The sequence below is a fragment of the Micromonospora thermarum genome (genome assembly GCF_012034245.1).
Taxonomy (GTDB): Bacteria; Actinomycetota; Actinomycetes; order Mycobacteriales; family Micromonosporaceae; genus Micromonospora; species Micromonospora thermarum.
On the sequence record NZ_JAATEO010000005.1, the window covers coordinates 56,014 to 111,918 of the forward strand.

The window sequence follows — 55,905 nt, forward strand, 5'->3', positions numbered from 1 at the left end:
GGTCGGCGACCCGGCGCAGCAGTTCGCGACCGTCGGCGACGCCGGTCCACAGTCCGGCGGCGTCGCCGTCGTACCGGTCGACCAGGACGCGGCACACCTCCTGCACCCGCGCCGCCATCGCCTTGGGGAAGCGGTGCAGCGCCGGCGGGGTCGCGAAGAGCGCGACCAGTGCCTCCGGGTCGTACCCGGCCAGCTCGGCGGCGTCCGGCTCGTGCCCGAGGCGCTGGGCGAGCACGTACGGCGAGGAGAACGCCTTCTCCATCGAGACCTGTTGATCAAGGACCATGCCGACGAGCAGCGCCAGCGGGCTGCGCCGCAGCAGCGCGTTGGCCTCCGGGTCGATCGGCAGCGCGAGCGTCATGCCCCCATCCTGCCCGCCGCGACGGCCGCCGGACACCCCGACCCACCGGCCCCTACGCGGTCCGCGATCCGACCGGCACTCCGATTCACGGTGAGGTTAGCCTGTGCTAACTTCATCCCGGCGGCCCCTGTCGTCGTCGGTTGATTCGCCCTTGGAGGAGTCCGCATCGTGTCCGTAACGTTCCGCCGGTCCACCGCGACGCTCGTCGCGGCCGGGCTGCTCGCCGTCGGCCTGGTCGCCTGCGGGTCCGGCGAGGACGACGCCGCCGACCCGGGCAAGCCGAACGACAAGGTCATCACCGTCTACAGCGGCCGGAACGAGCAGCTCGTCAAGCCGCTGCTGGAGAAGTTCAGCCAGCAGACCGGCATCCAGGTGCAGACCCGGTACGCCACGACCGCCCAGCTCGCGGCGCAACTGGTCGAGGAGGGCGACAAGTCCCCGGCCGACGTGTTCTTCGCGCAGGACGCCGGCGCGCTCGGCACGGTGGCGAAGAAGGGCATGTTCGCCACGCTTCCGGAGGCGGCCACCGGCAAGGTCGCCGAGACCTACCGGGCGCGCAGCGGCCAGTGGGTCGGCGTGAGCGCCCGCTCCCGCGTGCTGGTCTACAACGCCGACCAGGTCACCGCCGACCAGCTCCCGACGTCGGTGTTCGAGCTGACCGACCCGAAGTGGAAGGGCAAGGTCGCGATCGCCCCGACCAACGCCTCCTTCCAGGCGTTCGTCACCGCGATCCGGGTCCAGCACGGCGACCAGAAGGCGAAGGACTTCCTCGCCGGCCTCAAGGCCAACGAGCCGCAGATCCGCGACGGCAACATCAAGATCGTCGAGGAGGTCAACGACGGCAAGATCGCGGTCGGCCTGGTCAACCACTACTACCTGGGCGAGGTGGCCAAGGAGAAGGGCACCACGCCGGAGGCGCTCAAGGCCAAGCTGCACTTCTTCCCGGGCGGCGACACCGGCGCGCTGGTGAACGTGGCCGGCGTCGGGGTGCTGAAGCGCTCCGCCGAGGACGCCGACGCGAAGGCGTTCGTCGACTACCTGCTCGGCGCGGAGGCCCAGAAGTACTTCGCCGAGGAGACCTTCGAGTACCCGGTGGTGACCGGCATCCCCGGCCCGGCGTACGTGCCGGCGCTGGCGGAGCTGAAGGTCCCGGCCATCGACCTGAACGACCTCGACACGCTCGAGGCGACCGTCGCCATGATCACCGAATCGGGGCTGGTGCCCTGACCAGTCCGACGACCACCGCAGGGCCGGCCCTCGACGGGCCGGCCCTGTCCCGCGTACGCGGGACGGTGCGGCGGCTGGCCCCGCGCCCGGCGCTGCTCGCGGCCTCGACCGCGGCGGTGGCGGTGGCCCTGCTCCCTTTGGTCTACCTCGCGGTCCGCACCGCCGAGGCGGGGCTCGACCGGCTCGCCGACGAGCTGTGGACCGAGCGGGTCGCGCTGCTCGCCCTGCGCAGCCTCGGCCTGGCGGCCGTGGTCACCGTCGCCTGCGTGGTACTCGGCGTCGGCGCCGCCTTCCTGGTCACCCGCACCGACCTGCCCGGCCGGCGGACCTTCGCCGTGCTGGCCGCGCTGCCGCTGGCCGTCCCGACCTACATCGCGGCGTTCGCCTGGGTCTCCACGGTCGACGGGCTGGAGGGCTTCTGGCCGGCGGCGCTGGTGCTGACGCTCTGCTCGTACCCGTACGTCTTCCTCCCGGTCGCGGCCGCGCTGCGCGGCGCGGACCCGGCGCAGGAGGAGGTGTCCCGGTCGCTGGGCCGGTCGGGCTGGCGGACGTTCACCGCCGTGACCCTGCGGCAGATCCGCCCGGCCACCGCCGCCGGCGCGCTGCTGGTCGCCCTCTACGTGCTCTCCGACTTCGGGGCCGTGTCGATCCTGCGCGCGGACACCTTCACCCGGGCCATCTTCATCGCGTTCGACCTGGGCTTCGACCGCACCGGCGCCCTGGTGCTCTCCAGCGTGCTGGTGGCCCTGACCGTGCTCCTGCTCGCCGCCGAGACCGCGACCCGCCGCCGCGGCGCCCGGTACGCGCGCCTCTGCGGCGCCCGCCGCCCGCCGGCCCGACTGCGGCTCGGCGCGGCCCGCTGGCCCGCCCTGGGGGCGCTGCTCGGCGTGGCCGCACTCGCGCTCGGCGTACCCGCGGTCAGCCTGGCGCAGCGCCTGGTCACCGGGGTGTCCCGCCCGGGTGCCCTCACCGAGGTCGCGGCCGCCGCCGGCAACTCGCTGACCGCCTCCCTCGCGGGCGCGGCGCTGACCATGCTGCTGGCCCTGCCGCTGGGGCTGCTCGTCGCCCGGGCACCCGGCGTGCTGACCACGGTCCTCGACCGGCTCGCGTACCTCGCCCACGCCCTGCCCGGCGTGGTGATCGGGCTGTCGCTGATCTTCTTCGGCATCACCGTCGCGTACCCGCTCTACCAGACCCGCTGGCTGCTGGCGCTGGCGTACGCGACGCTCTTCCTGCCCCTCGCGGTCGGCGCGGTCGCCGGGGCCGCCGCCCAGTCCCCGCCCGGGCTGGAGGAGGTCGCCCGCTCGCTGGGCCGGGGCCCGCTGACCGTGCTGCGGACGGTCACCCTGCCGCTGACCCTGCCCGGCATCGGGGCGGGCGCGGCGCTGGTCTTCCTGACCGGCATGAAGGAGCTTCCCGCCACCCTGCTGCTGCGACCGACCGGGACGGACACGCTCGCCACCGAGCTGTGGACCGCCACGTCGGTCGGGGCGTACGCCGCCGCGGCCCCGTACGCGGCCCTGCTGGTGGCGATCTCGGCACTACCCACCTGGCTGCTGGTCGCCCGCAGCGGCCTGCTGGACAAGGAGGACCGGGGATGAGCGAGGTCGTGTTGACCGGCGTGGTCAAGCGGTACGGCGCGGTCACCGCGCTGGCCGGAGTGGACCTCACCGTGCCGTCCGGGCTGCTCACCGCCGTGCTGGGGCCGTCCGGCTGCGGCAAGACGACGCTGCTGCGCTGTCTCGCCGGCTTCGAGCGCCTCGACGGCGGCGAGATCCGCATCGACGGGGCCCCGGTGGCCGGGGCCGGCCGGCACGTCCCCACGCACCGCCGTCGCATCGCCGTCGTGCCGCAGGAGGGTGCGCTCTTCCCGCACCTCAGCGTCGCCGACAACGTGGCGTACGGGCTGGACCGCGCGGCCCGCCGGGGCGACCGGGTCGAGGAGGTGCTGACCCTGGTGGGCCTCGCCGGCTACGGCGACCGGATGCCGCACCAGCTCTCCGGCGGGCAGCAGCAGCGGGTCGCGGTGGCCCGGGCGCTCGCGCCCCGCCCGTCGGTGGTGCTGCTGGACGAGCCGTTCAGCGCCCTCGACGCCGGGCTGCGGGCCGGGCTGCGCCACGACGTGCGGGAGGCACTGCGCGCCGACGGCGCGACCGGGGTGCTGGTCACCCACGACCAGGGCGAGGCCCTGTCGGTGGCCGACCGCGTGGTGGTGCTGCGCGCCGGCCGGGTGGTGCAGGCCGGGACGCCGACGACGGTGTACCGGGAGCCCGCCGACGAGTGGGTGGCCGGCTTCGTCGGTGACGCCGTCCTGTTGCCGGCGGTCGTCGAGGACGGCAGCGCCCGTACCTCCCTGGGTTTGGTGCCCGTCGCCGGTGCCGCGCCGGCCGGCCCGGCGACCGTCCTGGTACGCCCCGAGCAGGTCCGCTTCACCACCGGCTCCGGCCCGGTGACCGCCACGGTGCTGCGGCACGACTTCCACGGGCACGACGCGCTGGTCGGCCTGCGGCTCGCCGACGGCACCCGGGTCACCGCCCGGATCCTCGACGGCGGCCCGTCAGTCCCCGTCGGCACCGAGGTGGGGGTGACCGTGGACGGCACCGCCCGAGCCTTCCCGACCCCAAACCCCTCCCCCCGCCCCCGCCCCCACCCCCACCCCCACCCCCACCCCCGCGATCTTGCACTTAGTGCCCGGACAAAAGGGGCTGATGCCGGCGAATCGGGGGCCGAAAGTGCAAGATCGGCGGGTGGCTGGGACGCGGCGGCCGGGCGGGCCGGGGTTCGCTCGGCCGGCGCGTCCTCGGCCGGGTTCAGTTGACGACGAAGAGCAGGCGGTTCGGTGAGCCTGAGCCGGGGCTGGTCACCTTGCCGGTGGTGGCGTTGGCGGTCAGGTAGCTGCCGACCTGCGACGGGCTCCACGACGGGTTGGCCGAGAGCACGAGGGCCGCGGCGCCGGCCACGTGCGGCGCGGCCATCGAGGTGCCGCTCAGCGTCGCGGTCGCGGTGTCGCTGGTCCGGTACGCGGACAGGATGCTCGACCCGGGCGCGAAGATGTCCAGGCAGGATCCGTAGTTGGAGAACGACGAACGAGCGTCGGTGCTGGTGGTGGACCCGACGGTGAGCGCCGACGCGGTCCGGGCCGGCGAGTAGTTGCAGGCGTTCGCGCTGGAGTTGCCGGCGGCCACCGCGTACGTGATGCCGGAGGCGACCGAGTTGGCCACCGCGTTGTCGAGGGCGCTGCTGGCCCCGCCACCGAGGCTCATGTTGGCCACGGCCGGCTTCACGGCGTTGGCGGTCACCCAGTTGACCCCGTTGACCACGCCGGTGGTGGTGCCGCTGCCGGAGCAGTTCAGCACCTTCACCGCGACGAGCCGGACCTGCTTGGCGACGCCGTACGTGGAGCCGCCGACCGTACCGGCGACGTGGGTGCCGTGCCCGTTGCAGTCGGTGTTGTTGCTGTCGACCGTGTTGGTGCCCCAGGTGGCCCGACCGCCGAACTGCGTGTGCGTGGTCCGGATGCCGGTGTCGATGATGTACGCCCGGACGTTGGAGGCGGTGTTCGGGTAGGTGAAGCTGCGGCTCAGCGGCAGGTTGCGCTGGTCGATGCGGTCCAGGCCCCACGGCGGGTTGGTCTGCGTCGCGGTGGCGGTCAGCACCTTGTCCTGCTCGACGTACGCGACGGCCGGGTCGGCGGCCAGCCGGCGGGCCTGGCCGGGGTTCATCGTCGCGCTGAAGCCGGTCAGCGCCGCGCTGTACACGTCGCCGACGGTTCCGCCGTAGCGCTTCACCAGCTTCGCGGCCCGGTCCGGCACGGCCGTGCGGGCGGTGGAGGAACCGGCGGCGCCGACCGTGTCCCCCTTCAGGACGACAAGGTAGCTCCCGCTGATCGCGGTCGGGGCGCCCGCGCCCCGGATCTCGCCGGTCGGCGCCGCCTGCGCCGGGGTGGTGACGGCCGCCGCGACGGCCACGGCGGTGGCGGCGACGGCGAACGCCCGGGTGAGGCGGCGTGGAACGGACCCTGCTGGCATCGTCTGCCTCCCTACTCGGCACGCCGGGCTCGTGGCCCGGGCGGCGCGCCATCGACGGTCAGTGCTGGTCATGCTAGCCGTCACATAGATGCGCGTCACTTAGGTGTTCATCAACTGAAGGCGGGTCCGGCGGGTGGCGTGCCACGGGCCCGACACGGGAGGCAGGATGACGACGTGGACGAACACGACATGCTGCTCTCCCCCAGCGGGGTGGCGGCGCTGCGGACGGCGCTCACCCGGGCCGACTTCACCTCGAACGGCATCGCCGCCCGGCTCGGCGCGCAGGCCACCGGCGGGGTGGCCCGCAACGACTTCCGCGCCGCGCTGCGCGCCACCGAGGACGGCGACCCGCTCGCCACGCTGATCCGGGTCTTCATCTGCGAGCAGACCGAGCCGGAGAACGCTGTCGCCGCCGCACTCGCGCCACTGCCGATCGAGGAGGCGCTCGCCGGGGGTCTGGTCGAACGGCACGGTGACGGGCTGCGGATGGGCCTGGACCTGGAGCCGTACGGGGACGACTGGTGGGTACTCGCCGACGTGCCGGCGAGCGCCCGCCCCGGCCGTCCCCTGCACGCCGAGCACGTGCTCGGCATCGGCGGGGCGACCCAGACGCTGATCGGCGCGACCGTCCGGCGGCCGGTGGAGACCGCACTGGACCTGGGGACCGGCTCCGGCGTCCAGGCCCTGCACCTGTCGACCCACGCGAGGAGGGTCACCGCCACCGACGTCTCCGAACGGGCACTGCGCTTCGCCGCCACCACCGCCGCCCTCAACGGCCAGGACTGGGAGCTGCTGCGCGGCGACATGGTCGCCCCGGTCGCCGGCCGCCGCTTCGACCTGGTGGTGAGCAACCCGCCGTTCGTCGTCGGGCCCGGCACCACCACGCACGTCTACCGCGACTCCGGCCGGGTCGGCGACGCGATCGGCGCGGAACTGGCCGCCGCCGCGCCGGGCCTGCTCACCGAGGGCGGCACCATGCAGTACCTGGCCAACTGGGTGCACGTGGCCGGCGAGGACTGGGCCGAGCGGGTCACCGGCTGGTTCGCCGACACCGGGCTGGACGCCTGGGTGATCCAGCGCGAGGTCGCCGACCCGATGGCGTACGTCAACCTCTGGCTCACCGACGTCGGCGAGGCGGCCGACCCGCGGCGGATGGCCGAATGGCTGGACTGGTTCGACGCGCACAAGATCGAGGCCATCGGCTTCGGCATCGTGTCGCTGCGCCGCGCCGGCCACGACGACCCGGTCGTCCGTGTCGAGGAGCTGCGCCAGCGGGTGGAGGCGCCGCTCGGCGACCGCGTCGCGACGTGGTTCGACCGCCAGGACTGGCTCCGCGTACGCGGGACCGACGGCCTGCTCGCTTCGCGCTACCGGGCCGCCGACGGCCTCCAGCTGCGGCAGGAGGCGACCATGGGCGACGAGGGCTGGGCCGTCGACCGGCAGGTGCTCGCCATGCCGCACGGCCTGCGCTGGACCGAGGAGATCGACCCCCTCGTCCTCGCCCTGGTCGGCGGGGCGGACGGGCGGCTGCCGCTGCGCGACCAGCTGGCCCTGCTCGCCGCCGCGCACGACGTGGCACCCGAGGAGCTGGCCGAGGCGGCCGGCCCGATCGTGGCCCACCTGGTCGAGCGCGGCTTCATCGAGCCGGTGGACGCCTGATGCCGGCGGCAGGGCCGACCGGGAGCGGCCGGGTCGCGGGCGGGCCGGCCGGGAGGGAAGGCTGATGCGGGCGGTGGTGCAGACGGTCGGCCGGGCCAGCGTGACGGTCGACGGCGCGGTGGTCGGCGCGATCGACGACGGCCTGCTGGTGCTGCTCGGCGTCACCCACAGCGACACCCCGCAGGTCGCCCAGACCATGGCCCGCAAGGTGCACGAGCTGCGCATCCTGGACGACGAGCGGTCCGCCGCCGACACCGGCGCGCCGATCCTGGTGGTCAGCCAGTTCACCCTCTACGGCGACGCCCGCAAGGGCCGGCGACCGAGTTGGACGGCGGCCGCCCCGGCGGAGGCCGCGGAACCCCTGGTCACGGAGGTCGTGGAGGCGCTGCGGGCGCGCGGCGCCAAGGTGGAGACCGGACGGTTCCGCGCGCACATGCTGGTCGAGAGCGTCAACGTCGGCCCCCGCACGATCCTCCTGGATCTCTGAGAACCCCGCCCGCATCCTTCGATCATGAAGTTAGCGGGGGATGTCGCCCGTTCGGAACCCGCTAACTTCATGATCGACGAGGAGTGGCCTCAGAAGAACAGGCCGCGGCGCTGGAGGGACTGGCGGAGCCAGGCGTCGAGCTGGGCGGTCCAGTCGGTGCGGTCGGCCGTCGCGTGGTCGACGGTGAAGCGGCCGAACGTGTCCCGGCCCTCGGTGAACAGGCCACCCCGCTTGTCGAGCTCCAGGACGACCTGGATCTGCTGCGGGTCGGTCACGAAGGTGACCTCCAACTGCTTGATCGCGTTCGCGTACTGGGGCGCCGGGTAGAACTCGATCTCCTGATAGAAGGGCAGCGTCTGCCGTACGCCGTAGATGTGACCGCGCTCGACGTCGGCGCGGGCGAACCGGAAGCCCAGCCGGAGGAAGGCGTCCAGGATCCGCTCCTGGGACGGGAGCGGGTGCACGGCCACCGCGTCCAGGTCGCCCTTGTCGACCGCGCGCGCCACCTCCAGCTCCGTACGCAGACCCATCGTCATGCCGTGCAGGTGCTGGCCGTACATCTCGGTGAGCGGCGTCTCCCAGGGCACGTCGAAGCGGAACGGGATGTCGTGCCGCTGCCCGGCCTCCAGCCGGAACGCGCCGGTGACGTGCTGGCGGTGGAACTCCTGCGTGGTCTCGTAGTTGTTGTCCCCGCTCTCCACCTCGACACGGGTGACCAGGCCGAGCGCCACGTACGTGACGTCGACCGGGTGGTCGCCGCCCGCGACGTGGACGGTCCCCTCCAGTTGGCCGCCGGGGCGGCAGTTCGGGTTCGCCAGGACGGTTTCCACCGACGGGCCGCCGACACCCATCGCCTGCATGAGCCGCTTGAAGACCACGACGCCCTCCATCACCTGTGCCGAGGTTCGCCGGCGGTCGCCCCACTGGCCCGGTGCCGGCAGCCGGCCGCGCCGGCCGGTCGCTGGCACGGTAACCGGGACCGGCAAGGGCCACCCGTCGACGACACGCCCGATGGGATTCCTGTCGGGTCCCCGATCGCCTCACTCCCGTTTTACGCCCCGGCCGCCAAGCTGTTGTCAACCGGCACCACCGGGCCGGATCAGCGGCACAGACGTGGACACGGGGAGAGACGAAAGATGGCCCTGCAGATGATGGAGCACCGGATGCGCCCGGCCGGCACGATCGAGACCGACCACGGCACCGAGACCCTGACCGACCTGGACGCCACCGACGAGCGCGGCGTCTCCACGGACCTGGTCCGGGCGTACCTCAACGGCATCGGCAAGACCAAGCTGCTGACCGCCGCCCAGGAGGTCGAGCTGGCCCGCCGCATCGAGGCCGGGCTCTTCGCCGAGGAGAAGCTCGCGACGTGCACGCCCGTCTCGGCCGAGCTGAAGGCCGACCTGGAACTCGTCGCCGCCGAGGGGCGGGCCGCCAAGGACCACCTGCTGGAGGCGAACCTCCGCCTCGTCGTGAGCATCGCCAAGCGGTACACGGGCCGCGGCATGGCCTTCCTCGACCTGATCCAGGAGGGCAACCTCGGCCTGATCCGCGCGGTCGAGAAGTTCGACTACACCAAGGGCTACAAGTTCTCCACCTACGCCACCTGGTGGATCCGCCAGGCCATCACCCGCGCCATGGCCGACCAGGCCCGCACCATCCGCATCCCGGTGCACATGGTCGAGCAGGTCAACCGGATGGTGCGGGCCCGCCGCGAGCTGTCGGTCTCGCTGGGTCGGGAGCCCACCGTGGCCGAGGTGGCCCGGGCGCTGGACGTCCCGGAGTTCCAGGTGATCGAGCTGATCTCGTACGACCGCGAGCCGGTGAGCCTCGACCAGGCGGTCGGCGAGGACGGCGAGAGCGCCCTCGGTGACTTCGTCGCGGCGGTGGACCCGGCGGCCGGCCCGGACGACGCGGCCGCCCACGGCGAGCTGCGCCAGGAGGTGAGCATCGTGCTCGCCACCCTGTCCCAGCGCGAGCAGGCGGTGATCCGGCTCCGGTTCGGGCTGGACGACGGCCGGCAGCGCACCCTGGACGAGGTCGGGAAGGAGTTCGGCCTGTCCCGCGAGCGGATCCGCCAGATCGAGAAGGGGACGCTGCTCAAGCTGCGGGCCCCGGAACGGGCGCAGCGGCTGGAGGCGTACGCCTGCTGACGCGGGCGTCCCGACGACGGCCCCGGCGGTTCGCCGGGGCCGTCGTCGTGCCCGGTGCTTGACCCGTCCCTCCGGACCAGATATAAACCAACTGGTTATAGAACCAGGAGGTTATAAATGCCGGGGACGGACCTGGACGCGACGTTCGCCGCGCTGGCGGACCCGACGAGACGTGCCATCCTCGCCCGGCTGGCCGCCGGCGAGGCCACCGTCACCGAACTCGCCGCGCCCTTCGCGATGAGCCAGCCGGCGGTCTCCAAACACCTCCGCGTCCTCGAACGGGCCGGGCTCGTCAGCCGCGGGCGGGACGGGCAGCGGCGGCCGTGCCGGCTGGAGGCCCGGCCGCTGCGGGACGCCACCGCCTGGCTCGCCGACTACCGGGACTACTGGGCCGAGAGCTACCAGCGCCTCGACGCCCTGCTCGACGAGCTGCGTGCCGCCGGGGACGCGGGCGGTTCCCGATGAGTACGGCCGACGACCCGCTGGTGGTGTCCGCTCCCGGCGACCGGGAGATCGTGCTCAGCCGGCTGTTCGAGGCGCCGGCGCACCTGGTCTTCGCCGCGTTCACCCGCCCCGAGCTGCTCCGCCGCTGGTACGGCGCTCAGGGCTGGCGGCTGGTCGAGTGCGAGGTGGACCTGCGGGTCGGTGGCCGCTGGCGGTTCGTGTCGCAGGGGCCGGACGGCGAGCGGATGGGCCAGGGTGGGGTGTACCGCGACATCGACCCGCCGCGCCTGCTGGTCGGCACCGAACTCTTCGACGACCAGTCCTACCCCGGCGAGACGCTGGTGCGGCACGAGTTCACCGAGCTGGCCGGACGTACGACCGTCACCACCACCCTCCGCTACGCGACCCCGGAGGGTCGCGACCGGGTGCTGCGGTACCCGATGGCCCGCGGCGTCTCCGAGAGCTTCACGCGGCTCGCCGAGCTGCTCGCAACGACGACATCAGGAGAGAGCATGAACTGGACCCTGGAAGTGGTGATCGTCCCGGTCTCCGACATCGACCGGGCCAAGGCGTTCTACGCCGACCAGCTCGGCTTCAACGTCGACCACGACACGGTGATCGACGACGACACCCGCATCGTGCAGTTGACCCCGCCCGGCTCGGGATGCTCCATCGTGATCGGCAAGGGCGCCGTACCGGAGATGCCGCCCGGTTCGCTCAAGGGGCTCCAGCTCGTGGTGCCGGACCTGCACAAGGCGCGCGCGCAGCTCGTGGAGCGCGGCGTCGAGGTCAGCGAGATCCAGGTGCTGGGGAAGAACCCGAGTCCGGTGCCGGACCCGCTGGACAACGTCGGCTTCGTCTTCTTCAGCGACCCGGACGGCAACTCCTGGGGCGTCCAGCAGATCAGCAGCCGCGCCTGAGGTGTGATGCCCAGGCGTTGACAAGGCCCCGTCCGCTCACAGGCGGCGGGGGCCGGTGTCGGGGCGGGCGGCCGCCGAGCCGATCCGGACGGTCGCGTGCAGCACCGACAGGCCGTCCGGGCGGGCCAGCACCGGGTTCAGCGTCAACGCCCGGACCCGGGGCTGCTCGTCGGCGAGCTGCCCGACCCGCAGCAGCAGATCCGCCAGCGCGGCCCGGTCCACCGGCGCCGCGCCCCGGTGGCCGCGCAGCAGCGGGGCCGCGCGCGGCTCGTCGACCAGCTCGGCCGCGTCGAGGTCGGTCAGCGGCACCGCCCGCCACGCCCGGTCGCCGAGCAGCTCGGTGGCGACGCCGCCCAGGCCGAAGCCGACCACCGGCCCGAACGCCGGATCCTCCACCAGCTCGACCACGCAGGCCACGCCGGGCGGGACCATCGGCTGGACCAGGACGTCCGCGCCGAACTCCGCCGACATCTCGGCGTACGCGCGCCGCACGGCCGCCTCGTCGGCCAGGTCGAGGCGGACCGCGCCGAGGTCCAGCCGGTGCCGCAGCCCGGGAGCGGAGGCCTTCAACGCCACCGGGAACCCCAGGTCGGCCGCGGCCTCGGCGGCCTCGTCCTCCGATGCGGCCGGCACCGACTCGACCACCTCGATGCCGTACGCGGCGAGGAGCCCGCCCGGATCGAGGGACTCGGGCCGCAGCGCCGCCTGCGCCCGGTCCCGGTCGACGTCGGGCAGCTCCGGCAGCGTCCCCGGTGGACGGCGCAGCCAGTCGGCGTACGCGGTGACCCGGCCCAGCGCGCGGACCGCCTCCTCCACGCTCGGGTACGCGGGCACCCCGGCCGGCGCGCGCCCGACCAGGAACGTCGCCACGGTGGGCTTGCCGGCGGCGGGCGCCGCGGGCAGGGCGGCGATGAAGTTCGCCTCGGTGTCCGGCAGTTGGCCGGGCAGCGGCGGCGCGAACACCGCCACCAGCGCGTCCACCGCCTCGTCGGCCGCCGCGGCGGCGAGGGCGTCGGCGAACTCGGCCGCCCCGGCGCGCGGGCCGACGTCGCGCGGGTACCCGTCGGCGAGGGTGAGCCCCTGTGCCGCGCAGGCGGTGGCGGCGAGCCCGGTCAGCGCCGAGGAGTTGCCCACCACACCCACCCGGTCGCCGGCGGGCAGCGGCTGGTTGGCCAGCAGCACACCGACGTCGAGCAGCTCGCTGACGGTGTCCACCCGGATCACGCCGGACTGGGTGAACAGCGCGCTGACCGCCACCTCGTCCGGCCCGGCGCGCTCGCCGACGCCGGGCGGGCGGGCCGGCGACGCCAACGCGACGATCGGCTTCTCCCGGCCGATCCGCCGGGCCAGCCGGGCGAACTTGCGCGGGTTGCCGAAGGTCTCCAGATACAACATGACCACGTCGGTGCCGGGGTCGTCCTGCCAGTACTGGAGCAGGTCGTTGCCGGAGACGTCGGCCCGGTTGCCCGCCGACACGAAGCTGGACAGGCCCAGCCCCCGCCGGTCCGCCTCGGCCAGCAGGGCCACCCCGAACGCGCCGGACTGGCTGAAGATCCCGACCCGGCCGGGCACCGGCAGCCGCGGGGCGAGCGTGGCGTTGAGGCGTACGCCGGGGGCGGTGTTCGCCACCCCCAGGCAGTTCGGGCCGACGACCCGCATGCCCGCGGCGTGGGCCGCGCGGACCAGCCGGCGTTGCGCCGCCGCGCCCTCGCGGCCGGCCTCGGCGAAGCCCGCGCTGATGACGACCAGGCCGTGCGCTCCGGCGGCGGCCGCGTCGGCGACGACCGCCTCCGCCGCCTCCGGCGGCACCGCCACCACGGCCAGGTCGACCGGCAGCCCGGAAGCCGCCGCCGAGGGGTACGCGGGCAGCCCGGCCACCGTCGTCGCGGTCGGATGCACCGGCACGACCGTGCCGGTGAAGCCGTAGTCGCGCAGGTGCCCGAGGACCGCCGCCCCGACGCCCTGCCCGGTGGCACTGGCGCCGTAGACGGCGACGCCGCCCGGAGCGAGCAGCCGGGCCACGGACCGCGCCTCGGTGCGGTGCTCCCGGCCCCGCTGCACCTCCAGCGTGGCCTCGGTCGGGGCGATCGGGAAGGTCAGGTGGACCACGCCGTCGGCGAACTGGCGCTGCACCTGGTACCCGAAGTCGGAGAAGACCCGCAGCATCGCGCCGTTGGCGGGCAACACCTCGGCGACGAAGCTCATGATGCCGGACCGGCGGGCCGCGTCGGCCAGGTGCTCCAGCAGCACCGATCCGATGCCCCGGCCCTGGTAGGCGTCCTCCACCACGAACGCCACCTCGGCCTCCGGCGACTCCGGCCCGAGCCGCTCGTACCGGCCGACCGCGACGATCTGGTCGCCGGCGAGGACGACGAACGCCTCCCGGTCCCGGTGGTCGACGTTGACGAAGCGCTGGAGGTCGCGCTCCGGGATCCGGGGGTACGGCGAGAAGTAGCGCAGGTAGCGGGTGCGCTCGGAGAAGCGCGAGTGCATCGCGACGATGCCCGGCGCGTCCGACGGCTGGATCGGCCGCAGTTGGACGGTCGTGCCGTCGCTGAGCAGCACGTCCACCGGTTGGTCCACTGTGGTCATGGCAGGCGGCCCTTTCACCGGCCCTAGTCGCGGGGGTCGTGCGGGTCGAGCCCCAGCAGCGGAAACACCGTCCGGCGGGTGGCGGCGATGGCGCGGTCCACCGAGTTCGGCTCGCCCGAGGGCTGCCACGGCTCGTACGACGGGTCTGCGTCGTCGGTCATGCGCAGCGGGATCTCCCGACCGGGACAGCGGGCGGCGGCAAGCTCCCGCCACGCGGGCGGCGTCAGCGTGGCCGGGTCGAGCGGGTCGCCGGTGGCCACCGCGAGCAGGTGTGTCCACGCCCGGGGCACGGCCTCGACCAGTGCGTACCCGCCGCCGCCGGTGGCGACCCACCGGCCCTCGCACAGCTCGTCGGCCAGCGCCCGCAGGGCGATGTACGTGGCGCGCTGCCCGTCGACGGACAGGTGCAGGTCGGCGAGCGGGTCAAGCCGGTGCGCGTCCGCGCCGCACTGGGTGACCAGGATCTCCGGCTGGAACGCGCGCAGCACCGACGGCACGATCGCGTGGAACGCCCGCTGCCAGCCGGCGTCGTCGACACCCGGCGGCAGCGGCACGTTGACCGCGGTGCCCTGCGCCTCCGGGCCGCCGGTCTCGTCGGGGAACCCGGTGCCCGGGAACAGCGCGAGCGGGGTCTCGTGCAGGCTCACCGTGAGCACCCGCGGGTCGTCCCAGAAGGTCTTCTGCACCCCGTCGCCGTGGTGGACGTCCACGTCGACGTACGCGACCCGGCGCGCGCCCAGGTCGAGCAGGCGGGCGATCGCCACCGCCGGGTCGTTGTAGACGCAGAAGCCGGCGGCCCGCGCCGGCATGGCGTGGTGCAGCCCGCCGGCCACGTTGACCGCCCGGCGCGCGTCGCCCCGCCAGACCGCCTCGGCCGCGGTCGCCGACGCGCCCGCGATCAGCGCGCTGGCCTCGTGCATGCCCTCGAAGACCGGGTTGTCGGAGGTGCCCAGCCCGAACCCGGCGAAGAGCGGATCGCGCGGGGCGGCGCGGACGGCCTCCAGGTAGCGGGGATCGTGCACCCGGGTCAACAGGTCGTCGTCGGCCGGCTCCGGCTTGACCAGCCGGACCCCCGGCCGCTCCAGGACGCCCAGCTCCCGGGCCAGCGCGACGGTCAGCTCCACGCGGACCGGGTCGAGGGGGTGGTCACCCATGTCGTAGGCGAGCAGCGCCTCGTCCCACACCACCACTGTGTCGTCCGACATGCGCTCATCGTCGCACGAGGACCGGCGACGGCCGGGGCACGCGCTGCGCGCGTGGCTGATGTCGATGCGGCCGAGGTCACGCCGACGGGGCGGACCCCGCCGGCTGCTCCCCTGTCGCCACCGGGCGGGACGGGTCGGCGACCCAGTTGCTCCAGGACCCGACGTACAGCGCGGCGTCCGGCCGACCGGCCATATGCAGGGCGAGCACCGCCTGCGCGGCGGTGACGCCCGACCCGCAGTACGCGCCGACCGGCCGGCCGTCGAGGACACCGGCGGCGGCGAACCGCTGCCGGAGCACGTCGGCCGCCGGGAACCGTCCCTCGGCGACATAGTCCGGCGCGGGCAGGTTCACTGCGCCCGGCACGTGCCCGGCGACCGGGTCGATCGGCTCGGTCTCGCCCCGGTAGCGCGCCGCCGCCCGCACGTCGACCAGGACGCCGTCGTCGGCCGCGGCGAGCCGGGCGGCGTCGGCCGCGTCGAGCACCGGCAGGGCGCCGGGGCGCACCTCGACGTCGCCGGCCGGTGGGGTGGGCGCCTCCGTGGAGGTGGGCAGACCCGCCGCCACCCAGGCGGGCCAGCCGCCGTGCAGCAGGCGTACGGCGGTGTGCCCTGCCCAGCGCAGCGTCCACCAGGCACGGGCGGCGGACATGCCGTCGCCGCCGTCGTACACGACGACGGGGTGCCCGGAGCGGACGCCGGCGGCCCGCAGCGCGGCCTGGAGCGCGGCGGGGTCGGGCAGCGGATGGCGCCCGGCGGCCCCCGGCGGGCCGCACAGGTCGGTGTCCAGGTCGACGAAGACCGCGCCGGGCAGGTGGCCGGCCGTGTAGTCGTCGCGGCCGGGCGGGCCGGTCAGCCGCCAGCGGACGTCGAGCAGGGTGGGCGGGTCGGCGCTGTCGAGCTCGGCGGCGAGCCGGTCGGCATCGACCAGCAGATCCTCGGTACCGGACATGGCGTCCAGTCAACACCATCCATCCCGGTACCCAGCAGGCGGTTCGGCGTCGGCCGTTCGGGGTTACGCAAGGTAGCATCGATCACCGGAGGGCCTGACGTGAAGCATGATTTGGTCGACACGACCGAGATGTACCTGCGCACCATCCTCGAGCTCGAGGAGGAGGGGGTGCCGCCGCTGCGCGCCCGCATCGCCGAGCGGCTGCGGCAGAGCGGCCCCACCGTCAGCCAGACCGTCGCCCGGATGGAGCGCGACGGCCTGCTCACCGTCGAGGGCGACCGGCACCTGGCGCTCACCTCGGCGGGCCGCAGCGCGGCGGTCTCCGTGATGCGCAAGCACCGGCTGGCCGAGCTGCTGCTGGTCAACGTGATCGGGATGCCCTACGAGGAGGCCCACGAGGAGGCCTGCCGGTGGGAGCACGTGATGAGCGACGCGGTGGAGAAGCGGGTGTACGACCTGCTCAACCGCCCGACCCGCTCCCCGTACGGCAACCCGATCCCGGGCCTGGAGGAGCTGGGCTCGCCGGAGCCGGCCGAGTCCGAGCCGCTGGAGGGTGAGCGCAACCTGGCGTTCCCCGGCCTGTCCGGCACGGTCGTGGTCCGGCGGATCTGCGAGAGCGTGCAGACCAACGCGGACGTGCTGCGGCAGCTCCACGCCGCCGGCGTCGACCCGGGCGCGACGGTGACCGTGGCCCAGGAGCGGGACGGGGTGTCGATCGACCGCTCCGGCGACCGGGTCCGCCTCCCGCGCGAGGTCGCGTCCCGCGTCTTCGTAGCGGCAAGCTGACCCCGCCCCGCCCTCGCGCCCCTCACCTCCGCGATCTTGCAGTTCCTGACCCGACATACCCGGAGTAAGCGGGCATAACGGGGGCGGAAAGTGCAAGATCGGCGCGCGTGGGTGGGCGGTCAGTCGTCGATGTACGGGCAGTGGCGGCAGCCACGGCCGCAGCAGGTGCCGCGGCGCGCCAGGAAGCCGGCCGTCAGGACGAACAGGCCGGTGGTCGGGTCGACGTAGCCCGACTCGCCGTTTCTCAGCGCCGCTGAGTGCGCGGCGAGGATGCGTGCCCGGTCGGGGTGGTCGGGTGCGAGCCGGGACGGGTGCGGGTTGGTTAGTGGCCGGTTCGCCAGTGGTCGTCGCTCTCCGGTCACCGGGGCAGTGTAGAGACGCCGCTCAGCCGTGGCGGGCGAGGGCGGCGGCGATCGCAGCCCGGTCGGCGCCACCCGCGAGCAGCAGCCGGAGCAGCACCTTCGCCTTGTACGGGTCGAGCAGCCCGCCGTTCCACAGCCCGCGCCGTTGCAGGTCGGTCTCCGAGCCGACCGCGCCGTACGTGTGCCGCAGCACCGACCCGGCGCCGGAGCGCGAGGTGAGCACCACCGGGATCCGCTCGGCCAGGGCGCCGAGCACCGGAGCCAGCACACCCGGCACGTGTCCGACGCCGAAGCCGGCGACCACCAGCCCGTGGTGGGTGTCGGCGAGACCGTCGAGCAGCCCGCCGTCGTCGTCGAGGGTGACGGTGTGCAGCGCGACCCGGGTGACGTCCAGTCGGGCGGGGTCGACCGGGGGCAGCGGTTCCCGCCGCTCGGGCCGGGCCAGCACCCGCACCTCCCCCTCGATCACGTGCCCGACGGGACCGGCGTTCGGGGAGGCGAAGGTGGCCGTGCTGGTGCTGTGCGTCTTGCGTACCCAGCGGGCGGCGTGGACCTCGTCGTTGAGGGTGACCAGCACGCCGAGGTCGCGGGCGGCGGGCGCGGCCGCCACCCGCGCGGCGGCGAGCAGGTTCGCCGGCCCGTCCGCCCCCGCCAGGGTGGGGTTGCGCATCGCACCCGTGAAGACCAGTGGAGCGGCGTGCGGCCAGACCAGGTCCGCCAGGAACGCCGACTCCTCCAGCGTGTCCGTGCCCTGGGTGACGACCACGCCGGTCGCGCCCGCGGCCACCGCCCGCGACGCCGCGTCGACCACGTCCAGGAGGTGCCGGTACGTGAGGTGCGCGCTGGGCACCGCGAGGGCGTCCCGGACGTCCATGGGCAGGCCGAGGTCGGCCAGCCCGGGTACGGCCGCGGTGAGGTCCGCACCGGTCAGCCGGGTGACCACCCCCGGTCCGTCCCGGCCCACACCGCCCATCGCGATGGTGCCGCCGAGGGTGAACAGGGCGATGGACACGCCGGACCTCCCGTCAGCCGTCGCCGATGACGGCCCGCAGACCGTACCGTCCGGGATTTCGTCCGCCCGCCCCGGCGGTGCTGACCGGTCCTGTCGTACCGGTGCTGGATGCTGGGGGTCATGCCGAAAATCGTCTACTCGCGGACGCTGGAGAAGGCCGACTGGGGCACGGAGATCGTGCGGGAGGTCGACCCCGACGAGGTCCGCCGGCTCACGGCGGAGCCCGGTGGCGACATGGCTCTCGGCGGGGCGGAGATCGCCGCCACCTTCGCCCGGCACGACCTGATCGACGAGTACCGGCTCTACGTCCACCCGGTGGTCCTCGGCTCCGGCCGGCTGCTGTTCCCCGCCGCCGGCGTACGGCGTCAGCTGCGCCTGGCCGGCACGCGCACCTTCCGCAACGGTGTCGTCCTCCTCTGCCACGAGCGGTCGCCGAGCTGACCGGCGAAGGCCATTGGTTTCCCCGTCGGCCCGGCCTATGGTGTCCGGATGCGTCCGTCCAGCTGGCAGGCAGGCGACGCCGTCGTGGTGACGGCGCCGTCCACCGCTGCCTGCCTGCCGACGCCGGCCTCGGCCGTGACCGGCCGACAGACGGCGCAGACCGCGATCCGGGTGGTGTGTACCGCCGCGCCGTCCCCTGCCGGCTCGGCGGCCACCACGCTGCCGACGCCCACCGGGCGTGGCCCTCCGTGGACCGGTAGCACCTCAGCAGACCGGCCACCCAGGGCGAAGCGATACCGCTTCGGCCCTTTTCTTTTTTGGAGGAGTCATGACCACCCAGGTCCAACCCGATGAGCGGAACTGGCTCGACGAGCTGCGTACGGCGCTGACCCACGACTTCGAGGTGCAGACCGTCAGGCTGACCCAGCTCACCGCGGACACCGGCGACCCGGGCGAGGCGCACACGCAGGACGCGCTCATCGCCGCCACCCGGCAGAACCTCAACCAGATCAGTGACGCGCTACGCCGCATCGCCGAGGGCCGGTACGGCACCTGCGAGCGGTGTGCCGCGCCGATCCCGCGCGAGCGCCTGGAGGTGCTGCCGCACGCCCGCTTCTGCGTGCCCTGCCAGCAGAAGCGCGCCGGCTGACTTCGCGGGGAGGGCTGCCGTGCCCACGCCCGGCACGGCAGCCCGTCCTAGGCGCCCGCAGGCGCCGCCACGCCGCGGCGACCCTCGGCCCACGCCCGCGCCACAGCGAGCGGACCCGCCGGCGTCAACCCGCGCTCGAACCGCTGACTGTCGACGGCAGCACGGCGCGGGCGTCGTACCCGGCGAACCACAGGCCCATCGCGAACACGGCGAGACCCTCCAGGTAGCGGGCACGGTCGAGGCCACCCGCGAGTACCGGCTCGCCGCCGAGATCGGCGACGAGGGTGGCGACCGTCCGAAGCGCGTCGGGATCGTCACCGCACAGCGGCACCCCGAGCGGGCGTCCCTCGTACCTCCGGTCGGCGCCCGCCCAGACCTCCGCGGCACACACGTTGAACGCCTTGACGACGTGAGCCCCGGCGGCGACGCCGGCGATCCGCTCGGCGACCGCGTCCTCGGCCAGCACGAACGCTCCGGGTGCCGGGCCCGTGAACGCCGTCGGGGCGACAGCGTTGCTGCAGTCGATCAACGGCCGGCCGGCGAGCGCGCCGTCCTCGCCGCCGGCCTGCCGCACCGCGTCCACCACGGCGGTGCCACTCACCGCCACCAACGTGACCTCGCCGAACTGTGCCGCCTGGCGGAGGTCCCCGTGACGGGTACCCGGCCCGATGCGCTCTGCCGCGTCCGCCGCCCGCCGCGTCGAACGCCCCCCGATGAGCACCTCGTGGCCGGCCTTCACCCAGCCCGAACCCAGCGCCGTCGCCATCTGGCCGGCACCGATCACTCCGATCCGCACGTCATCTCCCTGCTGTCGTGGTCATGCCGAAGCACGCTAGACACGGCGATACGCACGTCCGGGTGCGTAACGGAGACGGCAGACTGCGGGCATGACGCTCGCACGGGGTACCGAACCTTTCGAGCCGTTCCCGCCCTACGGCGAGTTCACCGCCGACTGCCCGGCGCGATTGGCGGTCGACCTGTTCGCCACCGCGTGGCTGCCGGTCATCGTCTACACGCTGCGCGACGGCCCCGTTCGACCACGGGACCTGTGTAAGCGCATCGGTGGAATCAGCCACAAGGTCCTCACCGAGACGCTGCGGCGGATGGAGAGCTACGGCCTGGTACGACACCACCGGTACGCCGAGGCACCGCCCCGGGTGGAGTACGAGTTGACCGCGGCCGGCCGGGACCTGCTCGTGCCCATCTACGCCTTGGGCGAGTGGGCTCACGCGCACGCCGACACGGTCCTCAGCGCGATGGAGGAAAGCGAAGCCTCAACGGGCTTCCGGGCTCCCCGCCCGGCCTGACCCGCCCTTTCAACCACTGCCGCCACTCGGCGGGCGCGGCTTCCGCCGTCGGGAGATCTCATCGAGGTGCTGCTGCTTGTGCTGCCGGACCATCTCGTCCCAGACCTCCTGGTCGTAGTCGGGGTCGGGCGGGATCCACTTGTGCGAACCGTCGCTGTAGTGGAACCGCTCATCGCCGGGCCGGATCACGCTCACCGAATCCAACCCAGGAAGCGCCGATGCAGCAGTCCCGCCGGCACCCAGGTCAGGTCCTCGGCCGCCGACACCAGGTAGGACCCCATGTAGAGGGCCAGGGAGACCGGCGCACCGTCGAACTCCGCCCGCAACTCCTTGCGCCGGGTCGCGCAGGGCCACGGCCCGTTGCAGCCACCGCAGGTCCACAGCGGAAGGACCGGCCCGTGGGTGGTCACGAGCCGCCGCCCAGGAATCGCAGGGTGGTCGCGCGGGCATGCCAGCGGCACGCCCATTCCGCCTGATAGCAGGGGTACGGCGACAGCCGCGCCCACCACCCTTGGCAGCCGAGACACAGGCCGTCGGCGCCGGGCACGTGGATCGCCAAGACTTGCCTGACCTGGTGCTCGATCACAGCGCCTCCTCCCCCGGCCAGTTGCTCCGCCGCATCGGGATCCGGTGCTGAGCCCGACAGGGCAGTTCCGAGCCGCAGTGGCAGACCCGCCGCCACACTCGCCAGGACCAGACTGGGCGATGCCGGCGGGCCAGGGTCAGCGCCACGGCAAGCAGGTAACCGTCGTACGACACGCGCCTCGGCATCCGACCTCCAGTCACCCACACCGTTTCCCCTGAGTGCCACAGTCGCCCTGGGGAGTTGTCGATCTGTAAGTGACAATAGCAAAGCACAGGTCGTGCATACCTTCAGGCTGTGAAGCGACCGCGCTTGTACGGGCCTGGCGAGTTGGCCGCCCTGTTCGGCGTGTCGCGGCAACGGGTGCTACAGATCACCCGCCGTCCCGGCTTCCCCGAGCCCGTCGCCCGCCTGATCGGGACGACGATCTGGGACGCAGACGAGGTCGATGAGTGGGCGCGACACAACCGCCCACCGCGCCCTACCGACGGCGACGACGACCGCTGACAACTACCGTCAACGAAATGAGTTGAGGCTCTGCCCGCACTTGCGGGGCAGAGCCTCAACTGCTACGCGGAGATCCCCTCGCAGGTGACTTGAGGGCAGCCGGACGCAAGGCGCTGACGGCCTCCTAGATCACTTGCTCTTGGTCTCCTTGACCGTCGTCTTCGGATGCGACTTGCCATACTTGGAAGTCACGTAACGACCGGTGATGGCACTCCGATACGTGCCAGATCCCTTCTTCGCCATGACGGAAAACACCTCCTCTCCACGCTCAATCAACTTGCGTGACCGAGCCGGAAGAAGCGACGATCCGTTCCTGCAACAGATTGGTCGGGACTTCTCCCGGCTCACGAGCCCCGGGCGTTGGCGCGCCCGGGGCTCGTTGCTTTGTCAGCTGCAGCCGCTGGTGCTGCCGCAACCCTCGCAGACGTAGCAGCTACCGGCCGGGCGCATCTTCGTACCGCAGGTGAAGCAGAGCGGCGCGTCGGCGGCCTTGCCGATGACGGCCTCCAGCAGTTCGGTGCTGGAACCCACCGACGGCGCCGGCTTGGCGGCGGCGACGTCCGCGACCTCCTGCGCCGGCTGGGCGACCGGCCCGGTCTTCGGCTCCTCCGGCTTGACCTCGACCGGGGCGGAGGCGGCCATCGCGGTGAGGTCCGCACCGCTCGCCTCCGCCTCCGCCTCGGCCGCGAGCTGGGCGGCCCGCTCCTTGGCGGTGAAGATGCCCAGCTCCGCGCGGCGCTCGTACGGCAGGAAGTCCAGCGCCAGGCGACGGAAGATGTAGTCCATCACCGAGGCCGCCATGCGCACGTCCGGGTCGTCGGTCATGCCGGCCGGCTCGAAGCGCATGTTGGTGAACTTGCTGACGTACGTCTCCAGCGGGACGCCGTACTGGAGACCGATGGAGATGGCCACCGAGAAGGCGTCCATCACGCCGGCCAGGGTCGAGCCCTGCTTCGACATCTTGAGGAAGACCTCGCCGAGGCCGTCGTCCGGGTACGACGACGCGGTGAGGTAGCCCTCGGCGCCGCCGACCGAGAAGGAGATCGTCTCGGAGGGACGCTTCTTCGGCAGCCGCTTGCGCACCGGCCGGTACTCGACGACCTTCTCGACGACCGGCGCCACGGCCGCGGGGGTCTCCGGCTCGGCCGCCTTCTTCTTCGCCGCCGACAGCGGCTGGCCGACCTTGCAGTTGTCCCGGTAGATGGCCAGGGCCTTGAGGCCGAGCTTCCAGCCCTCGAAGTAGATCTTCTCGACGTCCTCGACGGTGGCCTGCTCCGGCATGTTGACCGTCTTGGAGATGGCGCCGGAGATGAACGGCTGGACGGCCGCCATCATCCGCACGTGGCCCATCGGCGCGATGGAGCGCTCGCCCATCGCGCAGTCGAAGACCGGGTAGTGCTCCGGCTTGAGGCCGGGGGCGTCCACCACGTGGCCGTGGTCGGCGATGTGCTCGACGATCGCCTCGACCTGCTCCTCGGGGTAGCCGAGGCTGCGCAGGGCGCGCGGGACGGTCTGGTTGACGATCTGCATCGAGCCGCCGCCGACCAGCTTCTTGAACTTGACCAGCGCCAGGTCCGGCTCGACGCCGGTGGTGTCGCAGTCCATCATCAGGCCGATGGTGCCGGTGGGCGCCAGCACGCTGGCCTGCGAGTTCCGCCAGCCGTTCTTGTCGCCGATCTTGTTGCCGAGGGTCCACTGCTTGGTGGCCTCCCGCTGGATGGCGGTGGCCACGGTGCCGGACGGCTTGATCTCGTCGTTGGCGGCGGCGTGCTTGCGCATGACCCGCTTGTGCGGCTCGGCGTTGCGGGCGTAGCCGTCGTAGGCGCCGACGATGCCGGCCAGCTCGGCGGAGCGGCGGTACGCGGTGCCGGTCATCAGCGAGGTGATCGCCGCGGCGACCGAGCGGCCCTGCTCCGAGTCGTAGGGCAGGCCGGACGCCATCAGCAGCGCGCCGAGGTTCGCGTACCCGATGCCGAGCTGCCGGTAGGCGCGGGTGGTCTCGCCGATCTTCTCGGTCGGGAAGTCGGCGAAGCAGATCGAGATGTCCATCGCGGTGATGACCAGCTCGACCGACTTGACGAACTTCTCGACCTCGAAGCCGCCGTCGGAGCGGAGGAACTTCATCAGGTTGAGCGAGGCCAGGTTGCACGAGGAGTTGTCCAGGTGCAGGTACTCCGAGCACGGGTTCGACGCGGTGATCCGCCCGGTCTCCGGGCAGGTGTGCCAGTCGTTGATGGTGTCGTCGTACTGGAGGCCGGGGTCGGCGCACTCCCACGCGGCCTGGGAGATCGCGCGGAACAGCTTCTTGGCGTCGATGGTGTCGATCACCGCGCCGTCGAGACGGCCGCGCAGGTCGAAGGTGCCGCCGTTCTCGACCGCCGCCATGAACTCGTCGGAGACCCGGACCGAGTTGTTGGCGTTCTGGTACTGCACGCTGACGATGTCGGCGCCGCCCAGGTCCATGTCGAAGCCGGCGTCCCGCAGCGCGCGGATCTTGTCCTCCTCGCGCGCCTTGGTGACCACGAACTCCTCGATGTCCGGGTGGTCCACGTCGAGGATGACCATCTTGGCCGCGCGCCGGGTGGCGCCGCCGGACTTTATGGTCCCCGCGCTGGCGTCGGCGCCGCGCATGAAGCTGACCGGCCCGGAGGCGGTGCCGCCGGAGGAGAGCAGTTCCTTGGACGAGCGGATCCGGGACAGGTTGACGCCGGAACCGGAGCCGCCCTTGAAGATCAGCCCCTCCTCCTTGTACCAGTCCAGGATGGAGTCCATCGAGTCGTCGACGGCGAGGATGAAGCACGCGCTGACCTGCTGCGGCGAGGGCGTGCCCACGTTGAACCACACCGGCGAGTTGAAGCTGAACACCTGGTGCAGCAGCATCCAGGTCAGCTCGTGGGCGAAGACCTCGGCGTCGGCCGGGGTGGCGAAGTAGCCGTACTCCTCACCGGCGGTGCGGTAGGTGGTGACCACCCGGTCGATCAGCTGCTTGAGCGACCACTCCCGCTCCGGGGTGCCCACCGCGCCCCGGAAGTACTTGGTGGTCACGATGTTTGCCGCGTTGACGCTCCACGCCTCCGGGAACTCCACGCCGCGCTGCTCGAAGTTGATCGAGCCGTCCCGCCAGTTCGTCATCACGACGTCCCGGCGTTCCCAGGTGACCTCGTCGTACGGGTGGACCCCCTCCGTCGTCCAGACCCGCTCGACCTTCAGTCCCGTGCCCGCCTTGCTCCGTGAACGGCTCGTTGTCACGCCGTCGCCCCCCTCGTCTGCGCGGTCACCCACCGCGCGTCCCAATCTTTCGAAAAACTGTGAAGAATCAGCTGGTGCGGCCGGCGGCCTCGACCGCGTCGGCCCCGCCGCTCTCCCGGGCGCGGGCCGCGGCCCGCAACGTCTCGATCTCGCGCTCGAAGTCGGCGAGTGAGTCGAAGGACCGGTAGACGCTGGCGAAGCGGAGGTAGGCGATCTCGTCCAGGTCCCGCAGCGGGCCCAGGATGGCCAGCCCCACCTCGTGGCTGGGGATCTCGGCGGCCCCCTTGGCCCGGACGGTCTCCTCGACCCGCTGCGCCAGCAGCGCGAGCGAGTCGTCGTCGACCGGCCGGCCCTGGCACGCCTTGCGCACCCCGCCGATGATCTTCGTGCGGCTGAACGGCTCGGTCACCCCGCTGCGCTTGACGACCGCGAGGACCGCCTCCTCCACCGTGGTGAACCGCTTGCCGCACTCCGGGCAGGACCGCCGCCGGCGGATCAACTGGCCGTCGTCGGCCTCCCGCGAGTCGACGACCCGGGAGTCGGGGTGCCGGCAGTACGGACACCGCATCGCCCGACCTCCTTCGTCGACCACGGGCCGCACCGGCCGCCCTCCGGGCACGCGTCACCACGGCGGAGCCGTCCTCCGACGGTCTCGCCGTGCTGGCGCTGCGGAAGTGCGTTCGGTAGTCGAACCCAACCTGTAGGCAACTTACGCCCATGTGACTACTACATCTAGGGGTTGACCGTATGCCGCCGACGATCTGAGGTCAAGTTGGCCGGCGTGTCCGGCGCGTCACCCGCGTCCGGGACCGATCCCCTCTTCCCCGTCGCCCGGAAACCCAACCGTCCGGACGACGCTCCGGTTATCGGCCACCCGGCGGACCGGCGCCGACGATCCGCCGAATTAGAACAGCCGTTCGACGCGACGTACCATTTATCAGAACACGAGTACGACCCGCGCGGATTTTCACCCCGACACGCCGAGCAACGTCGTACAGATGTTTGAAAATGACTGATCTCACCTATACGGTCATGAACGACAGACGCACGGCGGTTCTCCGCCCATCGTCACCGCACCACCGCACGCACCACGAGCCGACGAGGCACCACAGCGCCGACCAGGGAGGACGGACGTGACCGAGGACCGGGCCAGCCGGCCGAAGAGCCCGCAGCAGATCACCGACGCGGGTGCGGCGGCCACGCGTCGCCGGGGCGCCGCGCGCAGCCGCACCGGCGCGCCCGCCGTGCGCCCGGTCACCCCGGTGGTGAGCGCCTTCCCCGACCCGGCGACGGTCGACCTGACCGCCCGCCAGCGGCGGATCCTGGAGTTCATCCGCACCTGGGTCGAGCGGCACGGCTACCCGCCGAGCGTGCGGGAGATCGGCGAGGCGGTCGGCCTGGTGTCGCCGTCCAGCGTGGCCTACCAGCTCAAGGAGCTGGAGAAGAAGGGCTTCCTGCGTCGCGACCCCAACCGGCCCCGCGCGGTCGACGTCCGGGCCCCCAGCGACGCCATCGACGACGAGCTGACCCGCTCGCAACGCCCGACCCCGGCGTACGTGCCGATGCTGGGCCGGATCGCCGCCGGTGGCCCGATCCTCGCCGAGCAGGCCGTCGAGGACATCTTCCCGCTCCCCCGCGAGCTGGTGGGTGAGGGCGAGGTCTTCATGCTCCAGGTCAAGGGCGACTCGATGCTCGACGCCGCGATCTGCGACGGCGACTGGGTGGTGGTCCGGCAGCAGCCCACGGCCGACTCCGGTGACATCGTCGCCGCCATGCTCGACGGCGAGGCGACCGTCAAGACCTACCGGCGCCGCGACGGGCACGTCTGGCTGATGCCGCAGAACCCGGCCTTCGACCCCATCCCGGGTGACGACGCCACCATCATGGGCCGGGTCGTCGCCGTCCTGCGCCGCATCTGACGTCCGGGTGACCGGCGGCGAACGCCGAGGGCCCGGACGTCGCGGCACACCCGTCGGCCGAGCAAGCCCCGTCGGGTCGGTACGCCCGCCGGCCCGACCGGGCCGGTCCGGCTCAGTAGCGGTCGCCGTGGTAGCCGCGCCCGCCTCCGGGCAGCTGCCCGTACGGGCCGCCCCAGCCCTCGTCGGGGCCGTCCTCGCGACGCCGTCCGGCGCGCGGGTCGGGCCCGCCGCCGCGCCGCGGAGGCTCGGCCGGGCCGGCGCCGTAGACGCCACCGCCGGGCCGGCCACCCGGGCCGCCACCGTAGAACCCGCCACGACCACCGCCGGCCGGACGGCCACCGTTGGCGGCGGGACGACCCCCACCGGGCCCGGGCGGGTTGCCACCGCCACCGTAGACGCCCCCACCGGACGGGCGACCGCCGTAGACGGCACCGCCGGCACCAGCGGCGGGACGCCCCCCGCCGTACACCCCGCTGCCGGCCGGGGCAGCGCCCGGCCGACCCGGTTCCCGGCCGTGACCCGCGGCGCCCGGCGCGCCGTACACGCCTCCTCCGGCGCCGCCGTACACGCCGCCCCGCGGGCGGTCGTCGGGTGTCTGGAAACCGTCGGCCGGGCCGCCGTCGTCGATGCGCTCGTCGTCGTCCGGGCCCTTTACGGGGTTGCGGCGGGCACGCAGGATGCCGAACACGCCGGCGCCGACCATCACCACGCCGATCAGGCCCACCGCGCCGACCAGGTACATGATGTCCTGCAACGACAGGCTGTCGAACCACGACGCCTCGGCCGCCTTCTTCGGCCCGGCCGCGGCCGCGACCGGCTTCGCGCCCTGGGTCGACGGCTTGTACGCGAGGATGTCGACCGTCTCGCCCTCCTCCAGCTGCGCGCCCTCGGAGACGGTGAGGAAGGACTTGCCGTCGGGGCTGTACGAGATGGCCTCACCGAACGGGTCGGCGAGCGGCGTCACCCGGGGCTCGGTGGTGGTGAGCGCCTTGACCACGTCACCGCCGGAGACGTCGTACTCGAAGGCGTCCGCGTACGTGCGCAGCACCACCCGGGAGCCGTCCGGGGACCGGGCCGCACCGGTGATCGCCGTCCGGCCGAGCACTCCCAGCCGGTTGTCGGTCTCCGTCTTCGGCAGCTCGACCTCGCCGACCTTCTTCATCGGCACCGGCTCGGTGTCGCCGCTGCGCAGCTCCCCGTCCGGCGTGAAGATCTCGGCCTTGCCCGAGGTGACCTTGGTGATGATCAGCGGGTTGCCGTCGTCACCGACGACCAACGCCTCCGCGTCACGCGGCTTGCCGTCCGGGTAGGAGAGGCGGTGCAGCGTCGCCGGCTTCCCGCCGCCGACGGGCAGGGTCCACACCGCCACGCGCTCGCGGCGCTGCCGGCTCGTCACATTGTCGCCGGTGTCGGCGACCCAGAGCGTCCGGCCGTCCGGGGAGAGCGCCAGGTCCTCGGTGTCCGCCGGGCCACCGCCCGAGTACCGGACCGGGTCCTTGGCGATCTTGCACTTGGCGTCCAGAAAGAAGATCCGCTTGCGGCTCTCCACGTCGGTGCCATCGTTGATCACGATGTAGCCGGTCTTGGTGGCGACCAGCCCGGACAGCTCGATGAGCCGTTCGTCGGTGACGGTGCAGCGCTTCTGGCCCGCCGCCTCGGCCGGTGACGGGGCGGCGACCAGGACGGCACCGGTGGCTGCCACGGTCGCCCCCAGCAGGCTGAGGGCACCCGTGACCGAGGTGAGAACGCGGCGCATCCTCATAGTGTCGCACGCGGGCGCCACGACTCCGTGCGCCTGGACGGGCTAGGAGCGCGGGCCCACGGGCTCCGCCGCCTCGAAGGGAGCCAACTCGGCGGCGAGCGCCTCGCCGACCCGGACGTGCAGCAGGGTGCCCTCGGGCAGGTGCGACGTGCTCAGCACCTCACCCTGCCGGTGCACCCGGGCCACCAGGTCCCCCCGGTCGTACGGCAGGACCGCGCGGACCTCGACCGCCGGGCGGGGCAGCCGGCCCTCGATCGCGGTACGCAGGTCCTCGACACCGCGCCCGGTGTGGGCGGAGACGAAGATCGCCTCCGGCCAGAGCCGCTTGAGCCGCAGCAGGGTCTCCTCGTCGGCCGCGTCCGTCTTGTTGACCACGAGCAGCTCGGGCAGCCGGTCGGCGCCCACCTCGGCGAGCACCTCGCGGACCGCGCGGACCTGCTCCTCCGGGTCCGGGTGGGTGCCGTCGACCACGTGCACGACCAGGTCGGACTCGGCGACCTCCTCAAGCGTCGAGCGGAACGCCTCGACGATCTGGTGCGGCAGGTGCCGGACGAAACCGACCGTGTCGGAGAGGGTGTAGAGGCGGCCGTCGGACGCGGTCGCCTTGCGGGTGGTCGGGTCCAGCGTGGCGAAGAGCGCGTTCTCCACCAGCACGCCAGCACCGGTCAGCCGGTTGAGCAGGCTGGACTTGCCGGCGTTGGTGTAGCCGGCGATGGCCACGGCCGGTACGGCGTTACGCGCACGACGGGCGCGCTTGGTCTGCCGAACCGTCTTCATGCCCTTGATCTCGCGGCGCAACCGGGAGATCCGGGTACGAATCCGGCGCCGATCGGTCTCCAGCTTCGTCTCACCGGGACCGCGCAGACCCACACCGCCGGCACCGCCGGCGCGAGCGCTACCACCGCTCTGCCGGGACAGCGTCTCACCCCAACCGCGCAGCCGCGGGAGCAGGTACTCCAGCTGGGCCAGCTCGACCTGCGCCTTACCTTCCTTGCTCTTCGCGTGCTGGGCGAAGATGTCCAGGATCAGCGCGGTGCGGTCGACCACCTTGACCTTGGTGCGCTGCTCCAGGTTGCGCAGCTGGGACGGCGAGAGCTCACCGTCGCAGATCACCGTGTCGGCGCCGGTCGACAGCACGACCGCGCCCAGGTCGTCGACCTTGCCCCGGCCGATGTAGGTGGCCGGGTCGGGGCGGTTGCGCCGCTGGATCAGCCCCTCGAGCACCTGCGAGCCCGCCGTCTCGGCCAGCGCCGCCAGCTCGGTCAGGGAGTTCTCCGCGTCGTCCTGCGTGCCCTCCGTCCAGACCCCCACCAGGACGACCCGCTCCAGCCGCAGCTGGCGGTACTCGACCTCGGTGATGTCGGTGAGTTCGGTGGAGAGGCCGGGGACCCGCCGCAGCGCCTGCCGCTCCGACAGCTCGTACTCGCCGGTGGTGGCGTCGAGCTCGTCGTCCTCGAACGGTTCGAAGGTCTCCTGGTCTCGCAAACTCACAACTCCTGTCCGTTTGGTCACGTAGGAAGCAATCCTGACATGTGCCAACGCCGGACGCACCCGCTATATGCCCGTGGCCGTACCCGCCGGTAGCGGGGCCGCGTTCCGGCCGACCTGCGCCGGAGAGTAGAAATGCGGGCGAGCCGTACAGCGTCGACGGAGGGATCTGCGTGGCCATCACCCGACTGCCGAGTGCCGGATTCTCGATCACGATCCGGATCGCGGTGCCGGCGGACGCCTCGTCCATCGGACGACTGACCACGTCCGTCGGGGAGGCCGGGGCGATCGTCACCGCGCTCGACGTGGTCGACTCCGACCCCACCCACGTGATCGTCGACCTGACCTGCGACACCGCCGACGCCAGCCACGCCGACCAGGTGGTCGACGCGCTCACCGCGATGGACGACGTCGACGTGCGGAAGGTCTCGGACCGGACGTTCCTGCTGCACCTCGGCGGCAAGATCGAGGTCAGCTCGAAGGTCGCGCTGCGTACCCGTGACGAGCTGTCCCGCGCGTACACCCCCGGCGTGGCCCGGGTCTGCCAGGCCATCGCGGAGAACCCGGCGGACGCGCGGCGGCTGACCATCAAGCGCAACACGGTCGCCGTGGTCAGCGACGGCTCCGCCGTGCTCGGCCTGGGCAACCTGGGGCCCGCCGCGTCGCTGCCCGTGATGGAGGGCAAGGCGGCGCTGTTCAAGCGCTTCGGCGGGGTGGACGCCTGGCCGGTGGTGCTCGACACGCAGGACACCGACGAGATCGTGTCGATCGTCAAGGCCATCGCGCCCGCGTACGGCGGCATCAACCTGGAGGACATCGCCGCGCCGCGCTGTTTCGAGATCGAGGCGCGGCTGCGTGAGGCGCTGGACATCCCGGTCTTCCACGACGACCAGCACGGCACCGCGATCTGCGTCCTGGCGGCGTTGACCAACGCGCTGCGCGTCGTGGGCAAGCAGCTCACGGACGTCCGGGTCGTGGTCTCCGGCGCCGGCGCGGCCGGCACCGCGATCATGAAGCTGCTGCTGCGCCAGGGCGTGGGCGACATCATCGCGTACGACCGGCAGGGTGCCCTGCACCGCGGGATGCCCGACCTCAACCCGGCCTGGCGGTGGCTGGCCGAGCACACCAACAAGGAGAACTACTCCGGTGACCTGCCGGGGGCGATCCGCGGCGCGGACGTGTTCATCGGTGTGAGCGCGCCGAACCTGCTGACCGGCGACGACATCGCCGGCATGGCCAAGGACGCGATCGTGTTCGCGCTCGCCAACCCGGACCCGGAGGTGGACCCGCGGGAGGCCCGCAAGCACGCCGCCGTGGTCGCCACGGGCCGCTCGGACCAGCCGAACCAGATCAACAACGTGCTCGCCTTCCCCGGCGTCTTCCGCGGCATGCTCGACGCGCACGCGGAGGAGTTCACCGAGGAGATGGCGATCGCCGCCGCCCGGGCGATCGCGGACGTCGTCGGCGAAGACAAGATCAACCCCACGGTCATCGTCCCCAGCGTCTTCGACAGCCGTGTCGCCCCCGCGGTCGCGGCGGCCGTCCGCGCCGCCGCCCAGAACCCCGCGGCAACCCCACCCCCGGCAGCGGACCCGGGCCCGGCCGACCTCCCGGAAATCGCCGCAAACGCCAGCGCCACCCCGTAACCGTCCCCGCCCCCGCCCCCCGCCCCCCGCCCTCACCCCCGCGATCTTGCACTTTCGGCCCTCGATCTGCGGCTTTTGTCCCTCATGTCGGGGCACAAAGTGCAAGATCGCGGGAGGCGGGGGCGGGGTGGGGCGGGGCGGGGTGGGGCGGGGGTGGGGTGGGTTACGTCAGGGCGGATGGGGTCAGGTCGCCCGAGGCGACGAGGACGGCGGGGCCCGCTAGCCAGCAGGTGTTGTCGGTGATCGTCACCGCGAGGCGGCCGCCGGGGACGTCTACCGCCACGACGCCGGTGTTCCGGCCGGTGTCGCGGAGGGCCACGGCGGCGACGGCGCAGGCGCCGGTGCCGCAGGAGAGGGTCTCGGCGCTGCCGCGTTCGTACACCCGCATGAGGACGTGGCCGTCCGTGCCGTCGACCGGATCGCCGGGTGCGGTGAACTCGACGTTCACCCCGGCGGGGAAGACGGTCGGGTCGACCTGCGGCGCCTGGGTGAGGTCGAGTGCGGTCAGGTCCAGGCCGGCCGGCAGCGCGCAGACCAGGTGCGGGTTGCCGACGTCGACGGCCGCGCCGGGCAGGGTCAGCCCGCCGAGGGCGGCGGTCGCCGTGTCGTACACCCGGGGACGGCGCATCTCGACGGCGATACCGTCCCCCTCGACCCGGGCCCGCACGACGCCGGCCCGGGTGGCCACCGGCAGCGCCGCGTCGGCGGGCGTGGCCAGCCCGGTCTCCAGCAGGTAGCGGACGAACACCCGGGCACCGTTGCCGCACATCTCGGCGAACGAGCCGTCGGAGTTCCAGTAGTCCATGAACCACTCGGCCTCGTCGGCCAGCGCGGCGCCCTCGGGGTGCTTCGCCGCCCGGACCACGCGCAGCACGCCGTCCCCGCCGATGCCGCGCCGCCGGTCGCAGAGAGCGGCCACCAGACCGGGCGTGAGATCCAGCGCGCCGTCCGGGTCGGGCAGGATCACGAAGTCGTTGCCGGTGCCGTGCCCCTTGGTGAACTCCACGTCCCCATCATCGCGCAGCGCCGGCGACCACCCGCAGGGCATCCGCCACCAGCCCGGGGGCGGCCGAGTCGAGCCACCGGATCCGCGGGTCACGCCGGAACCAGGACCGCTGCCGGCGGACGAACCGCCGGGTGGCCCGGATGGTCTCCTCGTACGCCTCGGTCTCGGTCAGCTCGCCGGCGAGGAACCGCAGGACCTGCTGGTACCCGAGCGCCCGGCTGGCCGTACGCCCCTCGGGCAGGCCGCGGCCGACCAGCTCGCGAGTCTCCGCGATGAGTCCGTCGGCCCACATCCGGTCGACCCGCAGCGCGATCCGCTCGTCGAGCAGCGCGGTGTCCAGGTCGACGCCGACCTGCACCGACGGGTAGTACGGCGTGGGCTCGGGCAGCGACGCGGTGAACGGCGCGCCGGTCAGCTCGATCACCTCCAGCGCGCGGACGATCCGCCGGCCGTTGCCGGGCAGGATGCTCGCCGCCGCCTCCGGGTCGGCCGCGCGCAGCCGCGCGTACAGGGGGGCCGGCCCGACCTGCGCCAGCTCCGCCTCCAGCCGCTCCCGGACCGCCGGGTCGGTGCCGGGGAACTCGAACTGCTCCAGCACCGCCCGCACGTACAGGCCGGAGCCGCCGACCAGCAGCGGCACCCGGCCCCGGGCGAGGATGTCGTCGACGGCGGCCCGGGCCAGCCGCTGGTACTCCGCGACGCTCGCCGGCTCGGTGACGTCCCAGATGTCCAGCAGGTGGTGCGGCACCCCCTCGCGTTCGGCGACGGTGAGCTTGGCGGTGCCGATGTCCATGCCCCGGTAGAGCTGCATCGAGTCGGCGTTGACGACCTCGCCGTCGAGCGCGTGGGCGAGGGCGACGCTCAACGCCGACTTGCCGGCCGCGGTGGGCCCGACCACCGCGATCACCGTGCCGACCGGCGGGCGGCTGCCGCCGGCCCCGACCGGCCTGGCCGCGACCACCTCGGCGGCAGGGTCCGGCCGACCGCCGGCCGGCCCACCCGCGCCGGCCGGGCCGCGGTCCGCCGGGCCGGTCACGCCGGCTCCCAGGAGGCGACGAGGTAGGCCACGCCGTAGGGCGCGGCGTCGTAGGTCAGCTCGCCCCGCCAGTCGCCGCCGGCCGCGCGGACCGCGCCGGCCAGCACCTGCCAGGGCGCGCGGCCGGCGACCCGCAGCTCGGCCGACAGCCCCGGGTCGAGGTCGCCGAGGGCGTCGACGTCCGCGGTGGCCAGGGCCCGGGCGACCCCCTCGTCGTACGGCTCGGCGCGCGGGTCGTCGTAGCCGGGTGACTTCTGGCCCCGGCAGGCCGACCCGTCCCCCATGACCAACAGCGCGGTCCGGTGGTCGCCGCGGCGGAGCAGCTCCGACCCGAGGGCCACGCACCGGGACGCGGGCTCGTCGACCGCCACCGCCTCGGCGGACCGGGGCAGAGCGGTGCCGGAACGGCCGACCAGCCACGCCCCCAGGGTGAGGCTCAGCGGGAGACGCTCACCGCCGGCGCCGTTCGCCGGCCCCAGCGGGACGCTCACGTCGACGCCGTAGCCCCGCAGCGACCCCCGGTCGGAGGCGCCGAACGTCGTGGTCGCGGGGCCGCCGCCCACGAGGACGATCTCGTCGGGCCCGGCGGCGAGGAGCCGGGCGACGGCGGCGTCGCAGGCCGTACGGAGGTCGTCCAGCTCGGGCGCGGCGGCACCGGCCACCTCGGGGACGAGCAGGGGCGGGTGCGGGCAGACGGCGGCGGCGACCAGGGGCACCAGGCCACCGTAGCGGGACCGCGGCGGGCGGGACCGCGTGCCCGCCGATCGGTCCGGACGGCCGCCGCGCCGGGCGACGGTCCCCGGTCCGCGCACCGGGGACCGTCGCCTCCTCCGGTCGTCCCCCCGTCGGTTGTCGCCGCCGTCCGTACGGCGTGGGCCGTACGGATGATTCCGACACTCGCCCTCCGACGGGGGCGCACAGGCGGTAGGACACCGTATGGTCACGGTCGGCGATAGGCGCTCGACGGGAACGGGGGCGCACCTGTGACAATGCCGAGGAGAAACTTGGCTGCGCAGTGGCGGTGCTCGCGGGACTGACCCGCGACGCCGGGAGAACGAGGATGGGCACATGAGCGACTGGACTGCCTTCGGACGGGTGGACGCGGACGGCACCGTGTACGTCAAGACCGCCGAGGGCGAGCGGGTGGTCGGATCCTGGCAGGCGGGAGCACCGGAGGAAGGGCTGGCCCACTTCGCCCGTCGCTTCGCCGACCTGGTGACCGAGGTGGATCTGACCGAGGCTCGGCTCAACTCGGGCGCGGCGGACGCGAGTCACTCGCTCAGCACGATCCGCCGGCTGCGCGCCTCGCTGGCCGAGGCACACGTCGTCGGCGACATCGACGGGCTGGCTGCCCGGCTGGACCGGCTCGCCACCGTCGCCGAGGAGAAGGCCGGTGAGGCCCGGGCGGCCCGGGACGCGGCCCGCACGGAGGCGCTCGCCCGCAAGACCGCCCTGGTCGAGGAGGCCGAGAAGCTGGCCGCCGAGTCGACCGGCTGGAAGACGGCCGGGGACCGGCTCAAGGAGATCCTCGACGAGTGGAAGACCATCCGCGGGGTCGACAAGAAGACCGACGGTGAGCTGTGGAAGCGGTTCGCGGCGGCCCGGGACGGCTTCACCCGCCGGCGTGGCGCCCACTTCGCCTCGCTCGACGCCCAGCGCAAGCAGGCGCAGACGGTGAAGGAGGAGTTGGTCGCCGAGGCCGAGAAGCTCCAGGAGTCCACCGACTGGGCGGCCACCGCGGGCCAGCTCAAGGACCTGATGAACCAGTGGCGGGCGGCACCGCGCGCCTCGAAGGAGGCCGAGCAGCGGCTCTGGGAGAGGTTCCGGGCCGCGCAGGACGCCTTCTTCTCCCGGCGCAGCGAGGTCTTCTCGGCGCGGGACAACGAGCAGCGCGCCAACCTGGAGCGCAAGCAGGCGCTGCTGGCCGAGGCCGAGGCGCTGGACGTCGACGGCGACCCGAAGGGCGCCCAGGCCAAGCTGCGGGAGATCCAGGCGCAGTGGCACGAGGCCGGGCGGGTGCCCCGGGAGGCGGCGGCGGGCCTGGAGCGGCGGCTGCGCGCCGTCGACGACAAGGTCCGCGAGGTGATGGACTCGGCCTGGCGGCGCACCAGCCCGCAGGACAACCCGCTGCTGGCCCAGATGCGGGCGCAGGTCGCGGAGGCCGAGGAGCGGCTGGCCCGGGCCCAGGCCGCCGGTGACGCCCGCCGGATCAAGGAGGCCGAGCAGGCGCTCGCCTCGAAGCGTCAGTTCCTGCAGCTCGCCGAGCAGGCCGGCTGAGTAGACACGCCCGGAAAGCCCCCGACTCCGCACGGAGCCGGGGGCTTTCCGTCCGTCCGGCCGGTGGCCGTCGGGCCCCGACCCTCGTCAGTGGGCGGCGCAGCCCGTCGTCGGCGCGGGCGCCGCGGCCGGCGCGCCGATCGTGGGCAGGCCGAGCAGCACACCCGGGGTACGCGGCGCACGCCCCGCCTCGGCCGCGTCCCCGGCCCGGGTACGCCGGTGCGCGAGCGGCTCGCCGTCGGCGTTGAGGTGGTGCGGGGCGGCGTACGTGACGACGGTGTGCACGATGTCGCCCGGGCGGATCTGTCCGGCGAGCGAACCCGCGTCGAAGTGGACCAGGCGGCCGTCCCGGGCGCGCCCGGACATCCGGCCGGTGCGCTCGTCCTTGCGACCCTCGCCGACCGCGACCAGCACCTCGACGGTCTCCCCCACGAGCTTCCGGTTCTCCGCCCAGGTGATCTCCTCCACCGAGGCGATGAGCCGCTCGTACCGCTCCTGCACGACCTGCTTGGGCAGTTGCCCCTCCATGGTCGCGGCCGGGGTGCCGGGGCGCTTGGAGTACTGGAAGGTGAACGCCGAGGAGAACCGGGCCGCCCGGACCACGTCGAGGGTCTTCTCGAAGTCGGCGTCGGTCTCGCCGGGGAAGCCGACGATGATGTCGGTGGTGATCGCCGCATCCGGCATGGCCGCCCGGACCTTCTCGATGATGCCCAGGTACCGCTCCGACCGGTACGACCGGCGCATCGCCCGCAGCACGTCGTCGGAGCCGGACTGCAGCGGCATGTGCAGCGAGTGGCACACGTTCGGGGTCTCGGCCATCGCGGCGATCACGTCGTCGGTGAAGTCCTTCGGGTGCGGGCTGGTGAACCGGACCCGCTCCAGCCCGTCGATGTCGCCGCAGGCGCGCAGCAGCTTGCCGAACGCGTACCGGTCGCCGAACTCGACGCCGTACGAGTTGACGTTCTGCCCGAGCAGGGTCACCTCCAGCACGCCCTCGTCGACCAGGGCGCGGACCTCGGAGAGGATGTCGCCGGGGCGGCGGTCCTTCTCCTTGCCGCGCAGCGAGGGCACGATGCAGAACGTGCAGGTGTTGTTGCAGCCGACCGAGATCGACACCCAGCCGGCGTACGTCGACTCGCGGCGGGTGGGCAGGGTGCTCGGGAAGACATCGAGCGATTCGAGGATCTCCACCTCGGCGGCGGCGTTGTGCCGGGCCCGCTCCAGCAGCACCGGCAGCGACCCGATGTTGTGCGTGCCGAAGACCACGTCGACCCAGGGCGCCTTGCGGACGATCTCGCCGCGGTCCTTCTGGGCGAGGCAGCCGCCGACCGCGATCTGCATCCCCGGGTGCTTGTCCTTGACGGGGCGCAGATGACCCAGGTTGCCGTACAGCCGGTTGTCGGCGTTCTCCCGCACGGCGCAGGTGTTGAACACCACCACGTCGGGGGTGTCGTCGGCGTCGGCCGCGCGCACGTAGCCGGCCTGCTCCAGCAGGCCGGAGATGCGCTCGGAGTCGTGCACGTTCATCTGGCAGCCGTACGTGCGCACCTGGTAGGTGCGCGGGCTGCTCGCCGCTGCGGTAGTCATGACGTGGACAGCGTATCCGGACAGCCCGGATGGACCGGAATCGAGGAGGAGCCGTGTGCCGGAGCATCAAGACCCTGCGTGAGCCGTACACCCCGGAGGTGACCGACGCGGACATCCAGGCCGCGGCGTTGCAGTACGTCCGGAAGATCTCCGGGTTCCGCGCGCCGGCCGCCCACAACGCCGCGGCGTTCGACGCCGCGGTCGCCGCGGTCGCGACGGCCACCGCGACCCTGCTGGGCCAGTTGGAGGTACGCGGCCAGCGCGCGGCCGGCGCGCGGAGCTGAGCGCTCCGGGCCGGCCTCGCCGTCGGTCAGGCGGCGGCGAGCGCGGGGAGCACCGAGTCGGGGGCCCAGCGCGAGCGGTGGCAGCGGGACCAGCCGCAGCAGCCCGGGTTGGCCTCGGTGCAGAGCCGCTGGTTGCTGAGGACCTCGCCGTCGTCGGTCTCGCGGACGTCGAAGTGCACCGGGCGGATCGTGCCGTCGGGGGCGACGAGCAGGTGCCGGGTCTCGTCGAGCGTGTCGTCGCGCAGCACGCAGTTGCGGTCCAGCAGGCGGGCCAGGGCCGCGATGCTGGGCAGCTCGGCCAGGCTGTCGGGCACCCCGTAGCAGTCGACGATCGTGGCGAACTCGCCCGGCGCCTGCCAGATGTCGCAGACCACCGCGTACCGGGGCAGCCGCACCGGGTCGGCCACCGCCAGGGGCATCACCACCCGGCCGAGCGCCTCGGCCAGCGCCGGCCAGACCTCCGCCGGCCGCACCTGGTCGATTCTCCAGTTCCACAGCTCGGTCATGCCGCCTCCTCGCTGTGCTCGTCCCACCGGCCTCCGGATCGGGCCTTACTGACGATGGTGGGGTGCATTTGACCTCAGCCGGGGGCAAGTTACCGGTCTGTGACCATTCCGGGCAAAATTTCCTCGGGCCCCATTGCTCCGAGTAGCGGGAAGGTGACAGTTTATCGGGTATGGTGCCGCGCTGAGCACTCGACACGGTCAGCGCAGGACGATGAGGTGCTCGCCCCGGGGAAGCAGCTCGCCGATCACCGGGGCGCCGGGCAGTTCGCCCGCCACGAGCAGGCCGCCCGAGGTCTGCGCGTCGGCCAGCAGCAGGCGGTCCGCCTCTCCGGCCGGGCCGAAGTCGGTCCACGGGGTGACCCAGTCCAGGTTGCGGCGGCTCCCGCCGCTGACGTGGCCGTCCCGCACCGCCTCCCGGGCACCGGCCAGGTACGGCACCCGGGCGGTGTCGATCGCCACCGTCAGCCCGCTGGCCCGGGCGAGCTTCGACGCGTGGCCGAGCAGACCGAAGCCGGTGACATCGGTGCCGCATCGGACGCCGGCCGCCACCGCCGCCCGCGCGGCCTGCCGGTTCAGCGTGGTCATCGTCACGACCGCCTCCGGGAAGCGCTCCCCGGTGGCCTTGTGCCGGGTGTTGAGCACGCCGACGCCGAGCGGCTTGGTCAATGACAGCGGCAGCCCGGCCCGCCCGGCGTCCAGCGTGATCAGCTCCTCCGGCCGGACCGTCCCGGTCACCGCGAGGCCGTACTTCGGGCCCTCGTCGTCGACGCTGTGACCACCCGCGAGGTGGCAGCCCGCGTCCTGCGCGACGTCCCGCCCGCCGCGCAGCACCTCCCGGGCCAGCTCCAGCGGGAGCACGTCCCGCGGCCAGCAGAGCAGGTTGAGCGCGACGAGCGGCGTTCCGCCCATCGCGTACACGTCGGAGAGCGCGTTGGTGGCGGCGATGCGCCCCCAGTCGTACGCGTCGTCGACGACCGGGGTGAAGAAGTCGGCGGTGCTGACGAGGCCCGTACGCTCGTCGAGCCGGACCACCGCCGCGTCGTCGCCGTGGTCGAGACCGACCAGCAGATCGGCCGCGCCCGGGGCCGGGCCGAGGCCCGCCACCATGGCCTCCAGCTCGCCCGGCGGGATCTTGCAGGCGCAGCCGCCGCCCCGGGCGTACCGGGTCAGCCGGACCGGTTCGGTCATCCCCACATGATCTCCGTCGCGACCGGCGACCGCCAGTCGAGCGGTCAGAATCGGACTCCCGGCACGTCTCGCCAACGGTGTTACCGCTCCGTGACCAACTGAGTTGCATTCCGCCACATCACCCCGCCTACAGTGGCCCAACCGGGGGTCATCCGACCTCGGCCGCGCGACGACAGGGACGGTGGACGACGTGACGACGGGCGAACCGCTCATCGTGCTGGACTCGGTCAACAAGTGGTTCGGGCCGCTGCACGTGCTGGACGACGTCTCACTGTCGGTCGGGCGTGGTGAGGTGGTCGTGGTGATCGGCCCGTCCGGCTCGGGCAAGTCCACGCTCTGCCGCACGATCAACCGGCTGGAGCCGATCAACTCCGGGACCATCACCTTCGACGGGCAGCCGCTGCCGGCCGAGGGCAAGGCCCTGGCCAAGCTGCGCAGCGAGGTCGGGATGGTCTTCCAGTCGTTCAACCTCTTCGCTCACAAGACGATCCTGGAGAACGTCACCCTGGGGCCGCTGAAGGTCCGCAAGGAGAAGCCGTCGGTCGCCCGTGAGCGCGGCCTGGCCCTCCTGGACCGGGTCGGCATCGCGAACCAGGCCGACAAGTTCCCGGCCCAGCTCTCCGGCGGCCAGCAGCAGCGGGCGGCGATCGCCCGCGCGCTGGCGATGCAGCCCAAGGCGATGCTCTTCGACGAGCCGACCAGCGCGCTCGACCCGGAGATGGTCGGCGAGGTGCTGGACGTGATGACGTCCCTGGCCCGCGACGGCATGACGATGGTCGTCGTCACCCACGAGATGGGCTTCGCCCGGCACGCCGCCAACCGGGTCATCTTCATGGCCGACGGCAAGCTGGTCGAGGACGCTCCGCCCACCGAGTTCTTCGCCAACCCGCGCAGCGAGCGGGCCAAGGACTTCCTCTCCAAGATCCTCACGCACTAGGCGTCCGTATGTGGAGCAACGCCGTCCCCCGGTGGGCTCCGTTCAAGAAGGAGAAGAGTATGCGTATCAAGCGCGTGGCGGCCGTCGCCGCGGTCGCCGCCCTCTCGTTCGCGATGACCGCCTGCGGCGGTGACAGCGGGACGGGCTCCGGCGGTTCGGGCGCCAGTGGCATCGTGGGCAAGGCCGAGGGCCAGAAGAAGCTCGTGATCGGCGTCAAGGCCGACCAGCCGGGCCTGGGCCTGCAGACCGGCAGCCAGTACGAGGGCTTCGACGTCGAGATCGCGAAGATCATCGCCAAGGGCCTCGGCGTCGAAGAGGGCAACATCGAGTGGAAGACCACAGTGTCGGCCAACCGTGAGCCCTTCATCCAGCAGGGCACCGTCGACCTGGTGGTGGCGACCTACACCATCAACGACGAGCGCAAGCAGAAGATCAACTTCGCCGGCCCCTACTTCATCGCGGGGCAGGACCTGCTGGTCAAGGCCGACTCGACCATCACCGGCCCGGAGCAGCTCGAGGGCAAGAAGGTCTGCTCGGTGAGCGGCTCGACGCCGGCCAAGCGGATGCAGACCGAGTACCCGAAGGCGCAGCTCCAGCAGTTCGACGCGTACTCGAAGTGCCTGCCGCTGCTGGAGAACGGCCAGGTCGACGCGGTGACCACCGACGACATCATCCTCGCCGGCTACGCCGCTCAGGACCAGTACGCCGGCAAGTTCAAGGTGGTCGGCAAGACCTTCTCCGAGGAGCCGTACGGCATCGGCCTCAAGAAGGAGGACAAGACCGGCTGCGAGAAGATCAACGAGATCCTCAAGGCCGCCGCGTCCGACGGCAGCTACAAGGCCGCGTGGGACAAGACCCTGGGCAAGAGCGGCAAGGCCGCGCCCGAGCTGGACACCACCAAGCTGACCAACTGCGGCAGCGTCTGACCGGTTCCGGGGCCGGCATCCCACGGGGATGCCGGCCCCGGCCTGTCACCCCCGCCTCGACGCCACGGGAGCCGAAGCATGCACGTATTCGCTGATCCGACGAACTTCGACGCGTACCTGTCGGGCTTTCTCTGGATTCTGAAGCTGACCGGCGCGTCGGCGGTCTTCGCCCTGGTGATCGGCGTGCTGCTGGCCGCGATGCGGGTGTCTCCCGTGCCGGTGCTGCGGGGCTTCGGGGCGGCCTGGGTCAACATCTTCCGCAACACCCCGCTCACGCTGGTCGTGTTCTTCTGCTACTTCGGCCTCTTCTCCACCCTGGGCCTGAGCCTCGCCGAAGACCTCAACCTGAACAACTACTGGCTCGGTGTGATCGGCCTGTCCGTCTACACCGCCGCGTTCGTCTGCGAGGCCGTGCGCTCCGGCGTCAACACCGTGCCCACGGGCCAGGCCGAGGCGGCCCGCGCGCTCGGGCTCACCTTCGCCCAGACACTGCGGATCGTGGTGCTCCCGCAGGCCACCCGCTCGGTTGTCGCGCCGTTCGGCAGCATCCTCATCGCGCTGTGCAAGAACGCGACGATCGTCGGCACCATCGGCCTGATGGAGTCCTCGAACGTCATGAAGGACCTGCTGAACGCGAACGGCGACGCGGTCATCCCGATCTTCCTGGTCTTCGCCGGCACCTTCGCCGCGCTCCTCATCCCCACCGGCTACTTCTTCGGCTGGCTGGCCAACCGTCTGGCGGTGAAGCGCTGATGAGCACCAGCTCCGTCCTCTACGACCACCCGGGGCCCCGTGCCCGCATCCGCAACAACGTCCTCAGCGTCGTCTTCGGCGTCGGCGTGGTCGCGCTGCTCTGGTGGGTCTACTCGAAGTTCGACGCGGCCGGCCAGTGGGAGGCCGTGCTCTGGAAGCCGTTCACCGAGCCGGCGACCTGGACCCAGTTCATCCTGCCTGGCCTGTGGGCCACGCTGAAGGCAGCCGCGGTCGGCATGGTGCTCTCGCTCGTCTTCGGCATCGTGTTCGCCGTCGGGCGGCTCTCCGACCACTGGTGGATCAAGGTCCCGGCGGGCGCGGTCGTGGAGTTCTTCCGCGCCGTCCCGCTGCTGCTGATGATCTTCTTCGTCTTCTACGGCGTGCCGTTCCTGATCCAGGGCCCGGTGAGCGCCTTCTGGGCGGTGGTCGTCGGTCTGACCCTCTACAACGGGTCGGTGCTCGCCGAGGCGTTCCGCGCCGGCATTCGATCCGTGCCCGGCGGCCAGTCCGAGGCCGCGTACGCGATCGGCATGCGCAAGAGCCAGGTCATGCAGCTCATCCTGATCCCGCAGGCCGCCCGCGCCATGCTCCCGATCATCGTCAGCCAGCTCGTGGTGCTGCTCAAGGACACCGCCCTCGGCTACATCGTGGCCTACCCCGAGCTGCTCCAGCGCGGCGTCAACGACCTCGCGGCCAACAAGGGCAACATCGTGGCGGCAGCGATGGTGGCGGCGGCCATCTACATCGTGATCAACTCGCTGCTCACCGCCCTCGCCGGCTGGCTCGACCGGCGTTCGCGCACCCGTGGTCTCCGGGTACCCAGGCAGACGCGGCCGGCCGCTGCCGCCGACTCCACCCCGGAGGGCGGCGCGACGGTGTCCGAGCCACAGGGCTGAGTACACAAGATCGGGAGGGGGAGAAGGGCGGCGCCCTTCTCCCCCTCCCGATCACACGTCTCGCGTCAGGATTCTTCCTGCCCCTGCTGGACGCCGAAACTCGCCACGCGCTTGGCCCGCGGACGAACCACACCGAGGCCTGGTGCCAGCGGAATTGCCGTGGTCAGCGGGCGATCTCGGTGACGCGGGACTCGCGGACCACGGTGACCCGGATCTGCCCGGGGTAGGTCAGCTCCTCCTCGATCTGCTTGGCCACGTCCCGGGCCAGCACGGCGGCGCCGATGTCGTCGACGTCCTCCGGCTTCACCATCACGCGGATCTCCCGCCCGGCCTGCATGGCGAAGACCTTCTCCACGCCGAGCTTGCCGGCCGCGATCTCCTCGATCCGCTCCAGCCGCTTGACGTACGCCTCGAGGCTCTCCCGCCGCGCGCCCGGCCGGCCGCCGGAGCACGCGTCGGACGCCTGCGTGAGCACCGCCTCGATGGTCTGCGGCGGCACCTCGTTGTGGTGCGCCTCGATGGCGTGGACGACGTCCTCGCTCTCCCCGTACTTGCGGGCGAGGTCGGCGCCGATGATGGCGTGGCTGCCCTCCACCTCGTGGGTGAGCGCCTTGCCGATGTCGTGCAGGAACGCGCAGCGCTTGATCGTCGGCACGTCCAGCCGCAGTTCCGCCGCCATGATGCCGGCGATGTGGGCCGTCTCGACGAGGTGCTTGAGGACGTTCTGCCCGTACGACGTGCGGTAGCGCAGCCGGCCGAGCAGGGTGACCAGCTCCGGGTGGATCTCCGTGATGCCGGCCTCGACCAGGGCGTCCTCGGCCGCCCGCTGGCAGAGCTGCTCCACCTCGTGCCGGGCCAGGTCGTAGACCTCCTCGATCCGGTGCGGATGGATCCGGCCGTCCAGGACCAGCTTCTCGAGCGTGAGCCGGCCGACCTCGCGGCGTACCGGGTCGAAGCAGGAGAGCAGCACCGCCTCCGGGGTGTCGTCGATGATCAGGTTGACGCCGGTCACCGACTCGAAGGCCCGGATGTTGCGCCCCTCGCGGCCGATGATCCGGCCCTTCATCTCGTCGCCGGGCAGGTGCAGCACGCTGACCACGCTCTCCGCGGTCTGCTCGCTGGCGACCCGCTGGATGGCGTCGACGACGATGTGGCGGGCGCGGTCCTCGGCGGTGCTGCGCGCGTCCGACTCGATGTCCCGGACCAGCAGCGCGGCCTCCCGCTTGGCCTGTACCTCGATCGCCTCGATCAGCTCCGCGCGGGCCGCGTCCGCGGTCAACCCCGCGACCCGCTCCAGCTCCCGGCGGCGGTGCTCCTCCGCCAGCGCGAGCTCCGCCTCCCGCTGGGTGAGGGCGGACTCGCGGGCCGCGAGAGCCGCGCTGGCGGCGCTGAGCTGCCGCTCCCGCTCGGCGAGCCGCTCCACCTCCTCGGTGTGCAGCCGCTCCCGCTCGTCCATCCGGGCGGCCCGGCGCTCCACCTCGGCGGCCTGTTCCCGGGTCGTCGCGGCGAGGACCGCGACCTCCCGCTCACCGCTGCGCCGCGCGGTGGCCCGCAACTGCTCGGCGTCGGCCTCGGCCTGCTTGTGGGCCCGCTCCAGGATGGTGTCCGCCTCGGCGCGAGCGTCGTCGAGCACCCGACGCGCCTCCGCCCGGGCGGCCTTCGCCTCCGCCTTGGCGGCCGCCGCCTCGGCCCGTGCCGCCGCGGCGGCCGATTTCGCCACGTCGATCGTGCTGTTCGCCTCGTCCGCCGCCGAGCGGAGCGCGGCGAGGGACTGCTCCTGGCGATCCTTCTCCGCGATGAAGGCCGGATCCTCCGGGGCCGGCGCCGTCCCGAGGCGCCGCACCACGCGGACACCGAACAGCACCGCCCCGAGCACGACCAGTGTCAGCAGCAGGACGGCCACGAGAAGGACGACATCGAAAGGGCTCATGCCACACCCCCCGCGGCCCGCGCCGCGACAGGCGTCCGGGGAGAACATGGAAGCCGTCGGCCCCTCCAGGGGCCGTTCTCCTCCAAGATCTCCCGCGCTCCGGAAGGTCCCGCGTGGGGCACGGCGGCGGCTGAGGGAGGCCGTGCGCCGGGCCTGCCGACCCGCCCGCTCATGTCGGCCTCCCTGGTGACACCTGCCGCCTCGCCATGGCGCGCCTCCCCTGAACGTCGCGCCGCAGGCACGTGCCGGTGGGCACGCTCCTGCGGCTCTGGACGCCCGACCGGAGCGGCTGGCCGTGGGTAGCGCTCCCCGCCGGCGGTGCCCGGGTGGCATCGTCGGCGTCAAGTGCAGTTGTCACGTCGGCTCCGGACCGGCCAGTCCGGACCTGAACCAGGGCCGATGGATCGGCCAAAGTGATGCTGTTCTGTTACGCGATCTATGTTGTGCGCTTAGCCTGCGCTGGTCGGGCAATGTGAGCCTGTATGGCGAGGCTAGGTCTCCGGGGGCGGTCTGGTCAAGAACTCATGATCAAACCCCCCGAACGGAGAGAATCTGCGAGGCGACTCTCCGCTGATGAGAGGCAGGACAGCGGAGGACAAACGGGGACACGCCGCTGGCTGGTTCGGCTGGCGCGGCGGTGACAGCCGGTCCGGCGGCCCCGGTCCGCGCGGGGCGGTGACAGCCGGTGCGACCGGTGCGGCCGGCTGCGGGTGCGACCGGTGCGGCCGGCTGCGGGTGCGACCGGTGCGGCCGGCTGCGGTGCGGTCGGGGCGGCTGGCGTACGCCGGTCAGTCGAGCGGGCGGCTCTCTCGGTCGAGGTCGCCCTCGGCGTCGGCGAGGGCGTCCTCGTCGATCTGGTCGGCGAACTCGGCCGCCTCGGCGCTCTGCGCCGCGAGGGCGTCCTTCACCGCCCGGATCGCCACCCCCGGCGGGTAGCCCTTGCGGGCCAGCATGCCGACCAGCCGGCGGAACACCGCGTCCGGCTCGCCCCGTGTGGTGCGGAGCTTCCGCTCCGCCAGGGCTCGGGCGGTCTCGGCCTCGGTGTCGTCGTCCAACTCGCCGAGCGCCGCCTTGGCGACGTCCCCGTCGACACCGCGCTGACGCAGCTCGGTCGCGAGCGCCCGGCGGGCGAGGCCCCGGCCGGCGTGCCGGCTGGAGACCCAGGCACGGGCGAAGGCGGCGTCGTCGATGATGCCGACCTCGTCGTACCGGTCGAGGACCGCGGCGGCCACCTCCTCGGAGATGCCTCGCTTCGCCAGCGCGCCGGCCAGCTCGGCGCGGGTGCGCGGGCGTACGGAGAGCTGACGCAGGCAGATCTCCCGGGCCACCTCTGCCTCGTCATGAGGCGGGGTGGCCTCGGCGTCAGTCCCGGTGTCCCGGGACCGGCGACCGCGGCGGGGTGCGGGAGCGTCACCCGTGCGGGGCGGACTGGCGTCCCAGCCTCGCCCCGTACGGGCGCGTCGTGATGCCACGGGTCAGGATCAGAAGTCGACCGGCGGCAGCTCCGGGCCACCGGCGGCGTCGCCCGCGCCGATGCCGACGCCGAGCTTCTCCAGGATCTTCTTCTCGATCTCGGCGGCCACGTCCGGGTTCTCCCGGAGGAACTCGCGGGCCTTCTCCTTGCCCTGGCCGAGTTGGTCACCGTCGTACGTGTACCACGCGCCGGACTTGCGGATGATCGCCTGCTCGACACCGACATCGATCAGCGAGCCCTCGCGGGAGATGCCCTTGCCGTACATGATGTCGAACTCGGCCTGCTTGAACGGCGCGGCGACCTTGTTCTTCACGACCTTGACCCGGGTGCGGTTGCCGACCACGTCGGTGCCGTCCTTGAGGCTCTCGATGCGACGCACGTCGAGCCGGACCGAGGCGTAGAACTTGAGCGCCCGACCACCGGTGGTGGTCTCGGGGCTGTTGTGCACCATGACGCCGTCCACGAAGTAGTTGTGGTTGCCCTCCACCTCGATGTCGAACCGGTTCATGGAGCGAGTCTTGGGCTTGACGCGCACGTCGATGACCCGCGCCGGCACCGGGGTGAGTTCCTCCGGGACGAACTGCGGCTCGACGGCGCACTGCCCACGGAACCGCGGCAGCAGCTTGGACTCCACCGCCGCTGGTACGTACGGCGCAATCAGCTCCTGGAACCGCGCCGACGACTCTGTGGTGAACACGATCGACGCGGTCCGACGAGCGCCCCGGGCGACCAGCTTCACATCCATGCCGTAGGCGTCACGCAGATGCTCCACCAGACGGTCCCGGCTGCCCTCCGCCATCGCCTCGACACAGATCTCGATCCGCCCCGATCCGCCGGCCGTACGCTCCTGAACGCCCTTGGAACGCAGCGTGAAGCACCCGTCGTCCATGTACCAGATGGCGAGGGCGAGCGGGGTCAGCGCCTTGAGGTAATCCCAGCTGAGGTGCTTCTTGCCGTCGCCCAGGTAGACCGCACGGCGCAGCTCGTCCAGCTCGGGCAGCGGCGTGAAGTCGACGAACGCCGCACCACGGGCGTCCGCGCGTCGGGAATGGCTGATGTTGCCGAGCAGGGACACCTTCCAATCGAGGTAGTCGACCTGCTGGGCTCCGTGGCCGAGGCGGAAACGCCCCCCCGAGCGGTCTTGGCGGTTCGGTGAAAGCGCACCGTCGCCCATCAGTGAGCCGAGGATCACCTGCCACTGCTGCTCGCTGAGCCGTCGGGACTCGGCCAGCATGACCCGGTCACCGGCGATCAGCTCTCCCGCCTCGCGCCAGCCGCCCGGCGTGCGCACCAGGTGATTGGGCGTGGCGGCGAACTGGGCGCGACCGTTGCCGCCCGACTTGGCGACGGTGAACTGGAGGAACTGCTCCGCCGGCCCGTTGTTGAACCAGTTGGTGATCCGCTTGGGCTCCACCCGGTCGGTCTCCGGGTTGTAGGACAGGACCTCGACGTCCAGCCGCTGGTTGACGATCTTGCCGATCTTCTCCTGCGTGCCGTCGGCGAGGGTGACCCGGGTCGAGTAGGACATGCAGCCGAACATCACGCCGATCTTCTCGCGGAGCTGGTTGATGAAGATCGCCGTCGTGCCGGTGTTGTTGAGCACACCGGTCATCTTGCGCAGCGCCTGGCTCATCAGCCGGGCCTGGAGACCCACGTGGCTGTCGCCCATCTCGCCCTCGATCTCGGCGCGCGGCACCAGCGCGGCGACCGAGTCGATGACGATGATGTCGAGCGCGCCGGAGCGGACCAGCATGTCCGCGATCTCCAGCGCCTGCTCGCCGGTGTCCGGCTGGGAGACCAGCAGGGCGTCGGTGTCGACGCCGAGGGCCTTCGCGTACTCCGGGTCGAGCGCGTGCTCGGCGTCGACGAAGGCGGCGATGCCACCGGCCCGCTGGGCGTTCGCCACCGCGTGCAGTGCCACCGTGGTCTTACCGCTGGACTCCGGGCCGTAGATCTCGACGACCCGGCCGCGGGGCAGACCGCCCACGCCGAGCGCCACGTCGAGTGCGATGGAGCCGGTCGGGACCACCGCGGTCTGGATGACCGGACGCTCGCCCAGCCGCATCACCGAGCCCTTGCCGAACTGCTTGTCGATCTGAGCGAGAGCAAGGTCGAGTGCCTTCTCCCGGTCTGGCGCTGCCGCCATCGTTGCCACCCCTGCCTTCGCCGGCGTCTTTGCTGAGCTTCGCGTCACGCGGACACGCTAGGCGCTGGGTCCGACAGAAAACCAGCGACGAGGCCGCGAGCTGTGGACGAGCACCCCGCTGTGGACAATAGCCGAACAGGTGTACGACTCGGCAAGCGACACGCGGAAGCGGAGAAAAGGCTGCTCAGCGTAGTCGGGCAGGCACCCGGTCGGGGTACGCGGCGACGACGGCCCGCCACACGACGTGCGTCTCCTCCCCCGCGGCGAGGGCCTGCTCGATCGTCCGCCCACCGAGCTGGGACAACACCTGGTCGCTGGCGATGCTGGTCGCGTACGCCGGCCCGAACGCCTCCTCCAGTCGCGCCCAGAAGTCGGTCAGCCGCACGTGTCAGTCCTCCTTGTCGGGTGCCCCCACGGACACCGGACGCAACGCTAGCGCCACCAGAGGCACCACCGTGATCGCCGCCAGCAGGGTGAGCACCGGATAACCCGCCGCCCGCATGACAAACCCGCTGACCGCGGCGGCCCCGGCGCCGGACAGGCCCATGATCAGGTCGGAGAATCCCTGCACGCTCGGCCGGACCGCCGCCGGCACCGACTCCGACAGCAGCGTGGAACCGGCCACCATGGTGCCGGACCAGCCCAGCCCCAGCAGGACGAGACCGACCGAGAGCCGGGGCGTGTGATGCCCGGCGGTGCCGGCGACCGCGCACGCGGCGAGCAGCAGCCCGACGCCACCGAGGATGACCGCACGTCGCCCGAGCCGGTCCGTGAGCCAGCCGACCAGCGGGGACAGCGCGTACATGCCGGCGATGTGCAGGCTCAGCACGATGCCGACCACCCGCAGGACGTCGGCGTCCCCGTGCGACTCGCCGAGCCGCACCGGGGTCATCGACATCACCGCCACCATCACCACGTGACCGACCGCCACGGCCGCGATGCCGAGCCGGGCCGCCGGGAGGCCGCGTACCACCTGCCAGGCCGCGCGCATCCCGGCGCCGCGCCGGGCGGCCGGGGTCGCGACGGTGGCCGCGGCCGGCGGAGCGACCGGCGCGTCGGCCGCCGCGGGCGGCAAGGCGGCGGGGGCCTCGACCTCGACGGTGTCGGGCGGCGGAGCGGCCGGCGCGTCGGCCGCCGCCAGCCGGCGGGCGGTGAGCAGCGGGTCGGGCCGCAGCAGCGCGAGGAGTACGCCGGCGGCGAGCACGAACGCGGCGGCGCTGAACGCGAACGGGCCGGCCAGCGGCGGCAGCCCCCACCCGCTGGTGACCTCGTCGGCGAGCGCGGCGAAGTTCGGTGCGGCCACGGCGCCGATCGTGGTGGCCCAGACGATGATCGAGAGCTGGCGACCCCGGCGGGCCGGGTCGGCCAGGTCCACGGCGGTGTAGCGGGCCTGGAGGTTCGCGGCCGTGCCCCCGCCGAAGAGCAGCATGCCGAGGAAGAGCAGCGGCACGGACCGGGTGACCGTGGCGACCACGACGAGCACCGCGCCGACCGCGCCGACCAGGTAGGCGACGACCAGTCCCGGCCGGCGGCCGTGCCCGTTCATGATCCGGGTGACCGGGACGGCCAGCAGCGCACCGCCGACCACGGCGGCGCTCTGCGCCAGGCCGGCGACCGCGGTGCCGGCGACCCGGGCGGCGAGCAACGCCCCGACCGCGATGCCGATGGTCACGCCGATGCCGCCGATGACCTGGGTGCCGAAGAGCAGGCGCAGCGTCCGCCGCTGGATCGGCGCGACGTCGGGCCGGGCAGGCGCCGGCGCGGTCAGGTCGGTGGCCATCGGCGACTCCCGGAGACGTAAGGGGTGGACGAGGTCCCTATCCTTGCGCATCCACCCGGGCCGACGGCAGCCGGTTTCGCCGGTACGTGCGCCGAGGTCCCGGCGTGCCAGCCAGGGACTTCGACACCGCCCTAGAGGCCGAGGCCGCGTCCGATGATCTCCTTCATGATCTCGGTGGTGCCGCCGTAGATGGTCTGCACCCGGCCGTCGAGCCACGCCTTCGCCACCGGGTACTCCAGCATGAAGCCGTAGCCGCCGTGCAGTTGCACGCAACGGTCGGCGACCTTGTTCTGCAGCTCGGTGGTCCACCACTTGGCCTTGGCCGCGTCGGTCACCGAGAGGCGCCCGGCGTTGAACTCGGCGACGCAGTGATTGACGAACGTCCGCGCGATCGTCACCTCGGTGTCGAGCTCGGCCAGCAGGAAGCGGTTGTGCTGGAACTTCCCGATCGGCCGGCCGAACGCCTCGCGGCTGCGGGCGTAGTCCAGGGTGACGGCGAGCAGCTTCTCCGCGGCGGCCACGGCGCCGACCGCGATGCTGAGGCGCTCCCGGGGCAGGTTCGCCATCAGGTGGTAGAAGCCGTGGTTCTCGGTGCCGATCAGGTTCTCCGCCGGCACGCGGCAGTCGTCGAAGAACAACTCCGCCGTATCGTTGGCCTTGAGGCCGACCTTGGCCAGCCGCCGGCCCCGGCTGAAGCCGGGCGTGCCGGTCTCCACGGCGATCAGGCTCACCCCGTGCGCGCCCTGGTCGGCGGTGCGGGCGACGACCACCACCAGGTCGGCCATCTCCCCGTTGGTGATGAACGTCTTCTGCCCGTTGAGGACCCAGCTGTCGCCGTCGCGGACCGCGCTGGTGCGGACGCCGGCCAGGTCGGAGCCGGCGCCGGGCTCGCTCATCGCGATCGCGGTGACGAGGTCGCCGGAGCAGAAGCCCGGCAGCCACCGCTTGCGCTGGTCGTCGGTGGTCAGCTCGGTGAGGTACGGCGCCACGACGTCGTTGTGCAGGCCGAACCCGAGCCCGGAACAGCCCGCGGCGACGATCTCCTCGACCAGCACCGCGTTGAACCGGAAGTCCTGCTGGCCGCCGCCGCCGTACTCGGGGTCGACGTCCATGCCGAGCAGCCCTGCCGCCCCGGCCTTGCGCCACACGTCCCGGTCGACGATCCCCGCCGCCTCCCAGCGCTCGTGGTGCGGCACGGCCTCGCGGGCCAGGAACTCCCGGCACAGGTCGCGGAACTCGTCGTGATCCCGCTCGTACAGATGCTGCTCCATGGCGGCAAGTGTGGCACCGCTCACCCGCCCTGCCCAGAGGTGGTCAGCCGCCGCTCCCCGGCGGGGGCGGGTCAGACGGCGAGGGCGCGGGCGGCCACGGTGAGGTCGGCGACCAGGCCCTCGTAGGCGACGTCCCGGTTGTCCGCCCGGAGCACCGCGGACGGGTGGATGGTGGCCAGCAGGCGGGCCTGCGGAGCGTCGGCCACCCTGCCGGCACTGTCCACCGGCACCCGTTTGAAGTGCTCGGGGTACTGCGCGGCGTCCGGCCAGGGCAGCAGCTCCCCGCGCTGCTTCGTCACCCGGAACGCCGGGCCGAGCAGCGCCTTGGCGGCGGTGGCCCCGAGAACCACCACGACCTCCGGGTTCAGCTTGGCGAACTCGGCGACCAGCCAGGGCCGGCAGGCGACGATGTGTACGCGGTCCGGGGTCTGGTGGATGCGCCGCTTGCCCCGTAGCTCGAACCGGAAGTGCTTGACGGCGTTCGTCAGGTAGATGTGCCCCGGGTCCAGCCCGGCGTCGTCGACCGCCTGTCGCAGCAGCCGCCCGGCCGGGCCGACGAACGGCAGCCCCTTCTGGTCCTCCATGTCACCCGGCTGCTCGCCGACGAGGACGACCCGGGCGCTTTCGTCGCCGCGGCCGAAGACGGTCTGCGAGGCGTCCTGGTAGAGCTCGCAGCCCCGGCAGTCGGCGGCGGCGGCGCGCAGGGCGTCGAGCGTGTCGGCCTTGGGCGGGATGAACAGCTGGGCACCTGGCGCGGTCTCGGTCTGCTCGGCCATGCGGACTGTTATATACCCGTCCGGGAGACGATGCCGGGAACGGCGAGTTGCCCGTCAGTATCCGCCGCCGCCGTCCCCACCGCCGGACGCCAACGCGATCACCACGATCACGAGCACGATCACCGCCACGATGACACCGATCCAGACGCCCCGCTTCGACCCGCCGGCTGCCATGGTCACTCACCTCCGGCGCCGCGCTTACCCGCCCGAACACCCCTCATGCCTGGCCGGAAGCGCGTGGTCCGAGCCCGCGGATCAGACGGTGAAGCCCGGTGCCGCGGCAGGTCGGAGGGCATGGGCCACCACATCGGCGAGCGGCGGCAGGTCGGCCTCGTCGAGCGTGCTGACGGTGAGGCGGACAGCGGGCTCGGCGCCGATCCGGTAGAGCACGCCGGGCGCCACCGCCCAGCCCGCGTCGCGCAGGGCGGTCACCACGCTGGTCTCGTCGGGAACCGGAACCCAGACGTTGATGCCGGTGCGCCCTCGGGCGGTCACTCCCCGAGCCGCCAACTCGGCGAGCAACCCGGCGCGGCGCCGCTCGTAGCTTCTCCCCGCCCGGTTGACCAGCACGGCCACCGACGGCTCGGACCACAGGTCGACGACCAGTCGTTGCAGCACGGTGGACACCCAGCCGGCGCCGGCGCGCAGCCGCCCGGCGACCCGGGCCACGGTCGCCTCGTCGCCGGCCAGCACCGCCAGCCGCAGGTCCGGCCCGTACGGCTTGCTGACCGAGCGGACGAAGGCCCAGCTCGGGGTCGCCCCGGCGAGCGGGTGCAGCGGGACGCGGGCCAGCTCGGCGGCGTGGTCGTCCTCGATCAGCAGCAGGTCGGACCGACCGGCGAGCAGCGCCCGCAGCCGCCCGGCCCGCTCGGCGGAGACGGCGGCGCCCGTCGGGTTCTGCGCGCGGCTGGTGACGACCAGCGCCCGGGCGCCGAGGGTCAGGGCGGCGGCGACGCCCGCCTCGGTGGGCCCGTCGTCGTCGACCGGCACACCGATCGGCCGCAGCCCGAGCGCGGCGACCAGGTCGAGCAGGTTGGCCCAGCCCGGGTCCTCCACCGCGACCGCGTCGCCCGGGCGCAGATGGGCGCCGAGCAGGCGCTCGATGCCGTCCAGCGCACCGCCGGTGACGGTGATCTCGGCGGCCGGCACACCGTCGGCGGCGAGCCGCTCCCGGGCCGCGTCGGCGAGCGCGGGCAGCACGGCGCTGCTCGCGTACCCGGAGGGTGGGCCCAGGTGGGTGGCGAGCGCGGCCAGGTGCGGGCCGAGCGGCGGCAGCAGCCGGGGATCGGGCTGACCGAGCCCGAGGTCGCGGACACCGGCCGGGGGTGGCGGCAGCAGGGCCGAGCGGCCACCGGCCACCGGCGGGCGGGGCCGGACGCGGGTGCCGTGCCGGCCGGCGGTGACGATCAGGCCCCGGTGGCGGAGCTCCTGGTAGGCCCGCGCGACGGTGGCCGGGCTGACCGCCAGTTCGGCGGCGAGCGCCCGGACCGCGGGCAGCGGGTCACCGGCGGCGAGGGCGCCGGAGCGGATGCCGGATTCGACGCTGGCCGAAATCGCGGCCGACGTGGCCCCGGCGATCTGATAACGTGCTGACACAGTCCAGAGATTGTACTAGCACAAAGGCTGGATGTCACATGTACGCTGCCACCCCCCGCACCACCGCCACCCGCTCGCGGGAGCGGATGAGCTACGACCCGGAGGCCGCGCACGCCGTGCTCGACGAGGCGTACGACTGCGCGCTCGGGTTCACCGTCGACGGGGAGCCGCGCGTGCTGCCGACCCTCCACGTCCGCGTCGGAGACACGCTCTACCTGCACGGCTCGACCGGCAGCCGGCCGCTGCTCGCGGCCCGGGGCGAGGGTCTCCCGGTGTGCGTGGCGGTGACGCTGCTCGACGGGCTGGTCTACGGCCGCTCCCAGTTCCACCACAGCGCCAACTACCGGTCGGTGGTCGCGCACGGCACCGCTCACCTGGTCACCGACGCCGGCGAGAAGGCCCGGGTGCTGGCCGCGCTGGTCGAGAAGGTGGGCCGGGGCCGCAGCACCGACAGCCGCCCGCCGACCCGGCGCGAGCTGGCCGAGACCGCCGTCCTGGCGTTGCCGCTGCGCGAGGTGTCGGTCCGGTCCCGCACCGGCGGGGTCCGCGACGAGCCGGGCGACCTCGACCTGCCGCACTGGGCCGGGGTGGTGCCGCTGCGGCTGACCGCCGGCGTTCCCGAGCCGGACGCCGGGGTGACCGCGCCGGTGCCGGCGTACCTGCGGGCGGCCCGCTCGCCCTGGCTGGAGCCGGTCGTCCTGCGTGGCGAGCACGTGGTGCTGGAGCCCCTCGACCTCGCCCACGCCGAGGAGCTGCTCGCCGCCACCGCCGACCCGGAGGTCTGGCGGCATCTCGGCGGCCGCCAGCCGGTCGACGCCGGCGAGATGGCGGCCGTCGTCCGGGCCTACCTGGCCGCGGGGCACCAGGGCAAACGGGTGCCCTGGGTGCAACGCTGCGCGGTCACGGGGGCGGTGGTCGGCAGCACGTCCTACTACGAGGTGGACCCGGAGCGACGGTCCCTCGCCATCGGACACACGTGGCTCGGGCGCCCCTGGTGGCGCACCGGCGTCAACACCGAGGCGAAACTGCTGCTGCTCACCCGCGCCTTCGAGGAGTTGGGCGCGGTCCGCGTGGTGTGGCACACCGACATCCGCAACGAGCGCTCGCAGCGCGCCATCGAGCGTCTGGGCGCGACACGGGAGGGTGTGCTGCGGATGCACAAGCAGCGCGCCGACGGCTCCTGGCGGGACACGGTGCAGTACGCGATGACCGTCGATCAGTGGCCAACCGCACAGGTCAGGCTGCGGGAAAGGCTTCGCCCGGCGGTCCCGGCGGCGTCATGATGTCGGGCGTGCTGGGGATCACCGACATCTGGACGTACGTGCTGGGCACCGTGGCGATCGTCCTGCTGCCCGGGCCCAACTCGCTCTTCGTGCTCTCCACCGCGGCGCGGCGAGGCGTGGGAACGGGATACCGGGCGGCGACCGGGGTCTTCGTCGGTGACGGGGTGCTGATGTTCCTCTCCGCCGCCGGGGTGGCGTCGCTGCTGAAGGCGTACCCGCCGCTCTTCCTGGTGATCAAGTACGCGGGCGCCGCCTACCTGGGCTACGTCGGGTTGAGCATGCTGCGCGGGGCCTGGCGGCGCTGGCGTACGCGCAACGACCCGGACACCCCGCGGCTCATCGACGCGGCGGACCCGGCGGAGATGCGCAGCCCGTTCCGCAAGGCGGTGGTGATCAGCCTGCTCAACCCGAAGGCGATCCTGTTCTTCGTCTCGTTCTTCATCCAGTTCGTCGACCCGGCGTACGCGTGGCCGGCGCTGTCGTTCCTGCTGCTCGGGCTGATCGCGCAGGTCACCAG

Annotated in this window: 52 protein-coding genes and 5 pseudogenes (2 of these 57 cut by a window edge); 24 read left to right on the top strand and 33 right to left on the bottom strand. The window is 72.9% G+C overall.

Features of this window, described 5'->3' with window-relative positions:
- A protein-coding gene (locus tag HCJ94_RS06445) for an HhH-GPD-type base excision DNA repair protein (protein ID WP_168000052.1) crosses the window boundary here: on the bottom strand, window positions 1–361 show its 5' portion. Its footprint begins 221 nt before the window's first position; 361 of the gene's 582 nt are visible here — the first part of the coding sequence; it begins with the start codon at window positions 359–361; its stop codon lies beyond the left edge, outside the window.
- 168 nt (window positions 362–529) lie between these two features.
- On the opposite strand from HCJ94_RS06445, the gene HCJ94_RS06450 reads away from it, so the two are divergent.
- The 3 genes and pseudogenes from HCJ94_RS06450 to HCJ94_RS06460 all read left to right on the top strand — a co-directional run.
- On the top strand, window positions 530–1,588 hold the full coding sequence (locus tag HCJ94_RS06450; RefSeq protein ID WP_168000053.1) for an iron ABC transporter substrate-binding protein: 1,059 nt from the start codon (window positions 530–532) through the stop codon (window positions 1,586–1,588).
- Between the two features lie 65 nt (window positions 1,589–1,653).
- Window positions 1,654–3,189: an ABC transporter permease gene (locus HCJ94_RS06455; protein ID WP_168000054.1), complete on the top strand. Its 1,536-nt coding sequence runs from the start codon at window positions 1,654–1,656 to the stop codon at window positions 3,187–3,189.
- Window positions 3,186–4,208: pseudogene (locus HCJ94_RS06460) on the top strand (ABC transporter ATP-binding protein); the annotation flags it as partial. The gene HCJ94_RS06455 and the pseudogene HCJ94_RS06460, both read left to right, overlap by 4 nt.
- A 190-nt stretch (window positions 4,209–4,398) precedes the next feature.
- Here HCJ94_RS06460 and HCJ94_RS06465 read toward each other — a convergent pair.
- Window positions 4,399–5,616, bottom strand: coding sequence for a S8 family peptidase (locus HCJ94_RS06465; RefSeq protein ID WP_168000055.1), 1,218 nt, complete (start codon window positions 5,614–5,616; stop codon window positions 4,399–4,401).
- 174 nt (window positions 5,617–5,790) lie between these two features.
- Here HCJ94_RS06465 and HCJ94_RS06470 point away from each other — a divergent pair, with 174 nt between their 5' ends.
- Together HCJ94_RS06470 and dtd are read left to right on the top strand one after the other, a co-directional pair.
- Window positions 5,791–7,275 (top strand): DUF7782 domain-containing protein, encoded by a 1,485-nt coding sequence (locus HCJ94_RS06470; protein ID WP_168000056.1) that lies wholly within the window; start codon window positions 5,791–5,793, stop codon window positions 7,273–7,275.
- Between the two features lie 64 nt (window positions 7,276–7,339).
- Complete coding sequence (gene dtd / locus HCJ94_RS06475) at window positions 7,340–7,762, top strand: D-aminoacyl-tRNA deacylase (RefSeq protein ID WP_168000057.1); 423 nt, start codon at window positions 7,340–7,342, stop codon at window positions 7,760–7,762.
- Between the two features lie 89 nt (window positions 7,763–7,851).
- Here dtd and HCJ94_RS06480 read toward each other — a convergent pair whose 3' ends face one another.
- Window positions 7,852–8,640, bottom strand: a complete 789-nt coding sequence (locus tag HCJ94_RS06480; protein WP_168000058.1) for a sporulation protein — start codon at window positions 8,638–8,640, stop codon at window positions 7,852–7,854.
- A gap of 258 nt (window positions 8,641–8,898) precedes the next feature.
- Between HCJ94_RS06480 and sigB the strand changes: the two genes are divergently transcribed.
- The 4 genes and pseudogenes from sigB (at window position 8,899) to HCJ94_RS29545 (ending at window position 11,279) form a co-directional block, all read left to right on the top strand.
- On the top strand, window positions 8,899–9,915 hold the full coding sequence (sigB, locus tag HCJ94_RS06485) for an RNA polymerase sigma factor SigB (RefSeq protein ID WP_373684196.1): 1,017 nt from the start codon (window positions 8,899–8,901) through the stop codon (window positions 9,913–9,915).
- Window positions 9,916–10,032: 117 nt separating this feature from the next.
- The gene (locus HCJ94_RS06490; protein ID WP_155333453.1) at window positions 10,033–10,380 is read left to right on the top strand and encodes an ArsR/SmtB family transcription factor; all 348 of its coding nucleotides are present in this window, start codon (window positions 10,033–10,035) and stop codon (window positions 10,378–10,380) included.
- Window positions 10,377–10,853, top strand: a pseudogene (locus tag HCJ94_RS29540) (SRPBCC family protein); the annotation flags it as partial. The gene HCJ94_RS06490 and the pseudogene HCJ94_RS29540, both read left to right, overlap by 4 nt.
- 18 nt (window positions 10,854–10,871) lie before the next feature.
- Window positions 10,872–11,279 (top strand): VOC family protein, encoded by a 408-nt coding sequence (locus HCJ94_RS29545; RefSeq protein WP_205800826.1) that lies wholly within the window; start codon window positions 10,872–10,874, stop codon window positions 11,277–11,279.
- Between the two features lie 36 nt (window positions 11,280–11,315).
- On the opposite strand, the gene HCJ94_RS06500 is transcribed toward HCJ94_RS29545, so the two are convergent.
- From HCJ94_RS06500 to HCJ94_RS06510, 3 genes are all read right to left on the bottom strand, one after another.
- The gene (locus tag HCJ94_RS06500; RefSeq protein WP_168000060.1) at window positions 11,316–13,871 is read right to left on the bottom strand and encodes a bifunctional acetate--CoA ligase family protein/GNAT family N-acetyltransferase; all 2,556 of its coding nucleotides are present in this window, start codon (window positions 13,869–13,871) and stop codon (window positions 11,316–11,318) included.
- A 23-nt stretch (window positions 13,872–13,894) separates the two neighbouring features.
- Entirely contained in the window at window positions 13,895–15,076 is a 1,182-nt protein-coding gene (locus HCJ94_RS06505; RefSeq protein ID WP_168000061.1) for an acetoin utilization protein AcuC, read from the bottom strand.
- 76 nt (window positions 15,077–15,152) lie between these two features.
- Window positions 15,153–16,025 (bottom strand): sulfurtransferase, encoded by an 873-nt coding sequence (locus tag HCJ94_RS06510; protein ID WP_168000062.1) that lies wholly within the window; start codon window positions 16,023–16,025, stop codon window positions 15,153–15,155.
- Window positions 16,026–16,124: 99 nt separating this feature from the next.
- Between HCJ94_RS06510 and HCJ94_RS06515 the strand changes: the two genes are divergently transcribed.
- Window positions 16,125–16,811, top strand: coding sequence for an iron-dependent transcriptional repressor DtxR (locus HCJ94_RS06515; RefSeq protein ID WP_168000063.1), 687 nt, complete (start codon window positions 16,125–16,127; stop codon window positions 16,809–16,811).
- A 119-nt stretch (window positions 16,812–16,930) separates the two neighbouring features.
- On the opposite strand, the gene HCJ94_RS06520 is transcribed toward HCJ94_RS06515, so the two are convergent.
- Window positions 16,931–17,173 (bottom strand): C1orf53 family protein, encoded by a 243-nt coding sequence (locus tag HCJ94_RS06520; protein ID WP_168000064.1) that lies wholly within the window; start codon window positions 17,171–17,173, stop codon window positions 16,931–16,933.
- Between the two features lie 22 nt (window positions 17,174–17,195).
- Window positions 17,196–18,185 carry an asparaginase gene (locus tag HCJ94_RS06525; protein ID WP_168000065.1) on the bottom strand — a complete coding sequence of 330 codons (990 nt, stop codon included), beginning with the start codon at window positions 18,183–18,185 and terminating at the stop codon, window positions 17,196–17,198.
- A gap of 120 nt (window positions 18,186–18,305) precedes the next feature.
- Here HCJ94_RS06525 and HCJ94_RS06530 point away from each other — a divergent pair, with 120 nt between their 5' ends.
- Complete coding sequence (locus HCJ94_RS06530; RefSeq protein WP_168000066.1) at window positions 18,306–18,626, top strand: dihydrofolate reductase family protein; 321 nt, start codon at window positions 18,306–18,308, stop codon at window positions 18,624–18,626.
- Window positions 18,627–18,954: 328 nt separating this feature from the next.
- Entirely contained in the window at window positions 18,955–19,275 is a 321-nt protein-coding gene (locus tag HCJ94_RS06535; protein ID WP_168000067.1) for a TraR/DksA family transcriptional regulator, read from the top strand.
- 124 nt (window positions 19,276–19,399) lie between these two features.
- Here HCJ94_RS06535 and HCJ94_RS06540 read toward each other — a convergent pair whose 3' ends face one another.
- Window positions 19,400–20,071 (bottom strand): NADPH-dependent F420 reductase, encoded by a 672-nt coding sequence (locus tag HCJ94_RS06540; RefSeq protein WP_168000068.1) that lies wholly within the window; start codon window positions 20,069–20,071, stop codon window positions 19,400–19,402.
- Window positions 20,072–20,162: 91 nt separating this feature from the next.
- Here HCJ94_RS06540 and HCJ94_RS06545 point away from each other — a divergent pair, with 91 nt between their 5' ends.
- Complete coding sequence (locus HCJ94_RS06545) at window positions 20,163–20,582, top strand: winged helix-turn-helix transcriptional regulator (RefSeq protein WP_168000069.1); 420 nt, start codon at window positions 20,163–20,165, stop codon at window positions 20,580–20,582.
- 9 nt (window positions 20,583–20,591) lie between these two features.
- On the opposite strand, the gene HCJ94_RS06550 is transcribed toward HCJ94_RS06545, so the two are convergent.
- The 4 genes from HCJ94_RS06550 to HCJ94_RS06565 are packed head-to-tail and all read right to left on the bottom strand — an operon-like array spanning window position 20,592 to window position 21,353.
- Window positions 20,592–20,777: a hypothetical protein gene (locus HCJ94_RS06550; RefSeq protein ID WP_168000070.1), complete on the bottom strand. Its 186-nt coding sequence runs from the start codon at window positions 20,775–20,777 to the stop codon at window positions 20,592–20,594.
- Window positions 20,774–20,992, bottom strand: coding sequence for a hypothetical protein (locus HCJ94_RS06555; protein WP_168000071.1), 219 nt, complete (start codon window positions 20,990–20,992; stop codon window positions 20,774–20,776). Before HCJ94_RS06555 ends, HCJ94_RS06550 begins: the two co-directional genes overlap by 4 nt.
- Window positions 20,989–21,168, bottom strand: a complete 180-nt coding sequence (locus HCJ94_RS06560; RefSeq protein ID WP_168000072.1) for a hypothetical protein — start codon at window positions 21,166–21,168, stop codon at window positions 20,989–20,991. Before HCJ94_RS06560 ends, HCJ94_RS06555 begins: the two co-directional genes overlap by 4 nt.
- Window positions 21,165–21,353 (bottom strand): hypothetical protein, encoded by a 189-nt coding sequence (locus HCJ94_RS06565; protein ID WP_168000073.1) that lies wholly within the window; start codon window positions 21,351–21,353, stop codon window positions 21,165–21,167. The genes HCJ94_RS06560 and HCJ94_RS06565 overlap by 4 nt, the downstream gene beginning before the upstream one ends.
- 109 nt (window positions 21,354–21,462) lie before the next feature.
- On the opposite strand from HCJ94_RS06565, the gene HCJ94_RS06570 reads away from it, so the two are divergent.
- Window positions 21,463–21,672 (top strand): helix-turn-helix transcriptional regulator, encoded by a 210-nt coding sequence (locus tag HCJ94_RS06570; protein ID WP_168000074.1) that lies wholly within the window; start codon window positions 21,463–21,465, stop codon window positions 21,670–21,672.
- Between the two features lie 387 nt (window positions 21,673–22,059).
- On the opposite strand, the gene HCJ94_RS06575 is transcribed toward HCJ94_RS06570, so the two are convergent.
- Together HCJ94_RS06575 and nrdR are read right to left on the bottom strand one after the other, a co-directional pair.
- On the bottom strand, window positions 22,060–24,954 hold the full coding sequence (locus tag HCJ94_RS06575) for a vitamin B12-dependent ribonucleotide reductase (protein ID WP_168000075.1): 2,895 nt from the start codon (window positions 24,952–24,954) through the stop codon (window positions 22,060–22,062).
- Window positions 24,955–24,988: 34 nt separating this feature from the next.
- Window positions 24,989–25,489, bottom strand: coding sequence for a transcriptional regulator NrdR (nrdR, locus tag HCJ94_RS06580; RefSeq protein WP_155333470.1), 501 nt, complete (start codon window positions 25,487–25,489; stop codon window positions 24,989–24,991).
- A 565-nt stretch (window positions 25,490–26,054) separates the two neighbouring features.
- Here nrdR and lexA point away from each other — a divergent pair.
- Window positions 26,055–26,840, top strand: coding sequence for a transcriptional repressor LexA (lexA, locus tag HCJ94_RS06585; protein WP_168000076.1), 786 nt, complete (start codon window positions 26,055–26,057; stop codon window positions 26,838–26,840).
- A gap of 112 nt (window positions 26,841–26,952) precedes the next feature.
- On the opposite strand, the gene HCJ94_RS06590 is transcribed toward lexA, so the two are convergent.
- Both HCJ94_RS06590 and hflX read right to left on the bottom strand, forming a co-directional pair.
- Window positions 26,953–28,596, bottom strand: coding sequence for an SMP-30/gluconolactonase/LRE family protein (locus tag HCJ94_RS06590; RefSeq protein ID WP_168000077.1), 1,644 nt, complete (start codon window positions 28,594–28,596; stop codon window positions 26,953–26,955).
- 48 nt (window positions 28,597–28,644) lie between these two features.
- Window positions 28,645–30,087 (bottom strand): GTPase HflX, encoded by a 1,443-nt coding sequence (hflX, locus tag HCJ94_RS06595; protein WP_168000204.1) that lies wholly within the window; start codon window positions 30,085–30,087, stop codon window positions 28,645–28,647.
- 176 nt (window positions 30,088–30,263) lie between these two features.
- Between hflX and HCJ94_RS06600 the strand changes: the two genes are divergently transcribed.
- Window positions 30,264–31,736, top strand: coding sequence for an NAD-dependent malic enzyme (locus tag HCJ94_RS06600; RefSeq protein WP_168000078.1), 1,473 nt, complete (start codon window positions 30,264–30,266; stop codon window positions 31,734–31,736).
- Between the two features lie 163 nt (window positions 31,737–31,899).
- On the opposite strand, the gene dapF is transcribed toward HCJ94_RS06600, so the two are convergent.
- The 3 genes from dapF to HCJ94_RS06615 are packed head-to-tail and all read right to left on the bottom strand — an operon-like array spanning window position 31,900 to window position 34,494.
- Window positions 31,900–32,742 (bottom strand): diaminopimelate epimerase, encoded by an 843-nt coding sequence (gene dapF / locus HCJ94_RS06605; protein WP_168000079.1) that lies wholly within the window; start codon window positions 32,740–32,742, stop codon window positions 31,900–31,902.
- A 7-nt stretch (window positions 32,743–32,749) separates the two neighbouring features.
- Window positions 32,750–33,790, bottom strand: a complete 1,041-nt coding sequence (gene miaA / locus HCJ94_RS06610; protein ID WP_168000205.1) for a tRNA (adenosine(37)-N6)-dimethylallyltransferase MiaA — start codon at window positions 33,788–33,790, stop codon at window positions 32,750–32,752.
- On the bottom strand, window positions 33,775–34,494 hold the full coding sequence (locus HCJ94_RS06615; RefSeq protein WP_168000080.1) for a class III extradiol dioxygenase subunit B-like domain-containing protein: 720 nt from the start codon (window positions 34,492–34,494) through the stop codon (window positions 33,775–33,777). The genes miaA and HCJ94_RS06615 overlap by 16 nt, the downstream gene beginning before the upstream one ends.
- Before the next feature lie 352 nt (window positions 34,495–34,846).
- On the opposite strand from HCJ94_RS06615, the gene HCJ94_RS06620 reads away from it, so the two are divergent.
- Window positions 34,847–36,055, top strand: coding sequence for a DUF349 domain-containing protein (locus tag HCJ94_RS06620; RefSeq protein WP_168000081.1), 1,209 nt, complete (start codon window positions 34,847–34,849; stop codon window positions 36,053–36,055).
- Between the two features lie 87 nt (window positions 36,056–36,142).
- Here HCJ94_RS06620 and miaB read toward each other — a convergent pair whose 3' ends face one another.
- The gene (gene miaB, locus HCJ94_RS06625) at window positions 36,143–37,642 is read right to left on the bottom strand and encodes a tRNA (N6-isopentenyl adenosine(37)-C2)-methylthiotransferase MiaB (RefSeq protein WP_168000082.1); all 1,500 of its coding nucleotides are present in this window, start codon (window positions 37,640–37,642) and stop codon (window positions 36,143–36,145) included.
- Between the two features lie 53 nt (window positions 37,643–37,695).
- On the opposite strand from miaB, the gene HCJ94_RS06630 reads away from it, so the two are divergent.
- A complete protein-coding gene (locus HCJ94_RS06630) occupies window positions 37,696–37,926 on the top strand; it encodes a DUF2277 family protein (protein WP_168000083.1) in 231 nt (76 codons plus the stop codon).
- Window positions 37,927–37,952: 26 nt separating this feature from the next.
- Here HCJ94_RS06630 and HCJ94_RS06635 read toward each other — a convergent pair whose 3' ends face one another.
- On the bottom strand, window positions 37,953–38,432 hold the full coding sequence (locus tag HCJ94_RS06635; RefSeq protein ID WP_168000084.1) for a hypothetical protein: 480 nt from the start codon (window positions 38,430–38,432) through the stop codon (window positions 37,953–37,955).
- 198 nt (window positions 38,433–38,630) lie between these two features.
- On the bottom strand, window positions 38,631–39,620 hold the full coding sequence (selD, locus tag HCJ94_RS06640) for a selenide, water dikinase SelD (RefSeq protein WP_168000085.1): 990 nt from the start codon (window positions 39,618–39,620) through the stop codon (window positions 38,631–38,633).
- A 181-nt stretch (window positions 39,621–39,801) separates the two neighbouring features.
- On the opposite strand from selD, the gene HCJ94_RS06645 reads away from it, so the two are divergent.
- The 4 genes from HCJ94_RS06645 to HCJ94_RS06660 all read left to right on the top strand — a co-directional run bounded on the left by HCJ94_RS06645 (window position 39,802) and on the right by HCJ94_RS06660 (window position 43,132).
- Window positions 39,802–40,557: an amino acid ABC transporter ATP-binding protein gene (locus HCJ94_RS06645; RefSeq protein WP_168000086.1), complete on the top strand. Its 756-nt coding sequence runs from the start codon at window positions 39,802–39,804 to the stop codon at window positions 40,555–40,557.
- Window positions 40,558–40,616: 59 nt separating this feature from the next.
- Window positions 40,617–41,483, top strand: coding sequence for a glutamate ABC transporter substrate-binding protein (locus HCJ94_RS06650; RefSeq protein ID WP_168000087.1), 867 nt, complete (start codon window positions 40,617–40,619; stop codon window positions 41,481–41,483).
- Between the two features lie 78 nt (window positions 41,484–41,561).
- Complete coding sequence (locus HCJ94_RS06655; protein WP_168000088.1) at window positions 41,562–42,236, top strand: amino acid ABC transporter permease; 675 nt, start codon at window positions 41,562–41,564, stop codon at window positions 42,234–42,236.
- Complete coding sequence (locus tag HCJ94_RS06660; RefSeq protein ID WP_168000089.1) at window positions 42,236–43,132, top strand: amino acid ABC transporter permease; 897 nt, start codon at window positions 42,236–42,238, stop codon at window positions 43,130–43,132. The genes HCJ94_RS06655 and HCJ94_RS06660 overlap by 1 nt, the downstream gene beginning before the upstream one ends.
- A 163-nt stretch (window positions 43,133–43,295) precedes the next feature.
- On the opposite strand, the gene rny is transcribed toward HCJ94_RS06660, so the two are convergent.
- The 10 genes and pseudogenes from rny to HCJ94_RS06700 all read right to left on the bottom strand — a co-directional run bounded on the left by rny (window position 43,296) and on the right by HCJ94_RS06700 (window position 54,105).
- Window positions 43,296–45,062 carry a ribonuclease Y gene (gene rny, locus HCJ94_RS06665; protein ID WP_168000090.1) on the bottom strand — a complete coding sequence of 589 codons (1,767 nt, stop codon included), beginning with the start codon at window positions 45,060–45,062 and terminating at the stop codon, window positions 43,296–43,298.
- A 788-nt stretch (window positions 45,063–45,850) separates the two neighbouring features.
- Window positions 45,851–46,534: a regulatory protein RecX gene (locus HCJ94_RS06670; RefSeq protein ID WP_168000091.1), complete on the bottom strand. Its 684-nt coding sequence runs from the start codon at window positions 46,532–46,534 to the stop codon at window positions 45,851–45,853.
- Between the two features lie 9 nt (window positions 46,535–46,543).
- A pseudogene (locus tag HCJ94_RS30880) lies at window positions 46,544–46,993 on the bottom strand (recombinase RecA family protein); the annotation flags it as partial.
- A 222-nt stretch (window positions 46,994–47,215) separates the two neighbouring features.
- A pseudogene (locus tag HCJ94_RS30885) lies at window positions 47,216–47,770 on the bottom strand (LAGLIDADG endonuclease); the annotation flags it as partial.
- Window positions 47,771–47,830: 60 nt separating this feature from the next.
- Window positions 47,831–48,682, bottom strand: a pseudogene (recA, locus tag HCJ94_RS30890) (recombinase RecA); the annotation flags it as partial.
- A 184-nt stretch (window positions 48,683–48,866) separates the two neighbouring features.
- Window positions 48,867–49,067 (bottom strand): DUF3046 domain-containing protein, encoded by a 201-nt coding sequence (locus tag HCJ94_RS06680; RefSeq protein WP_168000093.1) that lies wholly within the window; start codon window positions 49,065–49,067, stop codon window positions 48,867–48,869.
- A gap of 3 nt (window positions 49,068–49,070) precedes the next feature.
- Entirely contained in the window at window positions 49,071–50,462 is a 1,392-nt protein-coding gene (locus HCJ94_RS06685) for an MFS transporter (protein WP_168000094.1), read from the bottom strand.
- A gap of 131 nt (window positions 50,463–50,593) precedes the next feature.
- Window positions 50,594–51,733 (bottom strand): acyl-CoA dehydrogenase family protein, encoded by a 1,140-nt coding sequence (locus HCJ94_RS06690; RefSeq protein ID WP_168000095.1) that lies wholly within the window; start codon window positions 51,731–51,733, stop codon window positions 50,594–50,596.
- A 71-nt stretch (window positions 51,734–51,804) separates the two neighbouring features.
- Window positions 51,805–52,509, bottom strand: coding sequence for a UdgX family uracil-DNA binding protein (locus HCJ94_RS06695; protein ID WP_168000096.1), 705 nt, complete (start codon window positions 52,507–52,509; stop codon window positions 51,805–51,807).
- Between the two features lie 255 nt (window positions 52,510–52,764).
- Complete coding sequence (locus HCJ94_RS06700) at window positions 52,765–54,105, bottom strand: aminotransferase class I/II-fold pyridoxal phosphate-dependent enzyme (protein WP_168000097.1); 1,341 nt, start codon at window positions 54,103–54,105, stop codon at window positions 52,765–52,767.
- 38 nt (window positions 54,106–54,143) lie between these two features.
- On the opposite strand from HCJ94_RS06700, the gene HCJ94_RS06705 reads away from it, so the two are divergent.
- Together HCJ94_RS06705 and leuE are read left to right on the top strand one after the other, a co-directional pair.
- Window positions 54,144–55,388 (top strand): bifunctional pyridoxamine 5'-phosphate oxidase family protein/GNAT family N-acetyltransferase, encoded by a 1,245-nt coding sequence (locus HCJ94_RS06705; RefSeq protein ID WP_168000098.1) that lies wholly within the window; start codon window positions 54,144–54,146, stop codon window positions 55,386–55,388.
- Window positions 55,385–55,905, top strand: partial view of a leucine efflux protein LeuE gene (leuE, locus tag HCJ94_RS06710; RefSeq protein WP_168000099.1) — the 5' portion only. The gene runs 148 nt beyond the window's last position; 521 of the gene's 669 nt are visible here — the first part of the coding sequence; its start codon is at window positions 55,385–55,387; its stop codon lies beyond the right edge, outside the window. Before HCJ94_RS06705 ends, leuE begins: the two co-directional genes overlap by 4 nt.

Excerpts from the sequence above, each read along its gene's own strand:
- HCJ94_RS06465 (WP_168000055.1), bottom strand. The coding sequence starts at position 5,616 with ATGCCAGCAGGGTCCGTTCCACGCCGCCTCACCCGGGCGTTCGCCGTC.
- dtd (WP_168000057.1), top strand. The coding sequence starts at position 7,340 with ATGCGGGCGGTGGTGCAGACGGTCGGCCGGGCCAGCGTGACGGTCGAC.
- sigB (WP_373684196.1), top strand. The coding sequence starts at position 8,899 with ATGGCCCTGCAGATGATGGAGCACCGGATGCGCCCGGCCGGCACGATC.
- HCJ94_RS06490 (WP_155333453.1), top strand. The coding sequence starts at position 10,033 with ATGCCGGGGACGGACCTGGACGCGACGTTCGCCGCGCTGGCGGACCCG.
- HCJ94_RS29545 (WP_205800826.1), top strand. The coding sequence starts at position 10,872 with ATGAACTGGACCCTGGAAGTGGTGATCGTCCCGGTCTCCGACATCGAC.
- HCJ94_RS06500 (WP_168000060.1), bottom strand. The coding sequence starts at position 13,871 with ATGACCACAGTGGACCAACCGGTGGACGTGCTGCTCAGCGACGGCACG.
- HCJ94_RS06505 (WP_168000061.1), bottom strand. The coding sequence starts at position 15,076 with ATGTCGGACGACACAGTGGTGGTGTGGGACGAGGCGCTGCTCGCCTAC.
- HCJ94_RS06510 (WP_168000062.1), bottom strand. The coding sequence starts at position 16,025 with ATGTCCGGTACCGAGGATCTGCTGGTCGATGCCGACCGGCTCGCCGCC.
- HCJ94_RS06530 (WP_168000066.1), top strand. The coding sequence starts at position 18,306 with ATGCCGAAAATCGTCTACTCGCGGACGCTGGAGAAGGCCGACTGGGGC.
- HCJ94_RS06535 (WP_168000067.1), top strand. The coding sequence starts at position 18,955 with ATGACCACCCAGGTCCAACCCGATGAGCGGAACTGGCTCGACGAGCTG.
- HCJ94_RS06545 (WP_168000069.1), top strand. The coding sequence starts at position 20,163 with ATGACGCTCGCACGGGGTACCGAACCTTTCGAGCCGTTCCCGCCCTAC.
- HCJ94_RS06565 (WP_168000073.1), bottom strand. The coding sequence starts at position 21,353 with ATGCCGAGGCGCGTGTCGTACGACGGTTACCTGCTTGCCGTGGCGCTG.
- nrdR (WP_155333470.1), bottom strand. The coding sequence starts at position 25,489 with ATGCGGTGTCCGTACTGCCGGCACCCCGACTCCCGGGTCGTCGACTCG.
- HCJ94_RS06590 (WP_168000077.1), bottom strand. The coding sequence starts at position 28,596 with ATGCGCCGCGTTCTCACCTCGGTCACGGGTGCCCTCAGCCTGCTGGGG.
- HCJ94_RS06620 (WP_168000081.1), top strand. The coding sequence starts at position 34,847 with ATGAGCGACTGGACTGCCTTCGGACGGGTGGACGCGGACGGCACCGTG.
- miaB (WP_168000082.1), bottom strand. The coding sequence starts at position 37,642 with ATGACTACCGCAGCGGCGAGCAGCCCGCGCACCTACCAGGTGCGCACG.
- HCJ94_RS06635 (WP_168000084.1), bottom strand. The coding sequence starts at position 38,432 with ATGACCGAGCTGTGGAACTGGAGAATCGACCAGGTGCGGCCGGCGGAG.
- selD (WP_168000085.1), bottom strand. The coding sequence starts at position 39,620 with ATGACCGAACCGGTCCGGCTGACCCGGTACGCCCGGGGCGGCGGCTGC.
- HCJ94_RS06650 (WP_168000087.1), top strand. The coding sequence starts at position 40,617 with ATGCGTATCAAGCGCGTGGCGGCCGTCGCCGCGGTCGCCGCCCTCTCG.
- HCJ94_RS06655 (WP_168000088.1), top strand. The coding sequence starts at position 41,562 with ATGCACGTATTCGCTGATCCGACGAACTTCGACGCGTACCTGTCGGGC.
- HCJ94_RS06660 (WP_168000089.1), top strand. The coding sequence starts at position 42,236 with ATGAGCACCAGCTCCGTCCTCTACGACCACCCGGGGCCCCGTGCCCGC.
- rny (WP_168000090.1), bottom strand. The coding sequence starts at position 45,062 with ATGAGCCCTTTCGATGTCGTCCTTCTCGTGGCCGTCCTGCTGCTGACA.
- HCJ94_RS06685 (WP_168000094.1), bottom strand. The coding sequence starts at position 50,462 with ATGGCCACCGACCTGACCGCGCCGGCGCCTGCCCGGCCCGACGTCGCG.
- HCJ94_RS06690 (WP_168000095.1), bottom strand. The coding sequence starts at position 51,733 with ATGGAGCAGCATCTGTACGAGCGGGATCACGACGAGTTCCGCGACCTG.
- HCJ94_RS06695 (WP_168000096.1), bottom strand. The coding sequence starts at position 52,509 with ATGGCCGAGCAGACCGAGACCGCGCCAGGTGCCCAGCTGTTCATCCCG.
- HCJ94_RS06705 (WP_168000098.1), top strand. The coding sequence starts at position 54,144 with ATGTACGCTGCCACCCCCCGCACCACCGCCACCCGCTCGCGGGAGCGG.